The following is a 57,671-nucleotide window of genomic DNA, read 5'->3' on the forward strand; positions in this document are numbered from 1 at the left end:
GCACCGTTAAATAAGGCAAAGGCTTCGGCGATGACTTTGGGTAATAACTCAGGCTGCCAGATGGTTTTGCTAGTGAGCGCTACCTTGCTGACCATGCCTTGTTGGTCATGCAATTCATGTAAGTGCCCTTCACCGCTGCCTGTATCTTTCACTTTATTAACACTAGAAATGACCAGCATCGGTATAGAGTCAGCCAAAGCTTGTGCCATGGCAGTCATGATGTTCGTCATACCCGGACCCGTGATGATAAAACAAACGCCAACTTTGCCAGAAGCACGGTAATAGCCATCAGCCATAAACCCAGCGCCTTGCTCGTGACGTGGTGTCACGTGGCGAATATCGGTATTCGGCAGACCACGGTATAGCTCGACTGTATGTACACCCGGAATACCAAATACGGTCTCTACCCCGTAATACTCTAGCCATTGTACGAGCAACTCACCACAGGTCAGAGGCGAGGTGTCAAATGATGAAAGAGATGTTTGTGTCAATTGGGTCATGGGGCAATCATCCTAAAAATTTTAATCAGTGTTGGGTTAGATGTTTTATTTGAAATAGCTTTTTATTTAGCGTCGTTATTTTTTTTGAGTAGCTATTTATTTAGAGTAATAATTAAGTGCGATCAATCACAAATCATGATGCCTTAACCAATCATCAATCATTACGTGTAAATGCTTGCCTGAAAAACTAGGAAAGTGACCGCCATGAACGACACGCACAGGCAGCGCATTGAGACGGCGCATACTCTTAGCATAGTCAGTCATGTCGCTATGCCATGTATCTTCGATCAATGGACCGTCATAGATAAGATCGCCAGAAATGAGCGTTTCGCTCGCCGCCTCCCACAAGGCAATGCCACCTGGTGAGTGACCGGGTGTATGAATCACCTCAAATTGACGATTACCTAAATCGATCATGTCACCATCTTCTAATTGCATAATTTTTGCGGGTGCAATGATTTTATAACCGCAATGGGCATAAGGCTCAGGCGGTAGCGCGTCAAACATCTCGTCATTGACAAACATATCCGCCAACGTACGGGCATTGTCTGGTTCAGCGAGAATATGGGCTTCAGCAGAATGTACGTGACAGCAGTCAAACTCGCTCGCAGCGCCGATGTGATCAAAGTGCGTATGACTGGCAACGCCCACGATATCGCGATCCGTGAGTAAAGCGACATGACGACGCAGCGGCACAGCACCTAATCCGAAATCTACTAATAAATCGCGCTGGCTGCCGCGCACGTGCCACAGATTGCAGCGAAAAAACGGCTTGATCCACGGCTCATCGATGAGCGTAATTCCATCGCTATGCGCGGTGGTGCGATACCAGTTCTCTGGTTTGATACGCGCTAGTGATTGTTCACTCATAAGTCAGCTCCATTAGATATATCCGAGCGGCTAAGATTTAAGTCACTAAGATAGTTTTGATGTGTGCGGCTTTCATCGATGCGGGAGAGATCGATATCGACTATAATCGTACCAACCGCTAAGCCAAGTCTACCGAGCACCTCACCATCGGGGCCAGCGACGATGCTATTGCCACAATAATGAAGGTTTTCTTCTATACCCGAGCGATTGATACAAGCGACAAAGCACTGATTGTCCATGGCTCGAGCGCGTATTTGGAGTACCTGACGATCTGAATTTGGCAGCATGTTTGCTGTTGGTGATAAAATGATTTGTGCCCCTGCTTGCGCTAGCTCTCTTGCCACTTCTGGGAATTCATTGTCATAACAAATCATCAATCCTAATTTGCCGAATCGCGTATCGACTACGCAGGACTTTTTGCCCGCTGTAAAAAACTGATGTTCGCGATCCCACAAGTGACGCTTATCATAAGTCGCAAGATGCTTGCCGTTGTCGTCTATTAGGATGGCAACATTACTCAGCTCGCCATTTGGTCGCCGTTCAGCAAGCCCAAATAGCACATGTAAGTGATATTTATTAGCAAGCCTCGCCACTTGGGTCACAATTGGACCGTCGATGGCTTCCGCTAAACGATCAAGATGCTCGAAGATGTTGTAGCCTGTAAATGCGAGCTCCGGCAATGCGAGCAGATCTACTTTTGCCTCTACGGCTAGGTGGCAAAGCGACTCTAACGCCTCTAGATTGGTCGTAGGTTCAGCCAATAAAGGATTGGTTTGGGCTATCATCAATTTCATAATGACCGCTCCTCTTGAGCTGAAGTGATGGCATCACTAGGACGAGTAAACAAAATAGCGCCTAACCAGTAGAAACCGCCCGTGATGATAAAGACAGGCAACGATGCACCGAACGACGGCGGCGCAATCAAGGTCCAGTAAGCTGCCAATGCCGCACCAATTATATAAGCGCCGATAGCAATCTTTGCTGTAGGACGTCCCAATTGATGTGTCGCATCAAGCAGCTTTGCTGTATAGCCTTCTTTACTAACAAGGTAGTAATCAAAAATCATGACTGAGAATGCGGGGATGAATAGTGCACCTACGACCAATAGGAAGTTTTGGAATTGATCTAAAATACCCGGAATTAGCGCACCAAAAATAGTGACCAGACCAATGATTAAGGCCGGTTTCCAAAAGCTCATATTGGGTTTGATGTTCATGCAGGATAGCGTGGCACTATAGACTGCCATGACATTGGTGGTCATGACCGAGAAGAAAATGACCAGTGCTGCTGGCAAACCAAAACCAAAGTCAGCAAGCAAACGCGTCGGATCATAAGTCTGCTCCATGCCATACATAATAGATAATCCTGAGATGGTAGCGCCCAAGCCCATCGCAACGATGGCTGCCGTGATGTAACCAAAATAAGTGCCCCATATGGCAACTTTTGGGGATTTGCAATTGCGATTGTAATCAGCGGCCGAAGACATCCACGAAAAGGCAGTAGCGATGACGATATCGAAGGCGATACCTAATGTAATGCCATTACGCGATTCAACGGGCATCTCAAACAGTGTTGAGACATCATAATGTTGATTTAACTGATAGAGGACTATAACGGTGAGCGCAGCCATTGCCAATGCGGCCCAGCGCTCAACAAGCTCAATACCGAGGTGACCACGTAGCACAATAAGCACTACCACTGTCTCGCATAAAATAACAAACAGCGGCAGGTTGCTATAACCCGTGGTAGCTTCTATTGCATAGTCAAGACTCATGCCAGCCAGCAGCGCCTGAATACAGCTCCATGCAATCAGCACGCCCATATTCACTAACGAGATCAACTGACTACCAACTGGGCCATAAGCTCTGCGTGTCAACGCCATCGAAGGCAACCCTGTGCGTTGACCCATCAAACCGACCAAAAGCAGTGGAATTGCCCCGATTAATGAACCAATGAGCACGGTGGTGATAGCGGTAGTAAACCGTAAATCAGGTACGAGTAACATGCCCGTTAAAATAGTCGTCACGACGATATTGGCACCGAACCATAGCGCAAACGTACCAATCGAACCTAGACTATGACCAGCATCATTTGGAGAGAGCGTGTCTTGACCAAAAAATGAAGAGGATTTACTCATTGGGGTCTTCCTTAACCGAATTATATTCATACCAGTAACTCAATACACTGGTCACCATCTCATCAGGCTGCTATCCCCTGATGTAACGCATTGAGATAACCGCCCTATGCGCCAACCCTAGCCAATAAGCGCCTGCTATTAGTAGACGGCTTTGACCTTATCGTCATAGCGCACACCCGGTAGGATACACAGCATCTCAAACAGTAAGTTCGCGGCCAGTACAGAGGTGTTACCAAATGGGTCATACGGCGGTGACACTTCTACTAAATCGCCACCGACCACATCAAGACCACGCATACCGCGAATGATTTCTATGCCTTGCGTTGAGGTTAAGCCACCGATTTCAGCCGTACCCGTACCTGGTGCAAATGCAGGATCAATACCGTCAATATCAAAACTTAAATAAACCGGACCGTCACCTAGCTTTTCGCGTACTTCTGCCATGAGTGGCGTCAGCGATTTATACCAGCACTCTTCTGCCGGTACCACGCGGAACCCTTGCTGGGTTGACCAGTCAAACTCTTCGGCGCTATAGCCTGTACCCCGCAGACCAATCTGTACCACGCGATTACCATCGATGAGGTTTTCTTCGACAGCGCGGCGGAACGGGGTGCCATGGGCGATTTTTTCGCCAAACATGTCGTCGTTGATATCAGCGTGAGCATCGATATGCACCATACCGACAGGGCCATGTTTTTTGGCGAGTGCCCGCAGGATAGGCAGTGCGATGGTATGGTCGCCGCCCAACGTTAAAGGAATTGCGCCATGTTTAACGACTTTTTCTGTATAGAATTTTTCGATGATATCGACGCTTTTTAACAGGTTGAAAGTATTGATAGGCACATCACCGATATCAGCCACTTGCAATGACTCAAATGGTGCGGCACGCGTCGCCACATTGTAAGGACGAATCATTCTTGACTCATCACGAATCTGTCTAGGCCCCAATCTGGCACCGCTACGGTTTGAGGCGCCAATATCTAAAGGCACACCAACGAATGCCACATCTAACCCTTCGGCATCAGCCTGAGTCGGCAAGCGCATCATAGAAGCAAAGCCGCCAAATCTTGGCATATCGTTGCCGCTTAATGGTTGATTGAATTTCATAAATCACATCCTTGTTTCAGTTTGGTTAGAATAGGCAATTTTTTATATGCTTTGACAATACCTAAATATTAGGAGGCAGACCATGGTAAAATTTAGAAGTAAACTTCTGATTTTCCGTAGTAAACCGGTTTTATCAGTTATTACCAGAAGTTTAAGAAAGATACCATTGCTTGATAAAATAGGTTTAATTGACAAAGTAAGTTGATGTCGCAGCACGTTATTGCGAAAGTAAGGAGTCGGGTGTGATATTAGATGAATTGATAAAAATAGATATCAAAACGCTACGTAGCTTTATGGCTATCGTGGAGTGTCAAGGCGTGACTGCTGCTCAGTCGCGCTTAAATGTCACGACCTCGGTGATTAGTGGACATTTGACTCATCTAGAAGACCGCTTGGGCATGACACTCTGCCACCGCGGTCGAGCAGGATTTAAGCTGACAGAGGATGGCGCGGCTATCTACGAGGCATGTTTGGGCTTTACCGAATCGGTCGCAAGCTTTCAACATCAGCTGCACTATATTAAGCAACTAGACTCAGTACACGGTGGCCATATCAGGCTTTGCTTGATTGATCAGATGCCTAAGTTTTTTTATGATGCGCTTAGACAACGTCTTGCTAGTAGCTACCGAGAAAACCCACTGATACACTTTTCTATCGATGTACAAAACCCTGAGAGCATGTTAGAAAAGCTCTTAAGTAATGAGAGTGACATCGGTGTGGGTTATTTTGGCAGCTTTCCGCCGTTACTCACATTTAAGCCAGCATTTGTCGAAAAACAAGTGGTCTGCTGCGGACGTGAGCATAAGCTATTTTACAATTCAGAAGGATTGACTTTTGAGGATTTAGAGCAGGATTATCCGTGGATAAAAAGGGGCTATGTGGTCGAGCATCATATCAATCATATCCGTCCAAAAACCTTGAGCGCCACCACTTATCACATGGAGGCGACCGCGCAGCTTATCCTTGCAGGCCACCATGTGGGCTACCTACCGCGTGATCTTGCGAGACGTTATGAGGGTATGGGACTGATGAAAATACTCCTACCCAATGAAGCAAGCTACGACGTCGAGCATCACTGGGCATATCGAGAAAATCAGCATAAACAAGCTGCTGAGTTTTTAAATAAGATGATGAACTTGCTATAAAGATAATGCTAATATCACTGCGCTGCTACGGACGGTTGTTGATGCTTCAGACCAATGGTTCTTAGCTTACCTTTATCATCAACTTCTTTTATCACCAATGACCACTCATCGTTAATGGCAACGGTATCGCCCGATACTGGCTTCATATCTAAGCTGTCTTTGATATATTCAGCAACTGTTTGTTCCCACATGGTTTTTACGCTGTTCTCTGATTTAGACTTTAGGCTGTCTACCAGTGATTCCGATTTCATGACGCCCGTAAAGAATGGTAAGTCGCCAAGCTTGACGCTGGGCGAGAGCAACCAATCGCCATAAAAATCATCGATGGCTTTACGGTCCAACGTCGTGTCATTGAATATTTTAGCAATCTGGCTAGCATAATCGCCGCGCATGGCGTACCAGACACTGTCCCCAAATTTCAGCTTGGTATTTTCATCAACAGTCACAATCTGCTGCCCACGTACCAAGGCAAAAACACTAATTTCATCAGGATTGATGCGATTAGAGATATTTCTCGGATGACGACCAATCGCAAACGCGCCTGACTTTACTTGGAACTGATATAAAGTAATACTCGCTTTGTCTGATACCCAAACCTCATGCTTTTCTTCTGGGTCTTTATTATTTGGAATACGCACTTTGAATAAGTTTGCCATCAAAGGAATGGTCGTGCCTTGTAAAACCAAAGATAAAACCACCACGCCAAAGGCAATATCAAACAGCATAAAGGCGCCATCTATCCCTGCCATGACCGGTAAAATCGCAAGGGTAATTGGCACCGCACCGCGCAAGCCAACCCAAGAAATAAAGCCAATCTCCCTGTCTTTAAATTTAAAGGGTTTAACACTGGTATAGACGGCGATAGGACGGGCAACCAAAATCATAAAGGCGGCAATCGCGACTGAATAATGCCAGACATCAATAACATGCGATGGCGTTACCAATAACCCCAATACTACGAACAACACCGCTTGTGACAACCACGCAAAGCTATCCATCACCCGCATGACATGCTCAGTTGAGCGTACTTTATGGTTACCAATCAGCACGCCGGTAAGGTAAATTGCCAAAAATCCACTGCCTCCAATCAGGTTGGTCGCAGCAAAAACAGCCAAGCCAGCAGACATAATCAAAATGGCATACATACCTTCTGCCAAGTGTAATTTGGGTAATAGTCTTGCCAATAAATAACCAAATAACAAACCCATGCCCAGACCGAAGCTGAGCTGCTGTAATAGCAACCCTAAAAATCCCAGTACCGTCTGTCCATCGGGATCAACATTTAAGGCAATCAAACCCGTGACTAATAAAATGGCTAACGGGTCGTTGGCTCCAGATTCCAATTCAAGCGTGGCCTGCACGCGATCGTTAAGCTTCACACCACCATTACGTAGTAGCGAAAACACCGCTGCGGCATCGGTCGAACCCACGATAGCCGCCATCAATAAACCAAAACGCCAATCGACATCCAGTAGCCAAGTGACGAATACCCCCAGTATCATTACCGTCGCAAGTACACCCCAAGTAGCAAGAGTGATTGCTGGTTTTAAGCCGACTCGGAACGACTTAAAAGAGGTACGCAGACCACCATCCAACAAGATACAAGCTAGCGCTGCTTGCCCGACAAAATTAGCAAGCCCGTATTGAGAAAACTCAATACCTAATATACCATCTTCACCAGCGAGCATTCCTACCACTAAAAATAACAATAGCAGAGGAACGCCCAAACGCGCCGATAACGTACTTGCCATGATACTGGCGAAAATTAATACTGCCCCTATTAGATACAGGATATTTAAGGTATCCATCTTTTTTTAAGCCCTATTTTTATAAATTATGACGAATGAAGTGATCGCGATAGTATGGATCTAATTTTGCTACAGTAGCACTATACGATTGCCCTTAAGAATAACATCTACGACCGAATCTATAGAAAATATCTGTAGAAATATGTACCAAATTTCATATATTCCGTAGATATATTGCGCTTTTACAATATTTAAGTTATTTTTTTAACTAGGGCATCTCCTCATTTTGAAAATATTGATAAAAATGAGATAAATTGCAGCCAAAAAAGGAAAGTAGCGCAGATAATATCTGGGTATTAACCAGCTAGTTGATGCAGTTTGGCAAAGTTTAGCCATTTTTAGCTCATTTAGGTGCTTTCGTTCAGATTGAACACATGCCCTAGGACTATGCCTGAATGTATTGCCAAGTAAGCACTAAAATGGCCGCTGCCACTGTCCAAGCGACAACGCCTAGCAGCAAGGCCTTATATAAGCTAACATAGCCGATGCTAAAAAACACCACCAAGGTATAAATAAGGTGCGGTATGACCCCGAGCATACTAAATATCAATGCGACTTTTAAATCAGCGGGGCTGCGCTCCGTGCCAACAATAAAGTGACTGATCAACGTAAATGTGGGGAACAGTGGCGCAAGCGCCGCCAAATAAAAAAATCTGGTTTGCGCGAATAATTGAATCGCTAAAACCATCAGAGCACCAATAAGCATTTTTAACCAAATCACGACGGGGTCATCTCCTATTGAGTGTTAAGGGCTGAAAATAACCCAATCCGCTATCATACTAAAGTCTATAGACAGACATAAGAGGAATATTTACTTAGTTGACGTCTCTCACAAAAATGCACGAAAAAAACCTATCTAACAATTATTCTAAATGGGGCTATTCACTTTTGTTATCTGTACTGCATACGAATTATTTAATCGACTTTTTCGAGCGCGGATTTTAATTCACCAGCTGTTTCTACTTTCAAAACCAAGCTATTTCCTTCTGTCGCGCTAAAGGTTTTCGGCATAATCTGCCAGTCACATTTGGGAATATCGTTGTAGCATTGGTTCTCACCATGAATCGCTCGCCTTCTGTGTTATAACCAAAGGCATAATCCTCCATTTTATCTACAGGAATACAAATGGGCTGAGTTAATAGAAAATTTGGGCTGCCAAGATTTATAGTATTGCAGCCGTTCTTTATTACTCTCAATCTCTTCAGGTGCTTGTAGTGGAAACCCGCCTGCACTATAAGTACCTAAGCTGATGAGTTTCGTGCTGCCAATGGCACTATTTTTCAGATATAGAAGGAATAAGCTATCCATGACTGCTCTCATTGAACAACACCCTCAGCTGGTCAGTTTGGGCATGGTGCTTATTTTAACGATGGCATTGTTATGGTTGATACAGCACCTCATGATTCGCTATGGTAAGCGAATATTGGTATTGATTTCTCGTATCGATTTTTGGCTGCGCGGACATATCGCACGCCTACCATTGATGGTATGTCTACAGCAAAAATACCCAGCAATGTTTGGATTTATTACCAAGCGCTTTGCCCGTGGTCATTTTTCTGGCTTGATACTCACCATTTTGACACTCTTAAATATATATATTTTGGCGCTGTTTGCAGGATTGGTCGAGGATATAGTGGAGGCCGACTCTATTGTGACCACGGATTTGTTTGTGTCGCAGCATATGAGTGTACTACAAGATTCAAGCATCGTGCCTGCATTTGTTTTTATCACCAGCTTAGGCTCTACACCGATTACCTGTTTGGTTATTCTGCTGACGGCTATCCTCTGCGCAGTGGTACGTCAGCCTTATATTTTAGTCGGTCTGCTAATCTCAACCATCGGTAGTACCGCCTTTACGTTTTTGAGTAAGATGGCTTTTCAGCGGTCACGACCGATCGATATTTTGCTGATGGAACACACCTACTCTTTTCCCAGTGGTCATGCGACTATCAGTATTGCGCTGTATGGCTTTCTTGCCTATATGGCGATTCGTTTTAGCCAAAGCTTTATTCACCAAGTGCGCATATTATCGCTCACTATTTTATTATGCCTGCTCATAGGGTTAAGCCGAATCGTACTCAATGAGCATTATCTGAGCGATGTGATGGGTGGGTTTTTGGTGGGGACATTATGGCTGACGATTGCCATTAGTATGATGGAATGGCTGACGGCCCGAGGTAAAATCGATTGGCGTATCGTATGGTCAGTGCCGCAGCGATATATGGTATGGTTCGGTATCGTTGCTGTGCTGATTGCGACCTTTGTATATGCTACTTTTTATCAGTTTCCGTTGCTTGGGTAGTGGTGGAAGCTGAATGATTTAGATAGCATCGTATGATTCGATTAACTACAAATCATTAGTGGTTCCCTGCTCTCTCTTTTCTAAAGCATTTTGAAAAGCTTCTAACGCTTCTCGAGATTCAGGATCTAGATTATCAGCATTTAGATCTTTTACCTTTTCTCGAATCGGCGATATCTCTAAAAAATCCTCAATATTTTCAAGTTTAATATAGGTAGCAGTTTTAACTATGTGACTATCTAATGAATGAGAAGATGACTTACTAACAAAATTTTTTAATAAGGTTATACACCCTTCAACTGTTTGTGTTTGCAGTTTCAGCCAGTCCGTTACTATATTTTCGTTACCCCAGCGCTTCCATCTATACAAAAGAGAAACCAGATGTTGATTAGAAAGTAAGTCATTTGGAGAGTTTACAGACATTTCATCTAATCTTTTTACGAATTCGACCTTTAGCGCCTCAAACTCATTATCTCTTAGAGTACAACCCGTACCTAGCCTTTCTCTACAGTTCTCATCACTTTGCAATATATGTTGGATAACAGATAATCCCTCTGATATTTTGAAGCAGTCTAACAGAAGCTTTCCTCTATCTTCTTGGTTATCAATGCGTTGTAGAAAACCACTAATAAGCATTTCGGCATGCTTAGTAGCGCTGAATGTCATAAACCCCATTGATTGAGCATCAATATGATCTCCAACATCTAAAATACCTTTAACATAGGAGCCTCCATTTTTTAGAAGTATTTCATCTATAAACGCTTCAAACTGTGAAAGGGCATTGACTAGAATATCACGCTCTTTTAACGACAAAATAAATGAAGAGAACCTGTCAGAGTCAGCAGTGAGGCTAAGCATTTCTTGTAGTTCCGAATTTGAGAGTTCGTCACTTGGAATTCTAAACTGGAAGTACTTGTCAAAATTAGAAGGGTAACAAATCCGCATCTCCTTTAGCCAATTTCTAGCAAAACCTCCATCATACTGCATTCCTCCTAAAGCCCAATCAATTGTTGGAAACAGTTGCTTTATCATCTTTTTTACTGAGTCTCGTTTATCAGGAGCAGCTTTATCTAGGATGATGTTAATTGAGGTAACTGTAGAGTCTTTACTTCCCCCATATCTATCAGAGCCATTTGTGGTAAATAGTTTCTTTGATCTTGCAATTTCCTTATATACATCTGGTTCGAACACCCTTAGACACTCAATTGCCATTAAATCTACAGGATTTACCTCAAAAGCACTTTTACCTTTAAGTATATTAAAATGGAATGATAAAGTTGAGGTATATCTATATACACTTCTCAAGTCATCAAAGTATACATTCATGGAGCGGTAAAAGATTCTTCCCCACCTATCCTCATCAAACATCTTCGTGGCTGATTCGTCTTGTTCAATCATTTTTCTTAACTTATCGAGTAGTAGACTGTGAATTCGTGTGGTTTCTATCTGTGGAATATCAAAAGGTACTTGAATTATTTTTTCTAAATAATCCCGACCCAATTGCAACCCATCGTTCATCTTGTCTTCTACGAGATTTCTTTGAAAAAGTAGTAGAAATACTACATTAGGAAACTCAAGATTGGCTTTTATAAGCTGAAAAACCATTCTTAACTACGTTGAAGTTAGTCTGTCCAAGTCATCCATCACTACAATCAAAGGAGCTTGTCTGCTCAACAATAATTCAGTTAAATCTTCTCTTATATCTTTTAGACTTTTTTCCTTTGCAGTTGCCTCAATATTTCCAGTAATATTACCAATTATATCTCTACCCCATTTTAAGAAGGCAGCCCAACCAGCTAAAACAAATAAGATGAAACTACTAGCATCACTAACCCAGTCTTTATCAGAAAAGTTTCCTCCAATACCTATGAATGTTGCAAGTACAAATAGTAGCGGCAGAGCAGACGAAAGTCCTGTAACTACTGTCTCCCCTGTATTCAGGTAACGTCCATATTTTTTAAGCAGAGCTGCTAACTTTTTTCCTGACTCACTCTCATCTATTCGGCCAACTGACTTCGATATTTCTTCAAAAAAAGAAGCCGTTATTTTTTCTTGAGCTGCCCATTCCCATGGAGAAAACTCCATGACAGTGGGCTTGTCTTCAGAAATATTTTCCAATTGAATTAGAGCCATATTTTTAATAGATGACTTTCCTGATCCCCAATTACCATGCAAGGCAACTACTAAGCTATCTTTTCCTTGCCAACTCGCCATAGCATTTGCCAAGTCAGTGGAAAACCCTGATCGACCTAACAAGTCTTCTTCTATGGTCGTAATCGGTCTGTCAGCAGCAAATCCGTGCAAATCTTTTGGTTCCATATAAAGTCTCTAAGAAGAATCTAACGTTTTATTATTTATGTGATAAGAAGTACATACTACGTATATCAGTTTTGAATGAGACCATATTATAAACAAAAATCTATAATAAAGAGGTTTCCATTCAACATCATCATTCAACTTTGACACAGCAAGCGCTTGAGACAACACCTCAAAAATACGCCGATCGATGGCTTGGGCAACATTAAAGCGCATACAATATTCAGCGCTTTGCGACTGACTAAACACGTTAAAAAAAATATTAAGCTTAGGCTATTTTTTCCCATAACTTGCATAAAAGTTCAACATAAGACATCAATAGAAACATCAAGAATCGGATTACTACGCTATATCATTCTAGCTACTGAGTATCAGGAAAAATCACCACATCATCCCCTTCTTGCCACGGTTGAAACTTAGTCATGACTTGCAAAAATAACGGATGCGCAAGCCATTTTTGCAGCCATAGCTGTAACTTAGGATAAGGTAGGCTGTAAAAAACATCGCGATCGACATGCGCAAACTGACGGACAAAAGGCATGATACCGATATCGGCGATGGTAATACGCTCTCCCAGTAAATAGGTATTATTGGTTAACAGCTCTTCTAGTCTTTGCAAAAACACTTCGCCTCGCTGTCGATACTCGGTCTGAGTCATCTCTACATGCCGGTCGGCATATTTGTAACGATCTAACCAATGCTTAAATTCATTGTCATTTTGTGCAATTAGGGCATCCGCTTGCGGTGAAGTTTTTTCATCAAGCAACCCTTGTGGGTCATTCTGCTCAAGCGCCCACGTCATTATCTCTACACTCTCTTCAATCACGGCTCCATCAGCCAACTGTAAAACTGGCACAGTGCCTTTTGGACTAATCGCTAGCATTTGCTCAGGTTTATTCTTCAACGTAATCTCCCGCAGCTCTACGGACAGCTCGGCAAATAGGATGCCGAGACGAGCGCGCATAGCATAGGGACAGCGACGAAAAGAATACAAGCGATGAAGCGGTGAAGTCATAATTATTTTCCATAATTGAATAGGAATTAAATAGTAGGTCAACAAGAGCCAGTGGGCTCAAACCCCTTGGTATCGATGTTCATAAAGGAGTTTTTTAATACTCTATCGATTTATAATTTGCCATGGCTTCTACCAACGACTGCGGTAGATAGGCACCTTTCAGATGTGCGTACGGGTAATGCTGCTCAAGCCACGATTGATAGTTATAGAGGGTTAACGTACCACAATATAGCAAATTTGACTTCCTTCCCTCCCTAAAGTGAAGGGATTCCTTCTGCAAGACGGTCAAGCCCGACCGCAAGAATGTTTTTTGCTGCATTGATATCTCCATCATGCCATGTGCCACACTTTGCACAAGTCCATTCTCTTATTCCGAGACCCACTCTACCTTTCGGACTACTGTCACTTATTTTAAGGCAGCACGAGCAGGTCTGGGTAGTGTAACTCTCATTTACGATCTCAAAACGACAACCTGCATGCTTGCATTTATACTCCAGTTGTCGTTTAAGCTCAAACCAACCTGCATCGTAAACCGATTTGGCTAGTTTTCCTTTTTTGCTGTTAAATTGATTGGTTTTAACATCGCCAACCACGATTAGGGCGTTGTCTTTGATTAATTGAATAGTGAATTTATGAATTAAGTCTTGGCGTGTGTTTTTAATTTTGGCATGGATAGCCTTTACACGTTGCTTATTTTTGGCTCTTTGGGCAACCGCCAACTTCTTTGCCCATTTTTGCGTTTGTTTGATTTGTAGCTTATCACCGCTTGAGGTTGTGGCAGACTCTTTTAGTCCTAAGTCAACGCCCACGCTACCCTTACCACCTACTTGTTTTGGAAACTCTTTAACGGTAATACAGGCATACCATCTACCTCTTGCATCTTGGGCTAGCTCGCAAGTATTGATTTGATACAGACTTAGGTTGTAGCTGTCCCAAACCTCAATGATTAGCTTTTGGCCTTTGGCTAAACTAAATTGTAGCGTGGATTTGAGGGACTTTTTACCACTTTGCCGTATGGTTAGGTGTTTGATGGCAGATTGTTTAAAGGGTATCCAACCAAGTGATTTGCGTTTTGCTTTTGGGTTATTGGTTCGCCAGTTCAGCTTGGCTTTTTTGAATTGTTTGCGGTTTTTGGCGTGAACTTCACCGATGGCTTGTAGTGTTTGGCTGTGTAAGTCTAAATATTCGCCAGCACCCTTAGTGTAAGCGGCTAAGTCATAGGCTGAAAAAAACTTGCCAGTGCGCTGTAAGTACTTAAAACTTAACTCATTGACATAGTTCCAGACAAAGTTAACCGCACTGCTTATAGTATTAAGCTGCTGGCTATGCTTATCTTTGACTCTGAGTTTAAGCGTTTTCATGGTTTGATGATGATTGTTTTGATGGTATATTACAAGCTAAATACAGGAGTAAACGTCAATTGATGTCGCCTGATATCCACGCCCTAAACGGCGTGGTTTTACGGCGAGTTATAATAAATAAGATCAACGACCAGCTGTAAGGAACAATCATAGCGGAAATAAAAGGAATAACACTATCGAACGGCGTGGCTAGATTATGAACTTTCGATGGATACAGCTCATATAAGGAGACACCATAAAAAGTCGTCAAATTATAGAGCAGATAAAATATCGCTAACGCAAGACCTAGGTGTCTAAAGTGTGTTGATAGATTTAGCAGCACCTAATACCTCGTTTAACTATTGAATAAAAATCACTTTCTACGTCTAACCTCTCTCAAATCACCGACCCATCTCATCTCCAAATTTAGCCAAGGGGATTGGCTATAGGATTACTGACTCCAGTAATTGCTAAATGCTAAGCTTAATGCCTGTTTCTAACTATATCGATTGTTAGAGACGATACTATCTTAAGGTTCAGTTAAGGTTGCTCCTTTATGATGTTTTCATGATGTTAATCGTGCTAAAAGCTTTTAACCATTTGGAGACAGCTGATGTCATTATCTATTGATAGCACTCATACTTTACAGAATGTTCTAAATACGACCTTTTATATTGAAGCGGTTAAGCCAATGTCAATATTGGAGGTACAGGGAATACCCTCATCCCTCTATATTCGTGCCAGCACGCAAACGCCAATAGCAACATCGCCTACTTCATATGCCCAAAATCAAGATGCCCAAGCATTTATCAAACGCATATATGAGTATATCCATCACGCCCGATTGAGCTACTTTATGCCCATTTTGTTTTCAGGTTTTGCCGATATGCCATCCTATGGCGATTGGTTATCCGCTGATGACAATACATTGCCTGCGTTTAAAGGTACCAGCGTTGCTATCGGTCTAAAGCCTATCTGTGAAGATAAGATATTTTTAGAGCAGTATCTGAACACGCCAATACAAAACGAGATCAGTAGAGTGGCAGGCGAGCCAGTCAGTCGTCAGCGCATTTTTGAGATTGGCAATTTGGCATCAGGTTGTGCTGGTAGCGCGCGGCTTATGATAGCATTTTTGGTGTTTTATTTATCTACCCCTACCCTGAATCCTACGACTCATGAATACCAAACCAAAGCAGATTGGGTCGTGTGTACTGGTACCGATGCTGTGCGACACATATTGGCACATATGGGCATTCGCAGTCATGTCATTGCCAAAGCCACTGCAGAAGCGCTAGAAGATCCTGAGCAAGTATCATCATGGGGCCATTACTATCAGCACAACCCTTTGGTGGTTGCCATCAATGTGGCAGATGCTAAGCGAGTATGCGCCCCACATTATCGCTATACCGAAACGTTAGAGATGAATGCTACCACTCGTTTGACGCTAAATAAGATAGCCGTTTAATACTCATTCATTAGCCTAGGGCGTGTCCCTATTTTAAAAATGGTGATAAAAATGAGATAAATCGCAGGCAAACAAGGAAAATAGTGCAGACAATATCGAGATATTGACCAGCTATTTGACGCCGTTTGTCAAAGATTTAACCATTTTTAGCCCATTTAGTGATAAACGTTTGAATTAGGGACACGCCCTAGCATCAACCAATAACACTGCACCATCACAAGACAGTGAGAATAACATGACACCCATTTATACCGCGATATGTGAGCATGCCCGCCAGTCACCCATGAAGGTGGCAATACAGACAATAGACAATGACAAAACGATCAGTCTGACCTATGACCAGCTTCAACGCACGTTGTCAGCGCTCCATCAGACATTGGATACATGGCAAGGCAAGCGTGTCGCCTTATATGCGCACAATGACATAGATTGGGTCATACTCGACTTAGCATTAAGCACCGTCGGCGCGGTCGTTGTGCCAATACCCTTATTTTTTAGTGCATCACAAATTGCACACTTACTACAAGATGCACAGATAGAGATGGTATATATTGGCTCGGGCTTGACACTGCCAATCATAGACAACGTGGCTCATTGGGTGATGGCTGATACACCAGAGACAAAAGCCATCAAGTCTGAGCAGGCGACTCATATCACAGGCAGTTTTTATCAACTTGCTGACACTATTATTGACCATACCCTTTCCTCTACTGCCAGCGACTTTTGCAAAGTGACTTACACCTCAGGCAGTACTGGCATGCCAAAAGGCGTGTGTTTGGGACAAGATACATTGATGCGTATTGTCGAGTCTTTATCAGAGGCACTCGCTGATACCTTAACAGATAATACTACTAGCTCTTTAGAAGTGACCGATATCACAAGCAATTTTAGTCATTTGAGCGTTTTGCCTTTTGCCACTTTATTAGAAAACGTGGCAGGCGTCTACGTGAGCCTATATATGGGCCGTACTTTGGTGACAGGGAAAATTGATCAATTTGGTTTGTTATCCAATCAAGCATTTGATGCCAAACGACTGATGACAACCGTACAAGCACACGCTATCGCCAGCGTTATTTTATTACCACAAATGCTAAAAGCCATCTGTGAGCACATGGCAGCTAATGGGAAAACCAAATCCAGCGCCAATGCTGCTTTGCCATCGTTAAAGTTTATGGCAGTCGGTGGCGGCAAAGTCTCCCCTCAATTATTACAAGACGCCAATGCCCTAAGCTTGCCTGTTTATGAAGGCTATGGCCTGTCTGAATGCGGCTCGGTAGTCAGTCTCAATACGCCAAAAGCAAAGCGCGAAGGCAGTGTGGGTAAACCGATGCCTCATGCATCGGTCAGCATCGCAGATAGTGGCGAAGTAATGGTCAAAGGCAATGCGATGCAAGGCTACTTAAACCATGACAATAGCAAGGATGACAATGGCATCATTGCCACAGGGGATATCGGTCATTTAGATGACGACGGCTATTTATACATCACGGGTCGACGCAAAAACGTGCTCATCAGTAGTTTTGGACGCAATATCTCGCCTGAATGGGTAGAAGCGCAGCTCTCAACGCAGCCCATTATTTATCAGGTGGCGGTACTCGGAGATGGTGAGCCTCATTTATCTGCGGTGATAGTCGCCAATCCTAACATGACCACAGCAAGCATTGACCCACAATCTGCGATTGAGCAGGCGGTATATGTCGTCAACCAAACCTTGCCTGACTATGCTCGTATCAAACAGTGGCATCTCGCCGAGCACCCTTTTAGCACTGACAATGAATTATTAACCGATAACGGTAAGCTGCGACGAGCGCACATTTTTACGGCTTATCAATCAGCACTCAGCTTATAACGGACACTTTCATCAGTACCACAACGGACTCTGTTACAAAGCTATTAATAAAGCCTAGTAAAAAAATGACGTTGACTGCTTAGATAATACATAAATAGACCAAAGCTAAATAGACCAAAGCTAGCCGTTAGCCTACATATATTTTTACCACTTATCGTTATAGGACAGTATTATGCAAACCACTCTGATGCCAAATAATTTGATAGAAAACGACCTGATACAAAGCAACTTGATAAAAAGTGACGTTATCGAACTTGACACTTTTGAGGCATCAGCCTCCCACGCGTCTGCCAATGTATCACTGCCTAAGACTTCTGATATTTTAACGGACTTAAAAATCCATGGTTGGACATTACTTCGGGGTTATCACTACGATGTAGAGACGTTTAGCCAGTTGATGAGTCAGCTATGTCAGACCTTAACCTACGACCCTGCTCGTCAAAACATTACCTCTGAAGCGCAAAAAGTGGATGCAGGTACGCATGCTATTGGACTGCATATCGAAAATGGTAACACGCCGATGCCGCCTGACGTCATTGCTTTTTTTAGTGAATTGAGCGCCAAAAAAGGCTCACAAACAACAATATGTGATGGACATGCTGTATATCAAGCACTATCACCTGAGCTAAAGGCCACCTTTAGTCAGCCGATGCGAATCAGTCGCTATTTGCCTCAAGCAATATGGCAAAATTATGTGGCTACTGCGACAGGCAGAACAGACGCCGATCAAATAAGCTTGGATGATTTAGATAAATTTATCACTGCGACGACGAGCAAGACATTAACGCATCATGTAGAGCCTCAGACAGATGGCGGCGTTCGGTACGTATTACAGATACCTGCAATTCGAGAGGACAACTTGAGAGGGCAACTTGCCTTTGCAAATACCTTACTTGGGCCATCATTTAACTATGAAAAACCTGAGTTCACCCTAGCAAATGGTCAACACGTTGATGATGCGCTCATAGATGAGCTGACTCAGCTCTGTGAAAAACACACTCAAGACATTGCTTGGCAAAATGGCGATGTGGTGATATTAGACAACAAACGCATCATGCATGGTCGTCGACAAATTGACGTACCTTTAACAGAGCGTAAGCTGTATATTGCAATGGGGCTTGGCATTAATTACTCAAACGATTAGCAACAGCGAATATCACTACAACCCGTGCTTCAATAATCCATGCTTTAATAATCCATGTTCAACAAGGATGCGATATCATGACATTACCTAACGGCCAATCAGACCTAACGCAGGCTACTCTGCAATACACCATGCTAATTGGTGCCACGGGTGGTATCGGACAAGAGATCGCACGGCAATTATGTGCCAATAATCGTCCTGTGATTTTGGTCGGGCGTAACAACCAGACCTTGACGCATTTGGTGGATGAGTTGGCCAAAGACTATCCGAATGTCCCGCTTCTGTCTCATACTTGTGACTTAAGCTCGCAGGCGTCGCAAACGCTACTGGTAGAGGGACTGGATGAAATGACACAAGGTCATGGAAACGTCATTGATACGGTCATACTCAATGCAGGTATCAATGACTTTGCATTACTCACGGATCAAAGTGATGACACGATCGAACAGATGATGTTGGTCAATGTGGCGTATCCACTACAGCTCATAAAAAGACTACTGCCTATCTTAATAGCGCAGCATAACCCGAGCCAAATAATCAGTGTTGGCTCAACCTTTGGCAGTATTGGCTATCCAGGTTTTAGTGCTTATAGTGCGAGCAAGTTTGCCTTACGCGGCGCAAGCGAAGCGTTAGGCCGCGAGTATGCCGACACCTCAGTGAAGTTTCGCTATTTTGCGCCCAGAGCCACCAAGACCACCATGAATAAAGATGCCGTCGTCGCAATGAATGAAGCATTGAAAGTGAAAATGGACTCGCCTGAGACCGTCGCAAAAGCGTTGATTAACTTTATATCAACCAATCAAGCGCATCAGCATTTGGGATTTCCAGAGCGCTTTTTTGCTTGGCTCAATCGATTGTTTCCAAACATCGTTGGTAATGCCATTGTCAAAGATCTACCCACCATAAAACAATATGCTAAAAAATCATGATAATCAGTAATCCCACTATCGTCAAAGATTAAGCATAACAGCAACAACGATACGCCCAAGCGTGCTTATAAAGTGCTTGCCATGATACTGGCAAAAATCAACAACGACCCTGCCAAGACAGCGTTGCTACTGTCCAAGCAACGACCCCTAATAATAGCGCCTTGTACAAGCGAATTTAGCTGATTCTAAAAAACACCACAAAAGTATAAATCAGATGCGGTATGACCCCGAGTATACTAAATATCAATGTGATTTTTAGATGAGCGAGACTACGCTCAGTACAACGATGAAATGACTGATCAAAGTAAACGTGAGAAAAAGTGGCGCAAGCGCAGCTAAATAGAAAAAAACTCGTTTGCGCAACCAGTTGAATCATCAAAACCATTAGAGCGCCAATAAGCATTTTTAGCCAAATCACGATGGTTATCTTTGCTTAGTTGGCCCCTATTATAAAAATAGTCAAAAAAAACCCATTTAGTCACGAAACTAAATGGGTTTTTGCTTTTATAATCAAAACTTAACAAATACTATGAATCGGCTTTCGGCTTAAGGGCGGCGCTGATATCAGCTAGTAATGGCGGAATATCATGCTTGTCTGCAATTACTTCAATCATCACAAGCTTATCGGTAGTAGCGGCTGCTTTGTCGAGAGCAGATTTTAGCTCGCCTGCTGTCTCTGCTTTGAGTAATAAGCTATTCGCTTCTGTCGCGCCAAACGCTTGCGGCATGATCTGCCAGTCACATTTAGGAATATCGTTGTAGTATTGGTTTTCACCATGAATCGCACGCTCTACCGTATAACCGTCGTTATTGATTAGCACAATCACAGGATTGATACGTTCTTTGATAATTACTGCTAGCTCTTGGATAGTCAACAATGCTGAGCCATCACCAATTAGTAAGACACTACGCTTATTCGGTGACGCAATGGCAGCGCCTAAACTGGCTGGCAACGTGTAGCCAATGGAGCCCCACATCGGCTGCCCATATGACGTTACCCCTTCTGGTAGACGCACATCACTGATACCAAAGTACGCAGTCCCTTGTTCAGAAAACACCAAGTTATTATGATCTAAGCGATCAGCGATAATGTGCCAAAGATCATCTTGGCGGATAGCTTCATCGTCTTTGCCATTCTGCTTATGCGGTTTAACCGGCTCACAAAAAGGTTTTGGCACAATATTGATACCAGAGGTCATCACTTCATGCACAGCCTGTAACGCATCCTTTAAAGCAATCGGTGCAAAATTCTTACCACTGATAGAGGCGCGCTCATAATGCAAATCAACCACGACATTTTCATCGATATCTTGGCTAAATCCTGCGGTGGTGGTATCGGTATATTGCACCCCTATTTTGATCAGACATTCGCACTTTTCTACTGCGTCTTTGACAACTGGACGCGAGGCAACACCTGCATAAGTGCCTGCCCAGCGATCGCTATTTTCATCAAGCAGCGTTTTGCCCCAAGATAGCGTGGTATAAGGCACATCTGTATCAGCAATTAAGGCTTTGAGCTGTGACTGTAGTCCCAAACGATGCACCATTAAATCTGCCATTAGCGTCGTGGTCTTATTTGGCAAAAATTCTGTGAGTGCTTGCTTAAAGTCCGATAAGGCTGCTTGGCTAGTGATGTCTTCTTGGCTATCATCAAGCTTAGTCGTCGGTGGGTAAATAGGCAGACGCGCAACATCAGGTGATAGCAGTAGATAACCTGGACGATGCTTTTTGAGAATCAAGCGAATCACTCTATCGATTTCTGATGCGGCATTTTCAGGCGTAATATGTGCGCGGGCTACCGTAACAGGCTCCACCATCTTGATAAAATGGTTAAATATGCCATCACCCAGCGTATGGTGAATGCGGCGCTTTGAGTCTTGTAATGCGGTACTTGGTGCACCCACGATGTGCAGCACTGGCGCGTACTCGGCAAAAGAGCCTGCGGTCGCATTAATCGCTGATAGTTCGCCTACACCAAAGGTCGTCACCATAGCCGCAAACCCGCGTTCGCGTGCGTAGCCGTCCGCAGCGTAACCCGCATTTAGCTCATTGGTGTTACCCACCCAGCGCAGCTTATCAGAGGCGAGGACATTGTCTAGAAAAGTTAAGTTAAAATCACCAGGTACGCCAAATATCTCAGATGCACCCGCTTCTGCGACACGATCAAACAAATAATCGGCGATGGTATATTGCTGACTCATTTTTTATCCTTATGACTTATCTTTGTAAGTATTGATAATGGTAAATGTAATTGAAGTTCAATTATAAAGTGCATCCCTGCCTATTTATGTAATACAAATCTTTTGGAATACATATCATAATAAACCGTTATAACATACATCCATGGCTAGAGAACATGCCTATTTTATTAACTTTACTTTTTTTCGTCATAAGTGTTGACAGACAAAAAAAACTGCGTATAATACGCCTTCATCAAATGACGATAGTTAATTGATAATTAGCGGGAATAGCTCAGTGGTAGAGCATAACCTTGCCAAGGTTGGGGTCGAGAGTTCGAATCTCTTTTCCCGCTCCAAATATGGCTCGTAAGAGTACTAAAAGCCTCACTCCTTAAATAGGAAGTGAGGCTTTTTTTTGTCCAGTTTTTGGGGTTTATAGTATATTTATCGAAATACCTTTTTGAATACAGTTAAGCCTAACTACTCAAAAAAAGGCTAGTTTTCATGGCGGTGCCCATTTGGTGCCCAAACTGTGCCCTACTCTAAAACCTCACATACATAACTGACCACAACCTAGCTATTTTTGGCTAAAAAACCATCATGACACCTAACCTAGTAAATTGGGCATTATGATGGTTTTTGAACCCAACCTCAATTCAGCAAAATCAATTAAAATTGCAGGATTAAAATGCATTTTATTTTTTAAAATATTATTAAAAATTGTGGCACCCATATTTATAATAATAGTGCCTAAAATTAATCTTTGTCTTAAAAGAGACTCCAACCTATTATTTGAGGCAAATTTCCACAAGTAAGTGCTTTTACTAACACAGCTTTTATATTAGCTAGCAGCCCCATATCACTTTATCTGCAGCATCTTTTAGCAGCTGTCCTAGTGAGCTGACCCTCATACACCAATCTATGGTTTTGAGGACCGCTGAGAACCTCGACCTTTTGAAGGACGCTTGCCATTTGTAGCAGACTTACCATTGCTCCCAGACTTCTTGCCACGACCGGTAGGACGCCCATCTTTACCTTTAGAACCCGCTGGTTTTCTGGCATCATCCTTGGAGTATTTGTTACGCCCCTTTGCTGCACCCGCTGATTTTGACGACGTTTTTGCTTTTGAAGAGGCATCAGTACGAGGTTTTTTTCGTGGCGCATTACGAGATTTCTTGCCCGAATTACTGTCTTGCGAAGAAGAGTCTTCTATAGATTTCAGTAAAACAGACAACTCTTTTTGAGTCAAATCGCGCCAATCTCCAACGGGAATACCTTTAAGACTCACATTCATAATCCGCGTACGCTCAAGCTTTACGACTTCGTAGCCAAAGTGCTCACACATACGACGAATTTGTCGGTTTAACCCTTGCACGAGCGTGATGTTAAACACATTGGGCGCTACCTTAGTCACAGGGCATTTTTTCGTCATTTTCCCCAACATAGGCACGCCACCAGCCAAACCCTCAATAAAACTATCCGTTATCGGCTTATTCACCGTCACCAAATACTCTTTCTCGTGATTATTGCCAGCACGTAATACCTTATTAACCAGATCGCCATTGTTGGTCAAAAAGATTAAACCTTGGGAATCTTTATCCAAACGGCCAATCGGGAAAATACGTAAACTATGTCTCACAAAATCGACAATGTTATTTTTCTCGGAGCTTTCCGTGGTACTCACAATGCCCACTGGCTTATTCAAGACAATAAAAACAAAATCATCTGCTTCTCGTGGCTCAATAAGCTGCCCGTTGACTTTTACCGCATCTCCAGCGACCACTTGATCACCCACCGAAGCACGCTTGCCATTGATGTACACATTACCTTGTTCAATAAAGCGGTCAGCGTCTCTTCGAGAGCAAATACCACTTTCGCTGATGTATTTATTTAAACGAGTCGAGGAAGCGTTAAACATAAAGCACCGTTTTACCTGATAAGAAGCCTTTTTTGCTAAAAAAAAAGCCTAAATTGAATGGATCATCAACAACGAAATAGCTCACATTATATAGGAAATACAATGAGCCTTTGAGGAGAGATGGGCAAAAACCTAGAAATATATCCAGAATCGTATAAATTGAGATGGCGTCGAAAGAGCTTCTTCATGATACCAAAGGTTCAAAAAACTTATACAAACTGAAAAGCGTAGGACGGATGAACGAAAAAACTACGATACAAAAGCCTTTGTATCGTAGTTTTAGGATAGTGAGTTACCTTCTTATTCCAAATTCAGCGCCGCTATAGCGATCAGATCCAACCCTCTTCCAAAAGCTGTTCAGTATTACTTATTTTGAATTCATGATATAGATTAAAAAATACCGCAGGGTCTTCAATGTTATCAAGCAACTCGCGTTTATTAAGCGCCACAAACATCGCCAGCGCATAAGCCGCACAATGGATCGTTTTTTTAGGATTAAATTCAAGATCTGTAAAGGCTTGATATTGCATAACTTCTTCATGCAGGTGCGGATTTTGCTTTAGAGCATTGACATAGAGCCAGTCATAAAATGTCGTCAATGGCTCTACGCTCCACTCCATGCCAAAATAATTATAGCCAATCAGTTCCCCCGAGGTCATTAATCGCTCGTCCTTTCTGGCTTGTCTTGGCGGCGCACTTAGCAAGTCAGTATAGGGACCACCATCCTCAAAAACCATACTGCTTTGAAAGGCATTTTCGACACTATACTGCTGCCCATCTTGTTCATTCGTTAGCTTTAAGCTCAATGGACTCAGCGGAAAACTCAATTTGTTGCCAGATTTACTCGATAACTCTAAGACGTGATTAAACCCATATTTTTTGCGAATGACTTGATGCATATCATTGATGGATTTTTTCTTCTGGCGACTAGCAAACCCCACATGCCGCTCAAACCTAACCATGTCTGTTTTTACCAAATTATCACTGTTGGTTCTCGGCATGAATACGGGTCTGTGTTCTACAGCATCTTGTCTTTGATCCACAGAATTCTGTGTTTGTTGCATAGCAATGTGCCTTATATCAATAGTCTTTTATAACTGATCTTGTATAAATGTTCTTGTATAACTGCTCTCATAAAAACTGACATTAAAACGTATTGTTTTGACATCAATTTTACTAATACCTACCTACTCAGCAGCATCTAATAACTTGTTAAGCGCCTCTACCATGGCATCATCTATGATACTGTCTTCCACATAGCTTATTATCTCGTCTATCGTAGTCAAATCCATTTCCCGAATACCTAAACTGGCTAGCTGTTCATTGATCGAGTCTAAACTGTCATTATCTTCAGTGTCGTCTAATAGATTCTCTTCAAATCTTCCTCTAACGAACCAGTACATTTTTTCTAGCACAGTTTCTTTTTTGGTTAAAGTAGAATAGCCATCACCATAAATAAACAAGTTGAAATGATAAGGTATCTCTACCTCATTAATGAAAAAAGTACGCTTACATTCTAGTGTATAGGCTTGAATGTCTTTGTCTTCAGCAGCTTCGTCATCTTTATTGCATTCATCATATTCAATCGCTTCCTCTATCAATCCACCTAGTATTTGATAGTCGCCTACTTTGACTTTATGGTTGTAAATGATAGAGGCGTCTGCGATTGCATCGAAAATAATGGCGCTAACATCCAAGGTGTGATTATCAATATCATAAAATGCTTTTAGCGCGGGTAAAAACTCAGTCAGCTTTTCTTCAGGCACTTGAATGAGAAACTGCTGCTCATATATTTTAATCATGTCTGCAGGCGCATAGGTATTGGCAGTATTGGTCTCGTTTCTACCAGTCGGCTGCAAAGGTACAAAATTATACGGGTTAGTATCAGTCATTTGGGACGGCCTTTTTATTTGGGTGTGCTTTGTTAAATTTTTAATGCTACCAATTGATGAGTGGTATATCACATCCTACTCACACTGCGGTAGATCATACTCGATTGTATCAACCATCTCATTACGCTGTTTAATGATAAGTTGATAACCATTAATCACGTCATTATACGGCAAGTGACCGTTATATTCTGCATAATGCGTAGCCAGACATTATTGAATCACCGACTCACACTTTGCCTCATTCATTTTGGCAATATTTTGCCAGTTGAAATGTTTGCTAAGTGATGATTGAACAACTTGGCAAACCCTTAAACCCACGATAGTTTTATATTAGCAATTAATAAGGCCTTACTTTAAGGCTGATTGTATTTAGTCTTCCCCATGATACGTCGCGTCATCCATCCAAACGATGGGGTCTTCGCACAGATGAACCAAGTGATACCAAATATCTTCGCTACGAGCGATACGGTGATGACCACGCTCAAAATATTCTACTTCCCAGCTTTCAGGCAAATTGACCAGTGTGCGTCTAGCGACTGCCACATCTAAGCACTCATCATCAACTTCAACCATGACTCGTACCATCTCAGTATTCGAGGTAGGAAATGACAATTTCATATCAGCCACTTTTGGTATGCGATCAGCTAAAACCTCACTGGGATAAATGCAAGGCGCAATCATTAGCGCACGCAAATTATATTTGTGGGCGAAATGATTGGCAAACCATGCGCCAAGTGAGTGTCCTGCTAAGACGACTCGCGGATGCTGCTGCATTTTTTCTTGGATTAATGTGTCATAAATATCGAAAATCTCGTTGAAATTCTCTCGATAATTGACAGTTTGGCAAGTTTTAGGTTCACGGCTAATACAGGTATATTTGCTGGTCTCATTGCTCGAATCTAGACCGTGAAAAAACAGTAAAAAGGTATTATTATTTTCAATAGGAAACATCATAGCGCTCTCCTTTAATTAACTATTTTATTTATTAACCGTATTTTTATGTCTCAACCATAGATCGTAAATGCGCTCAGCGACATCCATAGGAACCCTCGTATATCCAGCACCAAATGACACATCGTAGACCTCAGTCATCATCGCGAGAACCTCATTTGCGCTATCAGCGCCCTCCTTGATCAGCATGTTGGCTATTTGCTCTGCCTCACTGCTGTACTCATCCCAATTATCATTGTAATAACATCCCACAATACCAAAGTCATAACGATAGATCATATCGGTGATAGACCTCATCAAGCTCGCACTCGCATGGTCATAATGTTCCACCCATTGCTGGTATAACTGCTGACGTATGGGCAATACGCAAGGTAAAATAGGAAGATCTTGGGGTTCACTGAGCTTATCAGCACTCACCACCTGTGAAGGCTTAGTACCCTCCTCCCAGAGCAATGGAGAGGATGACGAAAACAAGCCTTTTTCGCACACATTCAAACGCCATACTCCCCACATCTCCTTGCTGGCACGACTCATGGTATACACAATGATTTGATTGATATAGTCACTATCATAGATGATATGTTGACGATCAATTCTCACGCCTTGCTTTGGCAAGACATCGGTATAAGTGAGGGATTTATCACGTTCATTTGGTTCGGCAGCAACCACCACCTCAGGGCAATCTAGGTCTCTCTTCATCAGCTCATAGGGAGCAACAAAGCTTAATGTCTCATCGCTGTTGTTCACAAAGTAAATATCATCTTCATAGTTATCGATAGACTCGTTATGCAGATAAAACAGCGGCGTCTTTTGCTTGGTTTGTAAATCATTTTGAATTAATTCAGGAAGTTCTGAGATACCTGACCAATTTAAATTATCGATACGTTTTGGTTCAAAAGCGAAATTTGTATTTGTCATAGTATTTTCCTTATTTTTTAATTTTTTATTTGATTCTCAGAGCAAATTTAAGTCAGCCGAGCTTGTCCGCCGCTTTTATAGCAACGTTAAAAAGTAAAATGAGTGAATGATAATTTTTTAGTGATTAACTAGGGCATGTTCTCATTTTGAAAATAATGATAAAAATGAGATAAATGGCAGCCAAACAAGAAAGAGAGCACAGATAATATCGAGATATTAACCAGATACTTTACGCAGTTTGCAAGCTTTAGCCATTTTTAGCCTAGTTAGGCGCTTTCATTCAGATTGAGGACATGCCCTAGACTTATTTTGACAATAAGAAGTCTATTAGCTTCATTTTCATTATGGCTATGATTTATTAGTAGTTTGGATTTAGTTGATTAGAAAAATAATGATTAATGCCAGCCAGAGTATTAATATTTAACAGCAATAGCGAAGTTATAGGGTGAAGCGTTGCGCCTCGAGGGTTAACTTTATGTTGCTGTTTTCCTGACTGAATAACGTCCTAACTCAGTAACTATAATATAAAAATCGAGAAAAATAAAGCGTCTAATAAGAGCCTGCGACAACTGCTGTCGCTCAGCTGTATCGTGTTTTTAAGTAAAAAACATACGCTGGACTGAAGCATAGTAGAACTTGACCACTAAAGCGTTTGTATTAAAAACCGTTCAAATTTATAACCTACTCAAATCTATAGCTTAATATCACTTATTTAGCGCAATCGCTGCCGATTTCAACCAAGCAGCAGCTTTACCTAATGGGCGCTGCTTGTGCCAAATAAGCTCCAAGGCCACTGGCCAATCATGATCGTCAAAATCTAATATTGGTGCGACCAAATAACCATTATCCAAGGCACTGGCGACTACATGCTCAGGCACAAACGCCCAGCCTAGATTGCGCTGTACCAGTTCAACGATAACCCACTGGCTCTCAACCCACCAAACATCCGCAGCTATTCGCAACCGCGCTTTTTCTTCGCTATGATTGCGAGTGGCGACCATCAATTGCCGATAGCGTTTCAACTCCTCCCACCCTACTGGCTGATGAGCTAGCTCATGTTCTGGTGCGCACACCATCTTTAATGACACCCAACCAAGCGCGTGAAAGTTTAATGCTGAAGGCAGTATTTCTTGACGCCACATAATGCCCAAATCAGCGCGGTCTTCTAACACCAAGCGGCTGACATCCTCCATCAATGGAAACAATAACTCGAGCTCCACACTGGGAAAACGTCTAGAAAACTCTTCCATGAGACTACCAAGTTGTGCTTCTGGATATAGCTCATCGACTGCCAGTACCAATCGGCTCTCTACTCCTTCGCCCAGACTTTTGGCCACCCCGCGAAAGTGTTCACAGCGCTCAAGTATCACTCGCGCCTCTACCAGTAAGCGTTCTCCAGCTGGCGTTAGGACTGGATAGCGTCCACTGCGGACAAATAAGCTGTTGTCTAAAGCAATTTCTAAATTTGACACTGCTGTGCTAATAGCAGACTGCGCTTTGCCTAGGTGACGGGCGGCGGCAGAAAAAGAGCCTGTCTCTACCGTGGCGACAAAGGCTTGCAGTTGCTCTAATGAAAGGCTCATCTATCTAAAAACCCTATAGGTTCTAACTTGGTTATAAGAGTTTAACAGATACAATAGCTGGATTAATAACTGATTCAATTAGGAAGCTTGATGCGTACCGTTAAAGATCGTATTCGCCATACTTTAGGTTTTGAGACAATAGGCTTAATCATATTTGTGCCGTTGGCAAGCTGGTTATTTGGCTTTGATATTCATTCGATAGGTCTCATTGCCGTGGTAGGCTCCATTATCGCGACGCTATGGAACTACTTTTATAACTTATTATTCGACCATTCCCTGCTAAAGCTGCGCGGCGATGTACATAAGACCGTTCCGATTCGGGTCTTACATGCCTTTTTATTCGAAGGGGGTCTATTGTTATTGTTCTTGCCGATGATTGCATGGTACTTAGGTATCAGCCTCTGGCAAGCCTTTATGATGGATATTACGATGGCTACCTTTTATCTGATGTATGCTTTCGTCTATAACTGGCTCTATGACAAGGCGTTCCCTATTTCGGCAAACCCTCTGTTATCCCAACGTAAGGATGTGGTCGCCTAATAGCACTTACCTTTTATAAAACGTTTTGCGTTAAACACGCCATATCTGATTTAACCAGTCATATGAATAATATTATTTATTGAGAGCAGCACATGCTGAATACTCAGCCTTTTAAAGACTTATCGATATAAAAACAACTTGGTATTTGAATGGTTACTGGTGCTTGTATCGCTATCATTGCTTTGTAATAATGCCTGCATCTGATAGTGTTTCATGTCAGTAATTGGGACAGCGAGCACGATAATGTTGAGATAAATACCTCTACATAATAATTGCAGCAATAAACAATAAAGGACTTTATATGAAAAATATAACCAAGGTAATGATGGTAGGCATTTTAGCAGTGGGTACATTGGCAGCAGGTTGTCAAACCACATCTACTCCAAGTGCACCAGTTACCCAGCCTATTACCTCTGATGCCTTGCAAGCCTATAATTGGCAACTCGTTGATGCCAAAAGCAGCAATGGTGACACCATCACCCCATTATTCTTTGATCCAACCAAACCATTAACCCTCAATTTTATGACGGAAAATGGGAGCAATATCGTTAGCTTTATGAATACTTGCAATAATATGGCTGCTCAATACAGCGTGGTAAATGGTGAGGTAAAAATAGGCCCAGTCAGAAGCACGAGAATGGCCTGCCCTGCACCACAAGCCAACTTTGATACCGCCACACTAGCAACAGTAAACGGTAAATATAGCATGAGCAAAAATGCCAATAATATGCCTGTATTGACCATTACCAATGCGAACCAAGTGGCGAATTTTAAAGCAGTCGCTAAATAATCATTGCCGAATAGATGGCTAAATAAGCCACTCAATAAAAAAGCCTCACTATTAATAAGTGAGGCTTTTTTTGTCTATATTTATCTTCTGTATGTTGACTTTATATTTAATATAGAAGCAATGGACTCAGCAAGTAGTGCGGCTTTTTTGGCAGATAATCCACTATAAATCTTGAATTAATAGGTATGCGGTAAAAAGTTAAAAAAGACTACTTGAACCTATCTGCCAACCATATGACAAGCTCACGAGCAGGCGCATTATCTAATGCTTGAGGCAAATAAACATACGTCATGACGCAGTCATTCAGATCTGTCAGCATATGCAAGACCAAACCCAAACCCATGATTCTATAAGGCTTAGGTAACATTAACATACCCACATATACTGCCATCGCATAATAACTGTGCAGCGGGTGAAAGTTAATACTACAGCGATTAGGCGAGAAGATAGGTGTTGCTAGTAGATGGTCCAAATCAACCAACATAGTGGCTAACAATATCAGATAAACCCTTTTATAGTCATTGCGAAAAAATACATAGGCGATGATAAAAGGCAGACCTAAATGAAAAAAATAGTGAATAAATGTTTGAAGCATTGACCTTTTTCCTATCTCATCGTGACCGTTCATTTTTTGAGTTTATTTTACTTGAAAAACAGTGCCTTGGATGCAACCGTGCTTGAGCAGACCTCATGTGCCAACGCAATAAATGCGTTGGTCGCTGCACTCTGATACGCGCCTTTTCGTTGCAATAATACCGCCGTACGCTGGAGTAAAGACGGCGCTAAGGTAATCGCCACCAGCTCATCATAGTTATGAGCGATGTTGGAGGGTAATAAGGTGGTCAGTTGGGTATGGCGAACAATTTCGATGACAGCGCTTAGCGAGTTTGCCTCCATCAATACGTTTGGCGCAATGTCATGCTGACGACAATAATGCTCAATCTGTCCGCGCGTGGCAAATTCACGACTCAGCAATACCAGCGACTGCGCGTGTAGTGTTGGCAAATCTATCGCCGCTTGCTTAGCAAGGACATTATGTTTACTAACAACCAATGCGAGCGTCTCTATCAGCAAGGTTTGTGTGTCGATATCGGCAGACTGTACATCTTCAAAAGCAATACCCACATCAAACTCATCATCAAGTATTTGCTTTTCCATCTGCTCCTGTGACATCTCCTGCACACTCAGCGTGAGACTCGGATAACGAGTATGAAACGCTTTAATTAAAGGTCCAAGCAAATAGGTGGTAAAGGTAGGCGTAATCGCAATCCGCAACGCGCCGCGACTGAGATCTTGCACGTCATGAATGGCGCGCCGTCCTTCCTCCAAATTCTGCAAGGCTCTATGAGCATAGCGTGCATAGACATCACCGGCATCGGTCAATGTGACACGGCGACCAGAGCGATCAAATAAAGTCGTGCCCAGACCTTCCTCCAACTGCTTAATCTGCTGTGATAACGCTGGCTGTGAGACATACAAAGACGCCGCTGCTTGGGTAAAGCTTTGGTACTCTGCCACTGCCAAAAAATACTTAATGTGTCGAAGAATCATGGGGCATCTCTTATGGATTAGGAGTCTATCAAGGTTTGATTATAAGTATTTCTTATCGATATTATAATATACCAGTATTTTACCTTATAACGATAGCGGAGTATCATTCCTTTTATCGACTCCACAGAGACCAACGCGATGAAAGATATTATTGAAGGTTTTCTAAAATTTCACAGTGACGCCTATCCCAAACGCGCCGATTTATTCAAAAACTTGGCGACCAAACAAAACCCACGCACGCTGTTTATTTCTTGTTCAGATAGCCGCTTGGTTCCCGAGCTCGTTACTCAACACGAACCCGGCGGTCTGTTTGTGATTCGCAATGCGGGCAACATTGTGCCCTCTTATGGTCCTGAGCCTGGCGGGGTATCCGCGTCAGTTGAGTATGCCGTTACCGCTTTGAAAGTCACGGATGTGGTGATTTGCGGACACTCTGACTGCGGCGCGATGACTGCGATTGCTAACTGCAGCTGCATGGATCATATGCCAGCGGTGGGCAGCTGGCTTCGCTACGCCGACTCAGCACGAGTTGTCAATGAAGCCCGTGACCACGTCAGTGATAGCGAGCGAGTCGCCTCTATGGTTCGTGAAAATGTCATCGCCCAAATCGAAAACATCAAAACCCATCCTTCGATACGTCTGGCACTAAGAGAAAATCGTTTAGCCCTACATGGTTGGGTCTACGATATCGAGTCCGGTGATATCGATGCCTTAGACGGCGCGACCAATGAATTTGTCTCATTGGCAACACACACTGAGGTTCGTGCTTATCCGCTAGCGCCACTTGCAGTCGCCGTTTAGAGTTGCATAACTGTCATTATCAATGATTATGAATAATCAGAAAATTAATTAACCTAAATGATTCGCCAGAGTCATTAACTCAATAACCATCAACAATCTTAAAAGGTATTATTATGATTCAGTCTCAAGTGCGCAACACTGCACGCCAAACATTAACGGATACCATCATTGCTGCCAAAGCGGCAAAAAACCTCTCCTTTGAGCAAATCGCCTCAGGCACAGGCTTGAGTGATGTCTTTGTTACCGCCGCCTTGCTGGGTCAGCATCCGCTACCTGCTGATGCCGCCCAAAAAGTTGGCGAAACTTTAGGGCTTGATGAGGACGCCATCGCTTTACTACAATGCATTCCATCACGAGGCAGCGTTGGTAGTGAGATTCCTACTGACCCGACGATCTACCGTTTTTATGAGATGATGCAGGTATATGGCACCACGCTAAAAGCCTTGGTTCACGAACAGTTTGGTGATGGTATCATCAGTGCCATTAACTTCAAAATGGATATCAAAAAAGTGGCTGACCCTGAAGGTGGCGACCGCGCAGTGATTACTTTAGATGGTAAATTCTTACCCTTCAAACCTTTTTAAATGGCAATTTTTTAAATGACGCTTTAAGTATAAATAGCAGTTTTATCAGCGGTTTTTAAAAATAGCACTTATTGAAAAAGTCGGCGTATAGTAACGTCGACTTTTTTGGCGACTCAGGCGGTGATTTTTTGGTACTGCCTGTCTTAATACGGATTTTACATTATTCATGAGTACCGATCATATCTCCTCCACGGCCCGTGCGTCGATGCTGACCTTGTTGTTTCCTATGCTGGTGATTGCTGGGTTAGCCATGACGCTGCGTCCGACCATTACTTCTACTGGTCCATTGCTGACAGAGATTCGCCTAAGTACAGCGATGGGTTTACAAGCTGCCTCATTATTGGTGGTGCTACCCATGCTATGTATGGGCATATTTCCGCTACTGTTGCCTTGGATTGGGCGACGATTTAGTGAAAGCGCATGGATCACAGGCGCTCTGTTGGCGATTGCCTTAGCGGGTTTATGGCGCTTGTGGTTAGACACCGGAGGGATGCTAATTGCCAGCGCCTTAGTAGGCGGTACGGGTATTGCCATCGTGCAAGCAATGGCGCCTGGTGTGGTCAAACGCTGGTATCCTGCGCGCGTGCCACTTGCTATGGGCGTTTACTCTGCCGCACTGATGACCGGTGGCGGGGTTGCCGCTATCTTGAGTCCGGTAGTCGCTCAACATTACGGCAGTTGGCAATCCGGTTTGGGTATTTGGCTGATAGTGCCAGTTTTTGCTCTCGTGCTATGGTGGCGTCGCCCCTCTGAGCAGATAGAAAATCGAGACGATGGGGTAAAAATCAACTTTTTTAGCAATCGCCGTGCTTGGCTACTGGCAAGTTATTTTGGTCTGGCGAACGCCGGATATGCTTGTATGATTGCATGGTTGCCAAGCTATGCGCAGACTTTGGGCTGGAGCGCGCAAAATAGTGGCGAGCTGATCGGTATCATGACGATTTTTCAGGTCATTGGTGCGCTTGTTATTCCAATGTTGTCTGCCCATCGTCTCGACCGTCGTCCTTGGTTATTTTTTGCCGTAGGGATACAGATCGCTGGATTTATAGGTTTGATTACAATGCCGACAACTTTGCTAATCTTGTGGGTTGCCTTGATTGGCTGTGGTCTTGGTGCCTGCTTTTCATTGACATTGACCGTCGCGCTAGATCACTTGTCCAAGCCTAAACTCGCTGGGGCACTGGCAGCATTTGTTCAAGGCATTGGCTTTATTATTACCGCCATCGCGCCTTATGTCGCAGGTGTGCTACGCGAGTCGACTGGGAGTTTTGAAGCGGTTTGGTGGATGCTATTAATCAGCCTTATCGGCATGCTGTTTGTCACCATCAAGTTTGCCCCAGCAAGTTATCATCAGGCGATTGGCTTGTCTAAGCTTTGATTCAGGCATATTAAGTCACGTCATACGATATTAAAAATAACCTCAAGGACTAACTATGAAAGGACTGATTATGAAAAAACTCGTTATCTATGCCGCGCTTGCAACCTCACTGTTGTCCATCTCCGCGTGTGCCAACACCTCGCAGTATCAAGCGATGAAACCAAACGTAGTAACCCAAGGAGCAGATGTGGCAACCATTCCATTATTGACCGGCGAGATGGCACAAAACATGGTGAATGCCGCCGCATTAGAAGCCAAAAACAACAATTTAATGGTGTCCGTCACCGTCGTTGATGCCTCCGGACAAACCTTAGCAGTGCTCAGAGATCACCGCGCAGGCGTGCATACCGTGCGTGCTAGTTATAAAAAAGCCTACACGGCAAACTCACAAAAAAGAGAAACGGCGGTCATCGCCAAAGGCATCAAAGACGGCACGATTCCTGAAGACCTACGCTATCTTGATGAAAATATCCTTATCTTAGATGGCGGCGTGCCCATTTATATCGATGGCATCGTAGTCGGCGGTATCGGGGTGGGCGGCGCACATGGCAGCGAAGACGTACACATTGCCAAAGCGGGTCTAAAAGCATTAGAGTAGCACGGACTAAAGCACAGCGGGTAAAGAAGCGGTATCAGAGTATGGAGGCGATACTGATGGGCTGAGCAGATTTATGAGTATATGATTGAAGCGACTATTGATGCCCTTAAAACCTTAGTCGCAAGGCAACGTCGTTGGAGTTTTTTAAGGGGCATACACGTATACATAAGCTTGGGTGGTTATTGGAATCAAGATCATATATCTCTTTGAAGTTATGACAAGCTAAACAGTATCTTAGATGCATAAGGTTATTTAAGTAGATAAAATAACTATTTCAGTCTTAAGTGAGGAGTACAGTAGTCAAATTTATGACGTTTTTGGGATAAAAATATCAGTTTAAGCTTTAACAATAATTTTATTATTAATTCTGCTTTTCACATGTATACTGATTATTACCTTATAAACCTTTGTATATTCAATGGTTTACAAAAAACACCCAAAACAGCAGGCTAAAGTTTTAACGAATTAGAGATTTTTCTTTTGATTTAATTCAGAGAGCCTAAGGAGTTAACAAATGAACAAAGTCTATCGTGTGGTATGGAACGCAAGATTAGGTGTATGCATAGCCATTTCTGAACTCACTAAAAGCACACCTAAAAACACTAAAACCGTATTTACGTCAGCATATTCTGTGCCTGATGCCTCAAGTAAAAATCCTCTCGTTTCAACTTTCTTTTTTACCTCTCGCCTGTTGCCATCTTTGGTTGGTTTGATAATGGGTACCAGCATATTATTAAGTACCACTCAAGCGATAGCAGCTCCGGGGATGGATTCGCTTGCCGCCGGTGTGGGTGCAGAGTCTACAGGGGTGCAGTCACTCGCAGCCGGCGTTAATGCCCTATCTTCAGGTGAAAGGTCGCTTGCCGCAGGTGTTGGTGCGGTATCGTCAGGAGGCAATTCGCTTGCCGCTGGTGTTGATGCCATATCATCAGGTAATTTTTCGCTCGCTGTGGGTTCTGGTGTTGAGTCTGCAGGTACGACCTCTGTCGCTATCGGTTTTGGTTCAGAGTCTAAAGCGGCCAGTTCGCTCGCTATAGGTCAGTTTTCACAGTCTTTAGGAGACAGTTCGATCGCTGTAGGATCTGCTGCCGTATCTTCAGGAGCCAGTTCGATCGCTATAGGTCAGTTTTCACAGGCTACTGCTGATAACTCTGTTGCATTGGGACAAGGTAGCATCGCTGATGGTTCCACATTAAGTACAGCAGCTTATCAACCATTAGACGCTGATGGTAATGCCATCCCTATTAGCCTTGGCACCGCAACCAGTGAAGTTAATATTGGTGACCGACGTATGACCGGTGTGGCTGCAGGTGCTACCGATACTGATGCAGTGAACGTCTCACAGCTGAAGGCTGTTAACACCAGCTTAACTGCTAACACCAACAATATCAGCACCGCTCAAAATCAGATCAACCAAGGCCTCATACTCAGCTTTAATGGCGATGAAAGAACCTACCAGTTAGGTGGCACCATTGGGCTGACCACTGATAGTAATATCCTCACGACCGCGACGACTGACGGGGCTAACTTTGCCTTAAACCCAAATATTAACTTGGGCGCAGCAGGTAGCGTGACCACAGGCGCGACGATCACTGACAATAATGGCTTAACCATTACTGGCGGACCTAGTGTCACCACCAGTGGTATCAATGCAAACAACTCTATTATTACTCAGGTTAAAGCGGGTGTTGATCCTACTGATGCCGCTAATGTCGGTCAAATTACGACCGCTACTGCTGCCGCTAAATCAGAAGTTGCTGCTGGTACTAACCTCACCAACGTGCTTAAGACTACTGGCGCTAATGGCCAAGATATTTATACGATTAATGCCAATGGCACCACGGCTTCTGCTGGTTCCAACGCATTAGAGGTGATTGCTGGCAATAAAGATACTGATAATGTAACGGATTATGCCATTGACTTAAGCCAAGAAACAAAGGCAAGTTTGGTTAAGGCTGACAACTCAGTACAGTATGACAATCCTGCTAAGACCAGTGTCACCTTGGGTGGTGCAGACGCCTCTATTCCAGTGAAACTTACCAATGTCGCTGATGCTGAACTAAGTACCACATCAATGGATGCGGTTAATGGCAGCCAATTGTTTGAAACTAACAGAAATATCAGCACTGCTCAAAATCAGATCAACCAAGGCCTCACACTCAGCCTTAATGGCGATGCAAGAACCTACCAGTTAGGTGACACCATTGGGCTGACCACTGATAGTAATATCCTCACGACCACGACGACTGACGGGGCTAACTTTGCCTTAAACCCAAATATTAACTTGGGCGCAGCAGGTAGCGTGACCACAGGCGCGATGATCATTGACAATAATGGCTTAACCATTACTGGCGGACCTAGTGTCACCACCAGTGGTATCAATGCAAACAACTCTATTATTACTCAGGTTAAAGCGGGTGTTGATCCTACTGATGCCGCTAATGTCGGTCAAATTACGACCGCTACTGCTGCCGCTAAATCAGAAGTTGCTGCTGGTACTAACCTCACCAACGTGCTTAAGACTACTGGCGCTAATGGCCAAGATATTTATACGATTAATGCCAATGGCACCACGGCTTCTGCTGGTTCCAACGCATTAGAGGTGATTGCTGGCAATAAAGATACTGATAATGTAACGGATTATGCCATTGACTTAAGCCAAGAAACAAAGGCAAGTTTGGTTAAGGCTGACAACTCAGTACAGTATGACAATCCTGCTAAGACCAGTGTCACCTTGGGTGGTGCAGACGCCTCTATTCCAGTGAAACTTACCAATGTCGCTGATGCTGAACTAAGTACCACATCAATGGATGCGGTTAATGGCAGCCAATTGTTTGAGACTAACAGCAATATCAGCACCGCTCAAAATCAGATCAACCAAGGCCTCATACTCAGCTTTAATGGCGATGAAAGAACCTACCAGTTAGGTGGCACCATTGGGCTGACCACTGATAGTAATATCCTCACGACCGCGACGACTGACGGGGCTAACTTTGCCTTAAACCCAAATATTAACTTGGGCGCAGCAGGTAGCGTGACCACAGGCGCGACGATCACTGACAATAATGGCTTAACCATTACTGGCGGACCTAGTGTCACCACCAGTGGTATCAATGCAAACAACTCTATTATTACTCAGGTTAAAGCGGGTGACGTTTCAGCAGCATCGAAAGACGCTATTAATGGTAGTCAGCTATATTCATTAGGAAACAATGTCACCAATATATTTGGTGGCAATGCAGAATATGCTAATAATACAATTTCATGGAGCAACATTGGTGGTACAGGTCAAAACACCATTGATAAGTCTATCGAGTATATTAACAAACAGGCTGCAAACGCAAACCAAGGCTGGACAGTAACGACAGACTCGGGCAATGCTGCAACCAGCACAATCAAACCTGGAGATAATTTAAACATCAAAGGCGATGCTGTTAGCGGAGTGACTGTCACAAACAATAACAATAATATCTCTATCGGACTGGGCAGCCAAGTAACCATTGGTAATGGCAGTAATGCAGTGGTCATTAATGGCGATGATAGTGCAATCAATGTCGGTAATATTAATATCGATGGAGTGGCAGGTAATCTTACTGCCGGTCAAGTTGCAGTTAATGGTAAAGAAGGTACAGTAAACGGCCTGACCAATACCACTTGGAATCCAAATAGCATTGTCTCTGGGCAAGCAGCAACGGAAGACCAGTTACAACAAATTGTGCGTGATGCAGCAACGGCAGCGAAATCCAAAGTATCAGCTGGTAGTAATATGACAGTGACACCCACTCAAAATTCAGATGGTAGTTATGATTATCAAGTAGCCACTAAAAAGGATGTCAGTTTCGATTCGGTTCAGGTTGGTAACGTTTCAATTAATGCATCTGGAATCAATGCAGGTGACAAGAAAGTGGGAAATGTTTCTAACGGTGCCATTAACTCAACATCTAAAGATGCCGTGAATGGCTCGCAGTTGTATACGAATAATACCGATATTTACAGCTATTTTGGTGGTGGTGCAAATTATGATACTAACACAGGACCTGCTTATGCAGTTAATGGAGGGTCGCAGAGCAACGTTGGTGATGCACTTAATGCTTTAGATAATCGAGATAATCAGTTGGATAATAAAATTACCAATTTAGGTGACCAATTCCAACAGATATCTTATGTCACAAACGAACGAATCGATAATGTAGAAAAAAATGCTAATGCAGGTATTGCGGCAGCAATCGCATTAGAAACGGCACCCTACATTGCAGGCAAATATACTTATGCCGCCGCTGCCGCTTACCATGGTGGTGAAAATGCACTTGGTATCAGCTTGCGTAAAACAGCAGACAATGGACGTTGGTCATTAACTGGTGGTATTGCGGCTGCCTCGCAAGGTGACCCAAGCGTACGTATTGGGATTAGCGGTGTCATAGACTAGAATTTGTTAATTTTTCAGTATTAATACTTTATAATTTAGGTACGCGTTGGAGTTTTAGCACAGTTATTTTCAGTCATTACGCCAGCGTATTCTAATCAGCTTAGTCGTATAGACACAATTAAGGCCTCATTTAATACCATTAAATGAGGCCTTACGGAAATATCTGGTAATCAATCATTTGCATTTTCAGACGGTATAAACTAACCGTGAGCGTTGTTGATTGGAGGCGGTAAATTGTATCAAGACCTTTTACTCTAATTGAATGTTGGTATGAATCATGGTTATTGGTGACTAATTATTGCGACTGATGATGGTCATGCAATGTTTCTCTTGAGTAGTCGTTACGCTTCATGAGCCAATTTTCTAAGCTTGTGACGCAGTATTTTGCCGACAGTCGATTTAGGTAACTCGTCTATGAATTCGATATGACGCGGGCATTTATAGGCGGCTAGATTTTCTTGGCACAGCGCTTTAATATCATCCTCATTTAAGCTGTCATCAGATTTTACAACGTAGGCTTTGACCGACTGACCCTGCAACTTATCATCGATACCAACCACCGAACATTCGGCAACCTTAGGATGCTCCTCGATGATGTTTTCTACTTCGTTAGGATAAACATTGAAACCACTGACGATAATCATGTCTTTTTTACGGTCATATATTTTGATAGTGCCCTGCTCATTCATAGATGCAATATCACCTGTTTTTAAGTAACCATCAGCGGTAAAAAACGTGGCACTGTCAATATTATGATAATGAGTAATGACGTTATCACCTTTGATGCACATCTCACCAATTTCATTGATAGCGAGGATATTTCCATCGTCATCACGGATACTGATATCGACACTAGGCAGTGGTAACCCTACATTGCTACTATATTCCGTGCCATTAAATGGATTGGCGGTACCCACGCCTAGCGTCTCAGACATACCCCAGCCTTCGAGGATAGGTAGACCCGTGACTTCACGCCAGCGCTTAGCAGTTTCAGGGGTCGCTGCCATACCACCGACTAGGGTCAATTTACATTGCGAAAAACCCAGCTCCTTAAACTTAGGGTTCATCAGCAGTGCTTGGAACAAAGTATTAACGCCAGGCAATAGATGGAACGGACGCTTGCGCAATATCTTGATAAACCCTTCAATATCACGTGGATTGGTGACTAATGTGAGATGCTGACCCATACTCAACCCAACTATTGAGCAGATAAACGCATAGATATGATACAGAGGTAGAGCAACAATGGTATTTATTTGGGTGCTATCAGACATGGTGCCATAGACTGGCTTGAACCATTCGACGAACTGGTAAGTGGCGGCCACAACATTACGATTGGTAATCAAAATACCTTTGGCAACACCTGTCGTACCTCCGGTATATTGCAACATCAATACATCGTTCGCCTGAATAACAGGACGAGAATAGCTTAAATTTTTGCCTTGTTTTAAGACTGCTTTATAGCGGGTCACGGTATAATGAGAATTGGATTTCAATTGATAACTGGGAATGGCTTTTTTGACAGTTTTGGCAGCAATATTGACAAGAGTACCTTTCACTACACCTAACATATCGCCAATCTTGCTGATGACCACGGTTTTGACAAGCGTGTCTTTGATGATTTTCTCTAATGTTTTGCAAAATGGTTCTAAAATAAATAGTACAGCGGTATCTGAGTCAGCCAATTGATGTCTCAATTCACGAGGGCTATACAGCGGATTGATGAGCGTTGCGACCATACCCGAGCGAATTATCCCTATGACAATAGGCAGATACTGGTTGATGTTGGGCATCATTATGCCTATCACCGAGCCTTTTTCTAAACCCAGACTTTGAATCCAAGCCGCAATAGCCAATGATAGGCTATCTACTTGCCCATAAGAATAAGTGACACCCATGTTGGTGATAAATTCATGGCTGGCATATTCTGTTAATTTGTCATCAAACATGTCAATCACTGTATTATGCGGCGGCTCTATCTGTGCCTTTACCCCTTTAGGATAATGCTGCGTCCAAAACTGATCCATAATTTACCTTCCTTGGTAATTCATTTATGAAAGACTCCATGGTTTTAAAGCGTTTTTTATAACAAATATAACTACTAAACCTGCTGCCATCCTGATGTTGCATCATACTCATCTTGATGGGCAAATAAGGGGTGTACTTTTGCTTCACTCAGGCTAAGCACAGGGGTGACACAGAAATCAACGAGCGCAAAAACTTGTTGCCAATGCTCAAGCGTTTGATTGGCAAATTTATCGCTTATCGCCTTAGCCGCCGTTTGGCTTTCAGAGGTGTTAGGCATAACACCAAGTTGCCAATGGATATTTTTGAGCGCAGACAAATCCAAAACTTCACACAAGCCTTGCCAGAATTTCAGTTCTAGCGAACCAACGGCCATATAGCGAGCATCTGAGGTTCTGTATAGTCGATAGCAAGGCAATAATCCACCCAAAAAATCATGATGCGGCGCTGGTTGTTGTCCTGAGAAGCTTTTCACCAGTGCGCCCGTTGCCTTTGGCATGACCATATGCTGATACAAACTATGCGTCATACTGACGACAATATGACGACCTTTTCCTGTACGCTGGGCGGCGAATACCGCAGCCAGCACTGCAATCACAGCAGTATCACTGCCACCTGCCAAATCTGCAAACTGAATGTTAGGCATCGCCTGCTCGCCACTCGCCGTTTTTAGTTGGTCTAAAACACCGCTCATGGCCATAAAGTTAATATCGTGACCGGCTTTATTGACCCAATCATGATTGATTCGTTTATGGTTTATTTGTTTATGCTTAATTCCTTTATGATTAGTATCACTCTCAGATTTCGATGCCTTATCCGTTATCCCATAACCGGTGATCGATACCATGACTAGCTTTGGATTAATCGTATGCAATGTTTTGGCATCCAGTCCCATGCTTTCTAAGACGCCAGGGCGAAAGCTGTCTAACATCACATCGGCATCTTTGAGATGCGCTTTGATAGCATCAATGCCTTTGGGATCACGGAAGTCATGATTTTCAGTGGTTTTACCATGATTTAATGCGGCAAACAATTCGCCAAATGCTCTAGCAGGATCACCATTTTTAGGTTCAATTTTAATGATGTCTGCGCCCAAGTCAGCAAGCAAACGCGTCGCAAAAGGTCCTGGCAAGTTACGAGTCAAATCAACGACGCGCAGCCCCTGTAAGCAATCTGCCATCAAATCCACTATTGAACCAGTGCTCGTATTAACCGTAGCATCAGTCATCAGCTCAGTCATCAGAAAATACCTCGCCTTTATCTGCCATGTCTAGCAGAATTTGCGCTGGCTCAAAACGCTCACCGTATTGAGCAGCGAGTTCGCGACTGCGTGCAATGAATGTCTCTAACCCCATCGCATTGATAAACTGTAGGGTACCGCCTTGATGTGGTGCAAAACCCCAGCCAAAAATGGAGCCGATATTGGTATCAGCGACAGAGCGCACGACGTTTTCTTGATAGCATTTAGCAGATTCATTGGCTTGGATAAACATCAAACGGTCAATTAAATCTTGCTGTGATGGCTGCTCTGTTTTTGCTGGATATAAATTCATCAGCTCGGGCCACAAGTATTTTTCGCCCTTATCGGTATATTCATAAAAGCCTTTGCCATTCTTTTTGCCTTCTCGACCATACTTTTTGACCAGTGTTTTTAGTATCTCGTACGAGGGGCGCATAGCAATAGGCTTACCTTCGGCTTGCATATCCAGCTGCTGCTGTTCGCTCACGTGCAACGCCAAACTTAATGACACCTCATCTTGCAACGCCAGTGGCGGCATGGGCATGCCCGTTTTCATGCCAGCAACTTCGATACTGCGTGGATGGACGCCCTCACCTAGCATGGTGACGCCTTCTGATACATAAGTGCCAAATACCCGTGACGTATAAAAACCACGACTGTCATTAACGACGATAGGGGTTTTACCAATTTGCAGCACATAATCAAAAGCTTTTGCTAAAGTGGCGTCATCTGTTTGCTCACCCATGATGATCTCAACCAACGGCATCTTATCGACTGGCGAAAAGAAATGCAGACCGATAAATTGATTGGGACGCGTGCTGGCTTTTGCCAAACCAGTAATAGGCAGTGTCGAAGTATTAGACGCATAAACAGCATTTTTAGGAATCACCGCCTCGCTTTTCTGGGTACACTTGGCTTTAATGTCGCGATTTTCAAACACTGCTTCGATAACCAGATCGCAGTCTGCCAAATCATCATAAGACACTGTCGGCTTGATGCGATTGAGTAATGCTTGCTTTTTCTCTTCCGTGGAGCGATTACGGCTAATGTCTTTATCCAAAATGGTGGCAGAATATGCTTTGCCTTTTTCAGCACCTTCGATAGTAGTATCTAAAAGAACCACTTCTATGCCCGCTTTGGCTGAGACATAAGCGATGCCAGCACCCATCATGCCCGCACCAAGAATACCAACGGTTTTGATTGTTGTACGTCCAAAACCATTCGGACGCGACTGACCTTTTTTAATACTATTCAGCTGAGTCCATAGCGTATTAATCATATTTCTAGATTCAGTAGACAGCACACAAGCAGCGAAATAACGCGACTCAATTTCAAGACCAGTGTCAATATCCACTAAGCAGCCTTCGAACACGCAAGACATGATATGAGTAATGGCTGGATAATTGCCATGTGACTTTTGATTGGCCATGGCAGGCGCGATAGAAAATACTTGCACGATGTTGGGGTGTTTACTATCACCACCGGGGATTTTAAAGCCTTTTTTATCCCATGGCTGCTGGATATCAGGATTGGCGTTAATCCAATCTGTCGCCTGCTTGAGCATATCTGCTTTATCAGTGGCAATGGCATCGATTAAACCCATATCTTTAGCAGCAACTGGATTCAGCGCTTTACCTTGGGTCATAAGCTCTAAAGCTGATTGAATACCGACCAATCGCGGTAAGCGCTGAGTACCACCGCCACCCGGCAGCAAGCCCAATTTGACTTCAGGTAGACCCAATTTAGTCTTAGGAGCATCAATCGCGATACGATAATGACAGGCCAATGCCAACTCCAAACCACCGCCAAGTGCCGTTCCAGTCATGGCGGCGACGACAGGTTTACCTGACTTCTCTAGTTTGCGTAAGCTAGCTTTTAGGTCTTCGACCAGCTCAAAAGCTTGTTCAGCAGTTTTAATATTAGCCAACTGGTCAATATCAGCACCGACGACAAAGGTTTCTTTGCCAGAGGTTAAAATCAAACCTTTGGCGGATTCATCGTTGATAAAGCTATCAGTCATCACCGCAAAAGTATCGGTGAAGCCATCGCCGATGACATTCATCTGACGATCTGCTTGATCAATAGTAACTGTGATAATGCCCTTATCAGATTCGGCAGAAAAGTGGTTCAATGCATTGATGGCGTCTACGCTGTTTGTGCTCATTTCAAGTCCTTTTTATATTATTCTATGTCGATATCAGTCACTAAAAATCTATTAGCGCTATACGCGCTCAATAATGGTGGCAATGCCCATACCGCCACCGACACAGAGCGTAATCATCGCGGTTTTTAGATCGCGACGTTCTAATTCATCAAGAACGGTAGTCATGAGCATCGCGCCCGTTGCGCCAAGTGGATGACCCATAGCAATAGCGCCGCCATTAACGTTGACGATATCAAGTGAGATGCCCAAGTCATCAGCAGTATTGAGTGGTACGGCAGCAAAGGCTTCATTGATTTCCCATAGGTCTATATCTGAAGCTTGCATACCTGCTTTATTAAGCGCTTTTTGGCAGGCAGGCGTTGGCCCTGTCAGCATAATGGCAGGTTCTGAGCCAATGACTGCAGCCATGGTGATTTTGGCACGTGGTTTTAAGCCCGCCTTTTGACCTGCAGCAGCGCTACCGACTAAGCAAATTGCCGCACCATCGACGATGCCCGATGAATTACCTGCATGATGCACGTGATTTACTTTTTCAATGGTGGTATATCTGTCCAAGATAACGCTATCAAAGCCCATCTTGCCCGGCATAATAAAAGAAGGATTGAGACCAGCTAAGGTTTCGATATTAGTGTTGGGACGGATGGTTTCATCTTTATCTAGCAATGTCATACCGTTGATATCAGTGACGGGGACGACCGATTTATCATAATAGCCCTGCTCCCAAGCATGCGCGGCGCGGCGGTGCGACTCAGTAGCAAACGCATCGACATCGGTGCGACTAAAGCCTTTTAGCGTCGCTATGGTATCTGCGCCAACGCCTTGCGGAACAAAATGCGTCGCTTCGTTAACCCGTGGGTCCATATACCATGCACCGCCGTCAGAGCCCATCGGTACACGGCTCATAGATTCTACGCCGCCTGCAACCACCATGTCCTCCATACCTGACATAATTTTGGCAGCGGCAAGATTGATAGACTCCAGACCTGAGGCACAAAACCGAGATAAAGTGACACCTGCCACACTTTGCGCCCAGCCAGCATCAATGACGGCTATACGGGCGATATCAGATCCCTGCTCGCCAACGGGCGTCACGCAACCAAACACCACATCATCGACCAAACTGGTATCCAAGTTATGACGCTGCTGCATCTCCTTTAATAAAGTACGAGCAAGCCAAATCGGTGATGCCTGATACAAAGAGCCATCTTTTTTACCTTTACCACGCGGGGTACGAATAGCATCATAAATGTAAGCAGTCTCAGTCATAAAAAATCCCTTTTTTCTTTTTTAAATAAATAACAGTTATAGACATATAATTGATTTCTTAGAATCAAGAAATAAGTCAGCCACTTACATAAAGCGCGACGCCAGCTCTTTCATGATTTCATTGGTGCCGCCGTAGATTTTTTGTACTCGCGCATCAGCATATAGGCGAGCGATTGGGTATTCTGTCATATAACCATAACCGCCAAATAACTGGACGCATTCGTCGATCACGTCACACTGCTTTTGGGTCACCCAATATTTAATCAAAGACGCCTGTGGTACTGTCAATTTGCCCTCTAACATCGCATCGACAGCAGCATCACACATCGTGCTGGCCGCGAGATAATCGGCGTAGCATTCTGCCATTTTAAAGCGCGTATTTTGAAACTTCCAAATCGGCTTGCCAAACGCTTCCCGACCTTTGACATAATCTAGCGTCAAATTAATCGCCAGCTTCATCGCACCAACGCCCGTTAAGGCAATGATTAGACGCTCACGTGGCAGCTCTTGCATCATTTGAATAAAACCCATGCCCTCTACTGTACCCAACAGGTTCGTTTGCGGTACACGGACATTGCTAAAAAACAGCTCCGACGTATCTTGTGAGGTCAGACCAATCTTGTCGAGATTACGACCACGTTCAAACCCTTGCACCTTATCCGTTTCTACCACGATAAGCGAAACACCTTGCGCGCCTTTTTCCCGATCGGTTTTGCATGCGAGCAAAATCAGGTTGGCATGCTGACCATTGGTGATAAAGGTTTTTGAGCCATTAATAATATAATCATCACCATCTTTTACTGCATAGGTTTTGATGTTCTGCAGGTCTGAGCCAGTGCCAGGTTCCGTCATGGCAATCGCGGCGACATACTCTCCCGTCGCCATCTTAGGCAGCCATTCTTGTTTCTGTGCTTGCGTACCATGACTGAAAATATAAGGCGCAACAATACCTGAATGTACCATGCCACCGAATCCGGATTGATTGGCCTCCGCCTGCGCATAGAGAAGTGCAGCTTCATGACCAAAGTCACCACCGCCGCCACCATATTCCTCTGGAATCGATGCACATAAGAAGCCCATCGCGCCTGCCTCTTCCCACGCGGAACGGTCAATCATGCCGTTTTTTCGCCACTGCTCATCCTTTGGCTCCCACGATTGAAACATTTTAAGCGCGCTGTCATAGACCATTTCGTGTTCTTCGGTCATCCATTTTGGGGTAAAGGTTTCAATGCTCATGGTGTCTGTCCTTGACGAGGGGAAGTTAATCATCGTTAGAGCGTATCCTCAATTCAAAAGAGGAAATGTTCTAATATTAAATACTATTAAGCATAAATATATTATTTATGGTAATTTTAATTACCGTTATATAAAATCTATATATTCTTTATATTTAATATCATGCAAGACTTATACTAGGGCAGTAAAAGACAATGCGCAATCTAATAAAAAACAATAGTAATTTATATTACCTATTTTAACTTTAGTTCATCAAGCCGTTAAATAAGCCGCTATGGCACTGTCTAGAAATTCTCACCACACAGGAATTATCAAATATGCAATCCACGAATCAGATACCTAGCATAAATCCAACCCGAGCCTTAGCACCTTTATCAGATATGCGCCCTGCGACTTTAGAAAAAATTGAAAAAGCCGTTCGTAAAGTTTTTGCAGGTTTTGACTCTAACGAAGTGACCATGGCGCAGATTGCGAAATCTGCCAATGTCTCACTACAAACCCTGTATAAATACTTTGGTGATAAGCAGACGCTGTTCTATACCATTATGGATATTGTATTGGGCAGATTAGCGGCGCGCATCATGGATCATTTGCAAGGCATTGATAGCGTGCAAGATCGGCTGCGCAAGACATTATGGGTATGTTTTGACTTTGTAGACTCGCATCCTGATGCAGTGATGGTACTGTCTTCAGTATCGGCATCGCGTATTCGTAATATTGCGATTTATGAAAATAAAGAGCTGATTGGGGCATTTTTAAATGTATTAGAAGATGGTCAAAAGCGTGGGGTACTAAATGACACCGTGCCCCTTTATATACTTTTTGATGTGTTTATGGGCTTTATTAGTCGTCTTGGATTGATGCACATTATTCGCCAGACCGATACGCCAATTAATACAGATTTTGATGCGTTATTCGTGATTTTATGGCGTGCCATATCTAAGCCTGAGATATAAAAATGCTTTTATGGGCTGACAATTTATACTCGCCGAATTTTAAATTTCACAATCAAAAATCACAACGAAAAAAGCCACACTTTATAGTGAGGCTTTGCTTAAAAAAGCGAGACTGTACTTAAAAATTTAAAACTTAACACGTCTTAGATTTTGGCAGACCATACTTTACGCTATCAACCACTTCATTATGTTGCTCAGTAATCAATTGATAGCCTTTAATCATACCGTCAAAAGGTAGATTGCCCTCGTACTGCTGATAATGCTCGGAGATGCTTTTTTTCACTACCGACGCGCGCTCAGACTCATTGAGTTTGGCAAACCCATCTGGCAACCGTATATGAGCCAAGCGCGACGCAGCACCACGAGACATCCAGTTCGCATCCGCAGTAAACTCGAAGTCCACCTCTGCTTGCAAACTATATTTTGGTAGATGGTTGGGATAATGCGCTAAATCATCTTTAATCTGGGCGATGTCTTCTGCAAACGGCGCGTGAGGTATCTCAAGCACTGTAAATAGCGCGGCTAAAAATTCATCTGCGGTAAAATATTTATCAATATAGCTGCCATCAAGCCCAAGATATTTATTCGATAATACGTGACGCAGTCGCTCACAAGCAGGCATGGTATGCTTGATAGGGTAACCCATGGCTTTGATAATATCTTGCGAACGCAGCTCAAGCGTTGCTATCTGATTGATCGCATACTGTGCGAGAAGGTGACGTGGATGATAATGACGGGTATATTTGGATTGGTTGGCAATGTGGCTCATGATATTGAACACCTTAAACTCCTATAACTCCGACGAAAAAGGTTGAAATATGCCCAAATAGGCAAATAAAATCAGGCACAAATGAGGATGTCGGAGTACAGGCTCATGCGCTTTACCAGAATTTTTTTATATCGTGCTGGAAGTTGCAAGGTTTGTACGCCACCATTCATAACGATAATGGCTGGCAATAACAAAACTGTTAAACCCACGATAATGACTCAAAGATAATAGCATATCAGATAATAGAAAATAAATACTGATATTAATACGTTTTGGTAATCATATAATTATATTTAAACAACTTTAAAAAATCAGACAATGACTCAGTAAAGCTATCTAATTATTTTTAGACATTGTCCTGCATGATACAGCGTCAGCCCTACCTCAGTAAATCCAGACTTTAAAGCACCTAATGATATCTTCGACTCTTCCAAGGTTTTAAATGGCAATGGAATACTGGCTCTGTCTCCCGTCAAGATATAATCTGCAAAGCATTTACCCATGAGCGTGCCAGTAGTAATGCCGCGACCGTTATAGGCAGTCGCTGTCAGTAAGCCTTCGTCGGGTTCTAGAACTCGGAAGATATGATCTTGCGTAAAACCAAAATTACCGCACCATTCATATTGCCAGTTAAATGCTGGTAAATCAGGATAATAGCTCTTTTGTACAGCATTGGCCCATGACTGATAAAAGGATTTCGGTTTTAGCTGTCTGCCGCCGACTGTTCCCAATAACAAGCGATCGTCCTTGTCACGGCGAAAGCTCGATAACGCCAAACGCGTGTCCCACGCCCCTGTTTTGTAAGGTAAGATACGATCTGCTGCCTCGCCGCTGAGCGGCTCAGAAGCGATCTGATAATAAGCGACGAGATAGAAAGTCTTAGCAATTTCTGTCCATTCGCCTTCAGTATAAGCATTGGTCGCAATGATGACTCGCTCAGACTTGACCCGAGCTTTAGCAGTTCTGGTGTACCAATGACCGTCTACTTTTTCTAGTGCTTCAACAGCTGAATGCTCGTAGATAGTCACGCCAAGACTGGTAGCGACTTTTGCAAGTCCTCTGACATAAGCCAGCGGATTGATAGTACCCGCGCGATGATCTAATAGCGCTTTATTGATACTTTTAGTCCCGCAATATTCATGGCATTTGCTGCCAGTTAACACTTCGACATTCGCACCGCGACGACTCAACTGCTCATATCTAATCTCGACATCGGCTTCACCTTTGGCGTTATGCGCCATATGGATATTACCAGCTTGAGTGGCCTGCGCATCAATATCGTAGCGCTTGATTAAATCAAAGACTAAACTCGGTGCTTGTCCCAGCGCTTCAGTCAGACGCTCACCTGCAGTTTCGCCCAAAGTAACGCTCAAATCATCTGGACGCGCCCACGTTCCTGCATTGACCAATCCGACGCTTTTACCTGAGCCACCATGACCAATTGCTTGGTTCTCAAGCAAGATAACCTTGACGCCTTTTTCGGCCAGATGAATCGCCGCCGATAACCCTGTATAACCGCCGCCAATGACACAGATGGTCGCTTGAGTGTCGCTAGTCATTTGACTATAGGACTCAATATTGGACGCAGTCATGTTCCATAAACATTGCTCTTGTAACATCTCACACTCCCTTGTGTCACACGTCACTAATTGACGTTGAAGTAGCCGTGTCGAGCTTTTCTACTGACGGCTCTTCACGCGGTATAAATTTATCAAGAAACGCCCATAACAAACCAAACAAGGGCGACAACCAGCAGGCAAAAGCAAAAGGCGCATAAGTCAATGTGGCTATGCCCAATGTAGCGGCGACAAAGCTACCGCCCATGTTCCAAGGAATAAGTGGCGACAACAGCGTGCCACTGTCTTCGATAGAGCGCGTGAGCGTCGTGCGCTTGTAGCCCATCTCTTTATATTTGTCTTTTAATAAACGCCCCGGCAGCACCAACGTCGTATAAACGTCTCCGATTAAAGTACCGACACCAAGGACGCTGGCATAAGTCGTCAAAATCAAACCAATACGCGACTTCACCGCCTTATCTATTTTTGCCATGATGGCTTTTAGGGTGCCGTAATGCTCAAGTGAGCCAACAAAGGCAAGAGCAAAAATGGTCAAGGTAATGACCCATGTCATAGACATCACACCGCCTTTTGACAGCAATTTATCCACAACTTCAAACCCTGTTTCACTGACGAAGCCGTTCTGTAAAACGTTAAAAATCTCACTAACCCCGACACCTTGCATAAAAAAGGCAATAAATGACGCTACTACCACGCCGCCTAAAACGGTCGGTATCGCTGGCATTTTCATAACCGCAGCGACAACAACCACCAGTGCGGGTAATAAGGTAATGACACTTAAGTTGTAATTATCAGCCAAGTTGGTTTGTAAGGCGCGGATAGAAGATAAATCAATGCTGTCATCGCCATAACCCATGCCAATCCATGCATAAATTGCTAAGGCAGTAATCATGGCTGGGACAGTGGTCGGTAGCATGCCTTTGATATGATCCCAAAGCTCCACGCCAGCTGCCGCAGGTGTCAGGTTGGTGGTATCTGACAGTGGCGACATTTTGTCGCCAAAAAAAGCACCAGAGACGATAGCACCGCCTGTAAAATGCGCTGGAATACCAAGCCCCATACCGATACCCATCATCGCGAGACCAACCGTACCCACAGTGCCCCATGAGGTCCCAGTAGCAACAGAAATAATGGCGCAAATAATACAAACTGAAAATAAAAAGGAGGAAGGAGAAAAAATACTAAAACCGTAATAAAGAATGGTCGGCACCGTCCCTGCAATAATCCATGAGCCAATGAGCATACCGACGCCCATGAGAATAATCATTGCAGGTAAACCGATTTTAATAACTTTTAAAAACCGCTCCTCCATACCTTGCCAATCACGGCCGCGCAGCTTCATAAATAAGCCAGTGATTAAAATGCCACAGGCCAACGGTATATGCGGAGTAAAGTCTTTAAATACGAAAAACTGCACCATCAGAATCATGGCAGTCAATACCAGAGGAGCAATATCAAGTAAAAAGCTAGAAGACGGACCATAGCCGTCATTAGCGGGGTCGTACGGTTTGTCATCGATCATGATAATTCTACCTTCCTTAGTAGTCGTCCATGGATATCGCAATCAATCCTTGATTGCTTATAACGCTTAGTCTGCTAAGCACACGAGGAGTATGCTTAGCAATTTATGTAAAACAATTTGTATTCAGTAAATCTATACAGAAACTACAAAATAGAAGCTACAAAATAAATCAAAAGCTAAAACGCTAACTGCTCAAGCAAATCTGCATTAACCAAAGCTAATACCTTGGGCAAGTGGCAGCTCTGTTGAATAGTTGATGGTGTTGGTTTGCCGACGCATATAAGCCTTCCATGCATCTGACCCTGACTCACGTCCGCCGCCTGTTTCTTTTTCGCCACCAAATGCACCGCCGATTTCAGCGCCACTGGTGCCGATGTTAACGTTAGCAATGCCGCAGTCACTGCCGCGGTCGCTGAGGAAAGTTTCCGCTTCACGCAAATCATTGGTAAAGATACATGATGATAATCCTTGTGGTACATCGTTTTGCATCTCGATTGCCTCATCAAAGTCTTTATAGGTCATGACATATAAAATCGGCGCAAAAGTCTCACTTCTAGCCACATCATTTTGCTCATCAAACTCGACAATGGCAGGCGTGACATAATAGGCATCAGGGTATTTATCTACTAATACACGCTCACCGCCTGTCACTGTACCGCCCGCTTCGCGAGCCTTTTTTAACACGGCTTGCATATTATCAAAACTGTCTTCATCAATCAGTGGGCCGACCAAATTGCCTTCAAGTGGATGACCAATACTGACGGTCTCGTAAGCTGATTTTACCCGTGGCAAGATATCATCTTTGATAGATTCGTGGACAAATAGACGGCGTAAGGTCGTGCAACGCTGACCCGCTGTGCCAACCGCTGAGAATATAATGCCGCGTAGCGCTAAATCCAAATCTGCCGTGGGTGCCAAAATCATGGCGTTATTACCACCAAGCTCAAGCAAACATTTACCAAAGCGCTCAGCGACTTTTGGTCCTACTTCTCGGCCCATGCGCGTACTTCCAGTGGCACTGACCAAGGCGATGTCTTTGTTTTCAACCAAGGCATTACCGACATCGGTTTCGCCCAATAGGATTTGAGATAAATGTGCTGGTGCATCGCCAAACTTTGCCAAGGCTTTTTCAAATAAAGCTTGGCAAGCTAAGGCGACAAGTGGGGTTTTTTCTGAAGGTTTCCAGATGACAGGGTTGCCACAAACGATGGCCAGCGCTGTATTCCAAGACCAAACGGCGACAGGGAAGTTAAAAGCAGAGATGACGCCGATGACGCCGAGTGGATGCCATGTCTCACGCATGTGGTGACCTGGACGTTCTGAGGCGATGGTTAGACCATAAAGCTGACGCGATACGCCCACGGCGAAGTCACATATATCAATCATTTCTTGTACTTCGCCAAGGCCTTCTTGTTTGATTTTTCCGGCTTCTAGCGATACTAAGATACCTAGATCTTCTTTATGCTCACGCAGCACTTCACCCAACAGACGAATCAACTCACCACGTTTGGGAGCAGGCACGACACGCCATTCTTGAAAGGCTTTTTTGGCATTTTGGATTTTAGTATCGACGTCGGCGACTTTATCTAATGTCACTTTACCGATGACTGAACCATCAATTGGGGTGGTGACGTCAAAGTCGCCATTTTGATAGTGTGCTTCTTCTACGCCCATCGCAGACATATATTGCTTAATCATAATCAATCCCTTGTATATTGGTATAGTGGTTTATTACATCCTTGACTGACTTATAAAACTACCTTGCTGCCTACTAAGTTGCAAAATAATAAATTTCTTGCAGTCATTCCTTTTTGGAATGACGTGGTAATAGGTCAGCTATCATCTGGCTATCTACAGCTTAACTTTACTAAATATTGGAGGTAGACAAGCAGTGCTCAAGGCTTTGCATCTGCATCGCTTCATACAATGCCATCTCATCATAAATAGCAGTGCCTAAATCACGTTCAAACTCTTGTTGGCTTGAGCGACCGTCATAGTGACTTGGCTGTGCCTCTTGCAGATTCGATTGAAAGATACCGGCAGCGCTGACAGGCAAGAAATCCTCATAAACGATGGGTTCAATGCGAAGTACTTCGTCATGAATCAGAGCAGTCAGCTTAGCATTAGGCAGTTTATTCAAATCATCACGGGTTAAGGTGGTGGCTAACAACGCTTGACCGTCTTCAGAATCAAGAGTGCCATCCGTCAGCTGATAATAAAAATACGCCAGCCCCTCATCGTGTAGAGACTGATAATCATCAGGAAAAGCCGTAAATACCTCGGCTAAAATTTGATTGTATTGAGCCGTGTTGTCCTCATTTGGGGTAGCACCAAGCTGGCGGCGAGCTTCGCTCAGCAATTCATCATAAAGCACCCTGCCCTTTTGCGTTAACGCCACACCGCGTTGTTCAATCTCTCCAAAGCGAGCGGTATGATGCCCTTGCTCATAGTCCTCTTTGGCACCATCTGAAGTATCGGCAACTTTAAAACCAACCGCTTCTTGTAGCGCTTTAAAACTGGTTTGCCTTAATAAGATAGGACAAGCTCTATGCGGTGGCCCTTCGATGATGGCTTTTGATGGTATGCCTCTTGCTTGCATTCCTTGTTGCACCGCATCAATATCTAAGGTTCGAGGTGTTAAATGATTGATATGCGGGCCCTTAAAGCCGACCACATCAGCGACCAGCGGATGCTGATTTAATAGACGCTGATAGAGTGCTTTTGCCACCGGTGTTTTATCATGCCAGCGAAATGTCTCTAGCGCTTCTTGCACAAACTGCTGTGCTTGCTCAGTAGTCAAACCACCTTGCGCCTCAAAATTCTCAATAAGCTCAATAGCCCCAGCCGTGAAAATCTGACGCTGCGCCAGTGTGGCCATGGCTTCTTGTTTTAAAATTTCATCAGTAATCAAATCTAAACGCAATAACGAAGTAAATACGCGAAAAGGGCTTTTATGCAATGAATGCGAGTCAAGCGCGCGAAAGGCAGTTGAATGTACGGGTACGCCAGCAGACGCTAAATCGTAGTAGCCAACAGGGTACATACCCATCACTGCAAAAAGCCGACGCATCATACTTAATTCTGCTGCGGTACCTAGCCTGATTGCTCCGTGGCGCTCCATACTTAGACGCTCAATCTCGCCCGTATGTAGCAGTTGTGATTTGACATCGGGATGTGTGGTTAATACCTCGGCATTGACATTACTGACCAAATCGATCAAGTCGCCGTACAGCGGCACCTCGTTTTGATACATGGCTGACATAGCCATAGAAAAATGATGGCGGATATCATCACTACAGATAAAATTCTCATCTAGACTGACGCTATTATTTTTCACAAAAAAACATCCTTTTAATAAAGTTAATAAATTTTTAAGCAATTAATATTTGATTTCGAGCATTTAGTTATGGCGATGCACTATAAACCCTAAACATTTCTAAGCATTAAGCGACCGGCAATCCATCAGGAAGTGCGATGAGCACCTCTTTCAGAATATCCAATCCTTCTTTTAAGGTGTCAGGCTCTATGGTGAGTGGAGGCAACAAACGAATGATGTGGCGATATTGTCCACTTGGCATCAGCAATAGACCACGTTCGCGCGCTTTGGCTAATACTTGTGCCATCACACTTGAATGCACATCATGCTCAGGATGACGCAGCTCGATACCGCGCATGGCACCGATACCGGTAAGACCAAATAACCAAGGCGAGATACCTTCTTGCTGCCATTGGCTGATAGTCGCCTCAATCGTCTGGGCATAATGCTTAGCTGACTGCCAAACGTCATCAGCTTGCATGATATCAAGCGTGGCATTGGCGGCGGCGCAAGCAACTGGATTGCCCGAATATGTACCACCCAAGCTGCCTTTAGGTAGACCATTGACCACACTAGCCTTGCCTATGACCGCGCCTAAGGGCAAGCCGCCTGCGATACTTTTGCCAAGTAAGATAAGATCAGGCTCAACTCCTAAATGGGTAAAAGCAAACGGCGTACCAGTACGACCATAGCCGGATTGGATTTCGTCCATGATGAGTAACATCCCATGCTCATCACAAAACTGGCGTAGATATTGCGCAAAGGTGGGCGACAATAATTGAAAACCGCCTTCCCCTTGTACGGGTTCGACGATAATGGCACCGATATTGTCGATATCGGTTTCTACCATAAACAACCGCTGTAGCGCGTCAATCGCTTGCTCGTCGCTGATATTGTTATCAGGGCTGGGAAAAGGAATGTGATAAACACCGCTGGCCAGTGTACCAAGGCCGCGCTTATAAGGGGCGACCTTACCATTGAGATTGACGGCAGCCAGTGTGCGTCCGTGAAAGCCGCCATCAAACGCAATGACACCCGTGCGACCTGTTTTCATGCGGGCTATCTTTATGGCGTTTTCGGTCGCTTCTGCACCGCAGTTGGTGAGCATGCCTGCCAGCTCGCCGCTGATGGGCACAAACTCACACAATCGAAGCATAAAGGTTTGATACGGCTGATGCGCTGCCGCATTGTAAGCATAATGAATCAGTGACTGGGTTTGATGAATGATGGCGTTAACGATGTGAGGGTGGCAGTGACCAAAATTCAAAACACCAATACCGCCAACAAAATCTATATAGCTGTGGTTATTGTCGTCCCAAACTCTGGCATTTTTGCCTTTGATGAGCGTGAGCGGATGCACCATCGTAAAGGCATCCGTCACGTTATAAAACTTGTCCATGATAAGTCTCTATCTCTTCCTTGAGTTAGACTCATTTCAACAAAACATCACTTAGGCAGCAAACGAATAATAGTTGTGGTGGCATTCCTTTTTGTCATTACCAGTAAATTAATTTTCTAAACGAATCCTTTAAAAACAAAAAAAACTGCGTATGAAGGCAGTTTTTG

General features: G+C 43.6%; 45 protein-coding genes, 1 tRNA gene and 3 pseudogenes (1 of these 49 cut by a window edge). 16 read left to right on the forward strand and 33 right to left on the reverse strand.

Annotation, left to right across the window (positions count from 1 at the left end; translation table 11 throughout):
- From JMX93_RS05685 to speB, 5 genes are all read right to left on the reverse strand, one after another.
- On the reverse strand, window positions 1-500 hold the start of the coding sequence (locus tag JMX93_RS05685) for a 5-guanidino-2-oxopentanoate decarboxylase (RefSeq protein ID WP_499204133.1). Its footprint begins 1,234 nt before the window's first position; 500 of the gene's 1,734 nt are visible here — the first part of the coding sequence; the start codon lies at window positions 498-500; its stop codon lies off the left edge, out of view.
- Between the two features lie 126 nt (window positions 501-626).
- A complete protein-coding gene (locus JMX93_RS05690) occupies window positions 627-1,370 on the reverse strand; it encodes an MBL fold metallo-hydrolase (protein ID WP_193013489.1) in 744 nt (247 codons plus the stop codon).
- Complete coding sequence (locus JMX93_RS05695) at window positions 1,367-2,164, reverse strand: carbon-nitrogen hydrolase family protein (RefSeq protein WP_499204134.1); 798 nt, start codon at window positions 2,162-2,164, stop codon at window positions 1,367-1,369. The genes JMX93_RS05690 and JMX93_RS05695 overlap by 4 nt, the downstream gene beginning before the upstream one ends.
- Window positions 2,161-3,507 (reverse strand): purine-cytosine permease family protein, encoded by a 1,347-nt coding sequence (locus JMX93_RS05700; protein ID WP_499204135.1) that lies wholly within the window; start codon window positions 3,505-3,507, stop codon window positions 2,161-2,163. Before JMX93_RS05700 ends, JMX93_RS05695 begins: the two co-directional genes overlap by 4 nt.
- A gap of 138 nt (window positions 3,508-3,645) precedes the next feature.
- A complete protein-coding gene (gene speB, locus JMX93_RS05705; protein WP_198331348.1) occupies window positions 3,646-4,614 on the reverse strand; it encodes an agmatinase in 969 nt (322 codons plus the stop codon).
- Window positions 4,615-4,856: 242 nt separating this feature from the next.
- On the opposite strand from speB, the gene JMX93_RS05710 reads away from it, so the two are divergent.
- Window positions 4,857-5,759 carry a LysR family transcriptional regulator gene (locus JMX93_RS05710; protein ID WP_499204136.1) on the forward strand — a complete coding sequence of 301 codons (903 nt, stop codon included), beginning with the start codon at window positions 4,857-4,859 and terminating at the stop codon, window positions 5,757-5,759.
- A 14-nt stretch (window positions 5,760-5,773) separates the two neighbouring features.
- On the opposite strand, the gene JMX93_RS05715 is transcribed toward JMX93_RS05710, so the two are convergent.
- The 3 genes from JMX93_RS05715 to JMX93_RS05725 form a co-directional block, all read right to left on the reverse strand.
- Window positions 5,774-7,567 carry a potassium/proton antiporter gene (locus JMX93_RS05715; protein ID WP_499204137.1) on the reverse strand — a complete coding sequence of 598 codons (1,794 nt, stop codon included), beginning with the start codon at window positions 7,565-7,567 and terminating at the stop codon, window positions 5,774-5,776.
- Between the two features lie 385 nt (window positions 7,568-7,952).
- Window positions 7,953-8,288: a GlpM family protein gene (locus JMX93_RS05720; protein ID WP_287045400.1), complete on the reverse strand. Its 336-nt coding sequence runs from the start codon at window positions 8,286-8,288 to the stop codon at window positions 7,953-7,955.
- A 386-nt stretch (window positions 8,289-8,674) separates the two neighbouring features.
- On the reverse strand, window positions 8,675-8,875 hold the full coding sequence (locus tag JMX93_RS05725; protein ID WP_443517801.1) for a hypothetical protein: 201 nt from the start codon (window positions 8,873-8,875) through the stop codon (window positions 8,675-8,677).
- On the opposite strand from JMX93_RS05725, the gene JMX93_RS05730 reads away from it, so the two are divergent.
- Window positions 8,874-9,869 carry a phosphatase PAP2 family protein gene (locus tag JMX93_RS05730; RefSeq protein WP_443517800.1) on the forward strand — a complete coding sequence of 332 codons (996 nt, stop codon included), beginning with the start codon at window positions 8,874-8,876 and terminating at the stop codon, window positions 9,867-9,869. The genes JMX93_RS05725 and JMX93_RS05730 overlap by 2 nt on opposite strands.
- Before the next feature lie 45 nt (window positions 9,870-9,914).
- Here the strand turns inward: JMX93_RS05730 and JMX93_RS05735 are convergent.
- The 4 genes and pseudogenes from JMX93_RS05735 to JMX93_RS05750 form a co-directional block, all read right to left on the reverse strand.
- A pseudogene (locus tag JMX93_RS05735) lies at window positions 9,915-12,185 on the reverse strand (KAP family P-loop NTPase fold protein).
- Between the two features lie 358 nt (window positions 12,186-12,543).
- Window positions 12,544-13,197 (reverse strand): glutathione S-transferase, encoded by a 654-nt coding sequence (locus tag JMX93_RS05740; RefSeq protein WP_499204138.1) that lies wholly within the window; start codon window positions 13,195-13,197, stop codon window positions 12,544-12,546.
- A 94-nt stretch (window positions 13,198-13,291) separates the two neighbouring features.
- The gene (locus tag JMX93_RS05745; RefSeq protein ID WP_499204139.1) at window positions 13,292-13,432 is read right to left on the reverse strand and encodes a hypothetical protein; all 141 of its coding nucleotides are present in this window, start codon (window positions 13,430-13,432) and stop codon (window positions 13,292-13,294) included.
- 19 nt (window positions 13,433-13,451) lie between these two features.
- A complete protein-coding gene (locus JMX93_RS05750; RefSeq protein WP_499204140.1) occupies window positions 13,452-14,558 on the reverse strand; it encodes an RNA-guided endonuclease InsQ/TnpB family protein in 1,107 nt (368 codons plus the stop codon).
- A 592-nt stretch (window positions 14,559-15,150) separates the two neighbouring features.
- Here JMX93_RS05750 and JMX93_RS05755 point away from each other — a divergent pair.
- From JMX93_RS05755 to JMX93_RS05770, 4 genes are all read left to right on the forward strand, one after another.
- A complete protein-coding gene (locus JMX93_RS05755; RefSeq protein WP_499204141.1) occupies window positions 15,151-16,002 on the forward strand; it encodes a thermostable hemolysin in 852 nt (283 codons plus the stop codon).
- Between the two features lie 235 nt (window positions 16,003-16,237).
- Window positions 16,238-17,851 carry an AMP-binding protein gene (locus JMX93_RS05760; RefSeq protein ID WP_499204142.1) on the forward strand — a complete coding sequence of 538 codons (1,614 nt, stop codon included), beginning with the start codon at window positions 16,238-16,240 and terminating at the stop codon, window positions 17,849-17,851.
- Between the two features lie 172 nt (window positions 17,852-18,023).
- Window positions 18,024-18,995, forward strand: coding sequence for a TauD/TfdA family dioxygenase (locus JMX93_RS05765; protein WP_499204143.1), 972 nt, complete (start codon window positions 18,024-18,026; stop codon window positions 18,993-18,995).
- Between the two features lie 77 nt (window positions 18,996-19,072).
- Entirely contained in the window at window positions 19,073-19,924 is an 852-nt protein-coding gene (locus tag JMX93_RS05770; protein ID WP_443540959.1) for an SDR family oxidoreductase, read from the forward strand.
- Between the two features lie 175 nt (window positions 19,925-20,099).
- On the opposite strand, the gene JMX93_RS05775 is transcribed toward JMX93_RS05770, so the two are convergent.
- Window positions 20,100-20,327: a GlpM family protein gene (locus JMX93_RS05775; RefSeq protein ID WP_499204287.1), complete on the reverse strand. Its 228-nt coding sequence runs from the start codon at window positions 20,325-20,327 to the stop codon at window positions 20,100-20,102.
- A gap of 124 nt (window positions 20,328-20,451) precedes the next feature.
- Window positions 20,452-22,125: an alpha-keto acid decarboxylase family protein gene (locus JMX93_RS05780; protein ID WP_499204144.1), complete on the reverse strand. Its 1,674-nt coding sequence runs from the start codon at window positions 22,123-22,125 to the stop codon at window positions 20,452-20,454.
- Between the two features lie 260 nt (window positions 22,126-22,385).
- Between JMX93_RS05780 and JMX93_RS05785 the strand changes: the two genes are divergently transcribed.
- Window positions 22,386-22,460 (forward strand) — tRNA-Gly (locus JMX93_RS05785).
- Window positions 22,461-23,023: 563 nt separating this feature from the next.
- Here JMX93_RS05785 and rluF read toward each other — a convergent pair.
- The 6 genes from rluF to JMX93_RS05815 form a co-directional block, all read right to left on the reverse strand.
- Window positions 23,024-24,022 (reverse strand): 23S rRNA pseudouridine(2604) synthase RluF, encoded by a 999-nt coding sequence (rluF, locus tag JMX93_RS05790; protein ID WP_443214489.1) that lies wholly within the window; start codon window positions 24,020-24,022, stop codon window positions 23,024-23,026.
- Between the two features lie 329 nt (window positions 24,023-24,351).
- Complete coding sequence (locus tag JMX93_RS05795; RefSeq protein ID WP_198331453.1) at window positions 24,352-25,065, reverse strand: DarT1-associated NADAR antitoxin family protein; 714 nt, start codon at window positions 25,063-25,065, stop codon at window positions 24,352-24,354.
- 144 nt (window positions 25,066-25,209) lie between these two features.
- Window positions 25,210-25,914 carry a hypothetical protein gene (locus JMX93_RS05800; RefSeq protein WP_499204145.1) on the reverse strand — a complete coding sequence of 235 codons (705 nt, stop codon included), beginning with the start codon at window positions 25,912-25,914 and terminating at the stop codon, window positions 25,210-25,212.
- A 369-nt stretch (window positions 25,915-26,283) separates the two neighbouring features.
- Entirely contained in the window at window positions 26,284-26,868 is a 585-nt protein-coding gene (locus tag JMX93_RS05805) for a YqiA/YcfP family alpha/beta fold hydrolase (RefSeq protein ID WP_499204146.1), read from the reverse strand.
- A 24-nt stretch (window positions 26,869-26,892) separates the two neighbouring features.
- Entirely contained in the window at window positions 26,893-27,783 is an 891-nt protein-coding gene (locus JMX93_RS05810; RefSeq protein WP_499204147.1) for a hypothetical protein, read from the reverse strand.
- Window positions 27,784-28,487: 704 nt separating this feature from the next.
- Window positions 28,488-29,366: a LysR family transcriptional regulator gene (locus JMX93_RS05815; protein WP_499204148.1), complete on the reverse strand. Its 879-nt coding sequence runs from the start codon at window positions 29,364-29,366 to the stop codon at window positions 28,488-28,490.
- A 90-nt stretch (window positions 29,367-29,456) separates the two neighbouring features.
- On the opposite strand from JMX93_RS05815, the gene JMX93_RS05820 reads away from it, so the two are divergent.
- Together JMX93_RS05820 and JMX93_RS05825 are read left to right on the forward strand one after the other, a co-directional pair.
- Window positions 29,457-29,906, forward strand: a complete 450-nt coding sequence (locus tag JMX93_RS05820) for a PACE efflux transporter (protein ID WP_499204149.1) — start codon at window positions 29,457-29,459, stop codon at window positions 29,904-29,906.
- A 301-nt stretch (window positions 29,907-30,207) separates the two neighbouring features.
- Window positions 30,208-30,696, forward strand: a complete 489-nt coding sequence (locus JMX93_RS05825; RefSeq protein WP_499204150.1) for an META domain-containing protein — start codon at window positions 30,208-30,210, stop codon at window positions 30,694-30,696.
- A 208-nt stretch (window positions 30,697-30,904) separates the two neighbouring features.
- Here JMX93_RS05825 and JMX93_RS05830 read toward each other — a convergent pair whose 3' ends face one another.
- Window positions 30,905-31,291 carry a DUF6122 family protein gene (locus JMX93_RS05830; protein WP_499204151.1) on the reverse strand — a complete coding sequence of 129 codons (387 nt, stop codon included), beginning with the start codon at window positions 31,289-31,291 and terminating at the stop codon, window positions 30,905-30,907.
- Window positions 31,292-31,338: 47 nt separating this feature from the next.
- Window positions 31,339-32,247: a transcriptional regulator CynR gene (cynR, locus tag JMX93_RS05835; protein ID WP_499204152.1), complete on the reverse strand. Its 909-nt coding sequence runs from the start codon at window positions 32,245-32,247 to the stop codon at window positions 31,339-31,341.
- Window positions 32,248-32,385: 138 nt separating this feature from the next.
- Here cynR and JMX93_RS05840 point away from each other — a divergent pair, with 138 nt between their 5' ends.
- The 6 genes and pseudogenes from JMX93_RS05840 to JMX93_RS05865 form a co-directional block, all read left to right on the forward strand.
- Complete coding sequence (locus JMX93_RS05840; protein ID WP_443214482.1) at window positions 32,386-33,048, forward strand: carbonic anhydrase; 663 nt, start codon at window positions 32,386-32,388, stop codon at window positions 33,046-33,048.
- A gap of 113 nt (window positions 33,049-33,161) precedes the next feature.
- Complete coding sequence (cynS, locus tag JMX93_RS05845; protein ID WP_499204153.1) at window positions 33,162-33,632, forward strand: cyanase; 471 nt, start codon at window positions 33,162-33,164, stop codon at window positions 33,630-33,632.
- A gap of 166 nt (window positions 33,633-33,798) precedes the next feature.
- Window positions 33,799-35,010 (forward strand): CynX/NimT family MFS transporter, encoded by a 1,212-nt coding sequence (locus JMX93_RS05850; RefSeq protein WP_499204154.1) that lies wholly within the window; start codon window positions 33,799-33,801, stop codon window positions 35,008-35,010.
- 70 nt (window positions 35,011-35,080) lie between these two features.
- Window positions 35,081-35,608 carry a GlcG/HbpS family heme-binding protein gene (locus tag JMX93_RS05855; protein ID WP_287045538.1) on the forward strand — a complete coding sequence of 176 codons (528 nt, stop codon included), beginning with the start codon at window positions 35,081-35,083 and terminating at the stop codon, window positions 35,606-35,608.
- Window positions 35,609-36,122: 514 nt separating this feature from the next.
- Window positions 36,123-39,797 (forward strand): annotated as a pseudogene (locus JMX93_RS05860) (ESPR-type extended signal peptide-containing protein); the annotation flags it as partial.
- Window positions 39,798-39,863: 66 nt separating this feature from the next.
- Window positions 39,864-40,034 (forward strand): annotated as a pseudogene (locus tag JMX93_RS05865) (YadA-like family protein); the annotation flags it as partial.
- A 341-nt stretch (window positions 40,035-40,375) separates the two neighbouring features.
- On the opposite strand, the gene JMX93_RS05870 reads toward JMX93_RS05865, so the two are convergent.
- From JMX93_RS05870 to JMX93_RS05890, 5 genes are all read right to left on the reverse strand, one after another.
- Window positions 40,376-42,061 carry an AMP-binding protein gene (locus tag JMX93_RS05870; RefSeq protein ID WP_499204155.1) on the reverse strand — a complete coding sequence of 562 codons (1,686 nt, stop codon included), beginning with the start codon at window positions 42,059-42,061 and terminating at the stop codon, window positions 40,376-40,378.
- Window positions 42,062-42,135: 74 nt separating this feature from the next.
- Complete coding sequence (locus tag JMX93_RS05875; protein WP_499204156.1) at window positions 42,136-43,299, reverse strand: CaiB/BaiF CoA transferase family protein; 1,164 nt, start codon at window positions 43,297-43,299, stop codon at window positions 42,136-42,138.
- A complete protein-coding gene (locus JMX93_RS05880) occupies window positions 43,292-45,463 on the reverse strand; it encodes a 3-hydroxyacyl-CoA dehydrogenase NAD-binding domain-containing protein (protein ID WP_499204157.1) in 2,172 nt (723 codons plus the stop codon). Before JMX93_RS05880 ends, JMX93_RS05875 begins: the two co-directional genes overlap by 8 nt.
- Before the next feature lie 57 nt (window positions 45,464-45,520).
- The gene (locus tag JMX93_RS05885; RefSeq protein ID WP_198331312.1) at window positions 45,521-46,729 is read right to left on the reverse strand and encodes an acetyl-CoA C-acetyltransferase; all 1,209 of its coding nucleotides are present in this window, start codon (window positions 46,727-46,729) and stop codon (window positions 45,521-45,523) included.
- 84 nt (window positions 46,730-46,813) lie between these two features.
- Window positions 46,814-47,965 (reverse strand): acyl-CoA dehydrogenase family protein, encoded by a 1,152-nt coding sequence (locus JMX93_RS05890; RefSeq protein WP_443558849.1) that lies wholly within the window; start codon window positions 47,963-47,965, stop codon window positions 46,814-46,816.
- A 317-nt stretch (window positions 47,966-48,282) separates the two neighbouring features.
- Here JMX93_RS05890 and JMX93_RS05895 point away from each other — a divergent pair, with 317 nt between their 5' ends.
- Window positions 48,283-48,921, forward strand: a complete 639-nt coding sequence (locus JMX93_RS05895) for a TetR/AcrR family transcriptional regulator (protein WP_443558846.1) — start codon at window positions 48,283-48,285, stop codon at window positions 48,919-48,921.
- Window positions 48,922-49,054: 133 nt separating this feature from the next.
- On the opposite strand, the gene JMX93_RS05900 is transcribed toward JMX93_RS05895, so the two are convergent.
- The 6 genes from JMX93_RS05900 to JMX93_RS05925 all read right to left on the reverse strand — a co-directional run bounded on the left by JMX93_RS05900 (window position 49,055) and on the right by JMX93_RS05925 (window position 57,504).
- Window positions 49,055-49,690 carry a hypothetical protein gene (locus JMX93_RS05900; protein WP_499204158.1) on the reverse strand — a complete coding sequence of 212 codons (636 nt, stop codon included), beginning with the start codon at window positions 49,688-49,690 and terminating at the stop codon, window positions 49,055-49,057.
- A gap of 332 nt (window positions 49,691-50,022) precedes the next feature.
- On the reverse strand, window positions 50,023-51,309 hold the full coding sequence (gene amaA, locus JMX93_RS05905) for an L-pipecolate oxidase (RefSeq protein WP_499204159.1): 1,287 nt from the start codon (window positions 51,307-51,309) through the stop codon (window positions 50,023-50,025).
- Window positions 51,310-51,325: 16 nt separating this feature from the next.
- Window positions 51,326-52,789 (reverse strand): Na+/H+ antiporter NhaC, encoded by a 1,464-nt coding sequence (gene nhaC, locus JMX93_RS05910; protein WP_198331307.1) that lies wholly within the window; start codon window positions 52,787-52,789, stop codon window positions 51,326-51,328.
- A gap of 207 nt (window positions 52,790-52,996) precedes the next feature.
- On the reverse strand, window positions 52,997-54,487 hold the full coding sequence (amaB, locus tag JMX93_RS05915; protein ID WP_499204160.1) for an L-piperidine-6-carboxylate dehydrogenase: 1,491 nt from the start codon (window positions 54,485-54,487) through the stop codon (window positions 52,997-52,999).
- Window positions 54,488-54,656: 169 nt separating this feature from the next.
- A complete protein-coding gene (gene hglS, locus JMX93_RS05920) occupies window positions 54,657-56,057 on the reverse strand; it encodes a 2-oxoadipate dioxygenase/decarboxylase HglS (protein ID WP_499204288.1) in 1,401 nt (466 codons plus the stop codon).
- Between the two features lie 175 nt (window positions 56,058-56,232).
- On the reverse strand, window positions 56,233-57,504 hold the full coding sequence (locus JMX93_RS05925) for a 2-aminoadipate transaminase (protein WP_499204161.1): 1,272 nt from the start codon (window positions 57,502-57,504) through the stop codon (window positions 56,233-56,235).
- Between the last annotated feature and the right edge of the window lie 167 nt (window positions 57,505-57,671).

The organism is Psychrobacter muriicola 2pS, assembly GCF_904846535.1.
Taxonomy (GTDB): Bacteria; Pseudomonadota; Gammaproteobacteria; order Pseudomonadales; family Moraxellaceae; genus Psychrobacter; species Psychrobacter aquimaris.

Excerpts from the sequence above, each read along its gene's own strand:
- JMX93_RS05690 (WP_193013489.1), bottom strand. The coding sequence starts at position 1,370 with ATGAGTGAACAATCACTAGCGCGTATCAAACCAGAGAACTGGTATCGC.
- JMX93_RS05695 (WP_499204134.1), bottom strand. The coding sequence starts at position 2,164 with ATGAAATTGATGATAGCCCAAACCAATCCTTTATTGGCTGAACCTACG.
- JMX93_RS05700 (WP_499204135.1), bottom strand. The coding sequence starts at position 3,507 with ATGAGTAAATCCTCTTCATTTTTTGGTCAAGACACGCTCTCTCCAAAT.
- speB (WP_198331348.1), bottom strand. The coding sequence starts at position 4,614 with ATGAAATTCAATCAACCATTAAGCGGCAACGATATGCCAAGATTTGGC.
- JMX93_RS05715 (WP_499204137.1), bottom strand. The coding sequence starts at position 7,567 with ATGGATACCTTAAATATCCTGTATCTAATAGGGGCAGTATTAATTTTC.
- JMX93_RS05730 (WP_443517800.1), top strand. The coding sequence starts at position 8,874 with ATGACTGCTCTCATTGAACAACACCCTCAGCTGGTCAGTTTGGGCATG.
- JMX93_RS05725 (WP_443517801.1), bottom strand. The coding sequence starts at position 8,875 with ATGGATAGCTTATTCCTTCTATATCTGAAAAATAGTGCCATTGGCAGC.
- JMX93_RS05740 (WP_499204138.1), bottom strand. The coding sequence starts at position 13,197 with ATGACTTCACCGCTTCATCGCTTGTATTCTTTTCGTCGCTGTCCCTAT.
- JMX93_RS05750 (WP_499204140.1), bottom strand. The coding sequence starts at position 14,558 with ATGAAAACGCTTAAACTCAGAGTCAAAGATAAGCATAGCCAGCAGCTT.
- JMX93_RS05755 (WP_499204141.1), top strand. The coding sequence starts at position 15,151 with ATGTCATTATCTATTGATAGCACTCATACTTTACAGAATGTTCTAAAT.
- JMX93_RS05760 (WP_499204142.1), top strand. The coding sequence starts at position 16,238 with ATGACACCCATTTATACCGCGATATGTGAGCATGCCCGCCAGTCACCC.
- JMX93_RS05765 (WP_499204143.1), top strand. The coding sequence starts at position 18,024 with ATGCAAACCACTCTGATGCCAAATAATTTGATAGAAAACGACCTGATA.
- JMX93_RS05770 (WP_443540959.1), top strand. The coding sequence starts at position 19,073 with ATGACATTACCTAACGGCCAATCAGACCTAACGCAGGCTACTCTGCAA.
- JMX93_RS05775 (WP_499204287.1), bottom strand. The coding sequence starts at position 20,327 with ATGCTTATTGGCGCTCTAATGGTTTTGATGATTCAACTGGTTGCGCAA.
- JMX93_RS05780 (WP_499204144.1), bottom strand. The coding sequence starts at position 22,125 with ATGAGTCAGCAATATACCATCGCCGATTATTTGTTTGATCGTGTCGCA.
- rluF (WP_443214489.1), bottom strand. The coding sequence starts at position 24,022 with ATGTTTAACGCTTCCTCGACTCGTTTAAATAAATACATCAGCGAAAGT.
- JMX93_RS05800 (WP_499204145.1), bottom strand. The coding sequence starts at position 25,914 with ATGACTGATACTAACCCGTATAATTTTGTACCTTTGCAGCCGACTGGT.
- JMX93_RS05805 (WP_499204146.1), bottom strand. The coding sequence starts at position 26,868 with ATGATGTTTCCTATTGAAAATAATAATACCTTTTTACTGTTTTTTCAC.
- JMX93_RS05810 (WP_499204147.1), bottom strand. The coding sequence starts at position 27,783 with ATGACAAATACAAATTTCGCTTTTGAACCAAAACGTATCGATAATTTA.
- JMX93_RS05815 (WP_499204148.1), bottom strand. The coding sequence starts at position 29,366 with ATGAGCCTTTCATTAGAGCAACTGCAAGCCTTTGTCGCCACGGTAGAG.
- JMX93_RS05820 (WP_499204149.1), top strand. The coding sequence starts at position 29,457 with ATGCGTACCGTTAAAGATCGTATTCGCCATACTTTAGGTTTTGAGACA.
- JMX93_RS05825 (WP_499204150.1), top strand. The coding sequence starts at position 30,208 with ATGAAAAATATAACCAAGGTAATGATGGTAGGCATTTTAGCAGTGGGT.
- JMX93_RS05830 (WP_499204151.1), bottom strand. The coding sequence starts at position 31,291 with ATGCTTCAAACATTTATTCACTATTTTTTTCATTTAGGTCTGCCTTTT.
- cynR (WP_499204152.1), bottom strand. The coding sequence starts at position 32,247 with ATGATTCTTCGACACATTAAGTATTTTTTGGCAGTGGCAGAGTACCAA.
- JMX93_RS05840 (WP_443214482.1), top strand. The coding sequence starts at position 32,386 with ATGAAAGATATTATTGAAGGTTTTCTAAAATTTCACAGTGACGCCTAT.
- cynS (WP_499204153.1), top strand. The coding sequence starts at position 33,162 with ATGATTCAGTCTCAAGTGCGCAACACTGCACGCCAAACATTAACGGAT.
- JMX93_RS05850 (WP_499204154.1), top strand. The coding sequence starts at position 33,799 with ATGAGTACCGATCATATCTCCTCCACGGCCCGTGCGTCGATGCTGACC.
- JMX93_RS05855 (WP_287045538.1), top strand. The coding sequence starts at position 35,081 with ATGAAAAAACTCGTTATCTATGCCGCGCTTGCAACCTCACTGTTGTCC.
- JMX93_RS05870 (WP_499204155.1), bottom strand. The coding sequence starts at position 42,061 with ATGGATCAGTTTTGGACGCAGCATTATCCTAAAGGGGTAAAGGCACAG.
- JMX93_RS05875 (WP_499204156.1), bottom strand. The coding sequence starts at position 43,299 with ATGACTGAGCTGATGACTGATGCTACGGTTAATACGAGCACTGGTTCA.
- JMX93_RS05880 (WP_499204157.1), bottom strand. The coding sequence starts at position 45,463 with ATGAGCACAAACAGCGTAGACGCCATCAATGCATTGAACCACTTTTCT.
- JMX93_RS05885 (WP_198331312.1), bottom strand. The coding sequence starts at position 46,729 with ATGACTGAGACTGCTTACATTTATGATGCTATTCGTACCCCGCGTGGT.
- JMX93_RS05890 (WP_443558849.1), bottom strand. The coding sequence starts at position 47,965 with ATGAGCATTGAAACCTTTACCCCAAAATGGATGACCGAAGAACACGAA.
- JMX93_RS05895 (WP_443558846.1), top strand. The coding sequence starts at position 48,283 with ATGCAATCCACGAATCAGATACCTAGCATAAATCCAACCCGAGCCTTA.
- JMX93_RS05900 (WP_499204158.1), bottom strand. The coding sequence starts at position 49,690 with ATGAGCCACATTGCCAACCAATCCAAATATACCCGTCATTATCATCCA.
- amaA (WP_499204159.1), bottom strand. The coding sequence starts at position 51,309 with ATGTTACAAGAGCAATGTTTATGGAACATGACTGCGTCCAATATTGAG.
- nhaC (WP_198331307.1), bottom strand. The coding sequence starts at position 52,789 with ATGATCGATGACAAACCGTACGACCCCGCTAATGACGGCTATGGTCCG.
- amaB (WP_499204160.1), bottom strand. The coding sequence starts at position 54,487 with ATGATTAAGCAATATATGTCTGCGATGGGCGTAGAAGAAGCACACTAT.
- hglS (WP_499204288.1), bottom strand. The coding sequence starts at position 56,057 with ATGGCTATGTCAGCCATGTATCAAAACGAGGTGCCGCTGTACGGCGAC.
- JMX93_RS05925 (WP_499204161.1), bottom strand. The coding sequence starts at position 57,504 with ATGGACAAGTTTTATAACGTGACGGATGCCTTTACGATGGTGCATCCG.